Annotated in this window: 45 protein-coding genes (2 of these 45 running past the window's edge); 37 read left to right on the plus strand and 8 right to left on the minus strand. The window is 56.3% G+C overall.

What is annotated here, in order from left to right; genetic code table 11:
* The 10 genes from FE782_RS18805 to FE782_RS32945 all read left to right on the plus strand — a co-directional run.
* Positions 1-2,416 carry the 3' portion of an FIMAH domain-containing protein gene (locus tag FE782_RS18805; RefSeq protein WP_158299458.1) on the plus strand. The gene continues 1,925 nt to the left of window position 1, outside the view, so 2,416 of the gene's 4,341 nt are visible here — the last part of the coding sequence; the start codon falls outside the window, past its left edge; it ends in the stop codon at positions 2,414-2,416.
* 144 nt (positions 2,417-2,560) lie between these two features.
* Complete coding sequence (locus tag FE782_RS18810; protein ID WP_138195785.1) at positions 2,561-3,139, plus strand: YdcF family protein; 579 nt, start codon at positions 2,561-2,563, stop codon at positions 3,137-3,139.
* A 208-nt stretch (positions 3,140-3,347) separates the two neighbouring features.
* Positions 3,348-4,811, plus strand: coding sequence for an ABC transporter substrate-binding protein (locus FE782_RS18815; protein ID WP_138195786.1), 1,464 nt, complete (start codon positions 3,348-3,350; stop codon positions 4,809-4,811).
* Positions 4,812-4,870: 59 nt separating this feature from the next.
* Entirely contained in the window at positions 4,871-5,818 is a 948-nt protein-coding gene (locus FE782_RS18820; protein WP_138195787.1) for a carbohydrate ABC transporter permease, read from the plus strand.
* A 21-nt stretch (positions 5,819-5,839) separates the two neighbouring features.
* On the plus strand, positions 5,840-6,676 hold the full coding sequence (locus FE782_RS18825) for a carbohydrate ABC transporter permease (protein WP_138195788.1): 837 nt from the start codon (positions 5,840-5,842) through the stop codon (positions 6,674-6,676).
* Positions 6,673-7,443 (plus strand): Cof-type HAD-IIB family hydrolase, encoded by a 771-nt coding sequence (locus FE782_RS18830; protein ID WP_238392561.1) that lies wholly within the window; start codon positions 6,673-6,675, stop codon positions 7,441-7,443. The genes FE782_RS18825 and FE782_RS18830 overlap by 4 nt, the downstream gene beginning before the upstream one ends.
* 26 nt (positions 7,444-7,469) lie before the next feature.
* Positions 7,470-8,267: an MgtC/SapB family protein gene (locus tag FE782_RS18835; RefSeq protein ID WP_138195789.1), complete on the plus strand. Its 798-nt coding sequence runs from the start codon at positions 7,470-7,472 to the stop codon at positions 8,265-8,267.
* A 34-nt stretch (positions 8,268-8,301) separates the two neighbouring features.
* On the plus strand, positions 8,302-9,420 hold the full coding sequence (locus FE782_RS18840) for an SGNH/GDSL hydrolase family protein (protein WP_138195790.1): 1,119 nt from the start codon (positions 8,302-8,304) through the stop codon (positions 9,418-9,420).
* Positions 9,404-10,480, plus strand: coding sequence for an SGNH/GDSL hydrolase family protein (locus FE782_RS18845; protein ID WP_238392562.1), 1,077 nt, complete (start codon positions 9,404-9,406; stop codon positions 10,478-10,480). The genes FE782_RS18840 and FE782_RS18845 overlap by 17 nt, the downstream gene beginning before the upstream one ends.
* 1,724 nt (positions 10,481-12,204) lie before the next feature.
* The gene (locus FE782_RS32945) at positions 12,205-12,555 is read left to right on the plus strand and encodes a hypothetical protein (RefSeq protein ID WP_238392563.1); all 351 of its coding nucleotides are present in this window, start codon (positions 12,205-12,207) and stop codon (positions 12,553-12,555) included.
* A gap of 50 nt (positions 12,556-12,605) precedes the next feature.
* Here FE782_RS32945 and FE782_RS18855 read toward each other — a convergent pair whose 3' ends face one another.
* Together FE782_RS18855 and FE782_RS18860 are read right to left on the minus strand one after the other, a co-directional pair.
* A complete protein-coding gene (locus FE782_RS18855) occupies positions 12,606-12,800 on the minus strand; it encodes a hypothetical protein (protein WP_138195792.1) in 195 nt (64 codons plus the stop codon).
* 67 nt (positions 12,801-12,867) lie between these two features.
* The gene (locus tag FE782_RS18860; RefSeq protein ID WP_158299459.1) at positions 12,868-14,958 is read right to left on the minus strand and encodes a LuxR family transcriptional regulator; all 2,091 of its coding nucleotides are present in this window, start codon (positions 14,956-14,958) and stop codon (positions 12,868-12,870) included.
* 201 nt (positions 14,959-15,159) lie between these two features.
* On the opposite strand from FE782_RS18860, the gene FE782_RS18865 reads away from it, so the two are divergent.
* From FE782_RS18865 to FE782_RS18885, 5 genes are all read left to right on the plus strand, one after another.
* Positions 15,160-15,504, plus strand: coding sequence for a VOC family protein (locus tag FE782_RS18865; protein WP_138195794.1), 345 nt, complete (start codon positions 15,160-15,162; stop codon positions 15,502-15,504).
* An 11-nt stretch (positions 15,505-15,515) separates the two neighbouring features.
* On the plus strand, positions 15,516-22,787 hold the full coding sequence (locus tag FE782_RS18870) for a carboxypeptidase regulatory-like domain-containing protein (protein ID WP_158299460.1): 7,272 nt from the start codon (positions 15,516-15,518) through the stop codon (positions 22,785-22,787).
* Between the two features lie 133 nt (positions 22,788-22,920).
* Entirely contained in the window at positions 22,921-23,376 is a 456-nt protein-coding gene (locus FE782_RS18875) for a YkvA family protein (RefSeq protein ID WP_138195796.1), read from the plus strand.
* Positions 23,377-23,493: 117 nt separating this feature from the next.
* A complete protein-coding gene (locus FE782_RS18880) occupies positions 23,494-25,398 on the plus strand; it encodes a 3'-5' exonuclease (RefSeq protein ID WP_138195797.1) in 1,905 nt (634 codons plus the stop codon).
* Between the two features lie 37 nt (positions 25,399-25,435).
* Complete coding sequence (locus FE782_RS18885; protein WP_138195798.1) at positions 25,436-25,729, plus strand: RNA polymerase alpha subunit C-terminal domain-containing protein; 294 nt, start codon at positions 25,436-25,438, stop codon at positions 25,727-25,729.
* A gap of 68 nt (positions 25,730-25,797) precedes the next feature.
* Here FE782_RS18885 and FE782_RS18890 read toward each other — a convergent pair whose 3' ends face one another.
* Positions 25,798-26,025: a DUF3951 domain-containing protein gene (locus FE782_RS18890; protein WP_338016901.1), complete on the minus strand. Its 228-nt coding sequence runs from the start codon at positions 26,023-26,025 to the stop codon at positions 25,798-25,800.
* A 701-nt stretch (positions 26,026-26,726) separates the two neighbouring features.
* Here FE782_RS18890 and FE782_RS18895 point away from each other — a divergent pair.
* The 16 genes from FE782_RS18895 (at position 26,727) to FE782_RS18970 (ending at position 43,447) form a co-directional block, all read left to right on the plus strand.
* Positions 26,727-27,215, plus strand: coding sequence for a hypothetical protein (locus FE782_RS18895; protein WP_158299461.1), 489 nt, complete (start codon positions 26,727-26,729; stop codon positions 27,213-27,215).
* A gap of 72 nt (positions 27,216-27,287) precedes the next feature.
* Positions 27,288-28,544 carry an MFS transporter gene (locus tag FE782_RS18900; protein WP_138195800.1) on the plus strand — a complete coding sequence of 419 codons (1,257 nt, stop codon included), beginning with the start codon at positions 27,288-27,290 and terminating at the stop codon, positions 28,542-28,544.
* A 141-nt stretch (positions 28,545-28,685) separates the two neighbouring features.
* Positions 28,686-29,657, plus strand: coding sequence for a hypothetical protein (locus tag FE782_RS18905; protein ID WP_138195801.1), 972 nt, complete (start codon positions 28,686-28,688; stop codon positions 29,655-29,657).
* A 21-nt stretch (positions 29,658-29,678) separates the two neighbouring features.
* On the plus strand, positions 29,679-30,401 hold the full coding sequence (locus FE782_RS18910; protein WP_138195802.1) for an ABC transporter ATP-binding protein: 723 nt from the start codon (positions 29,679-29,681) through the stop codon (positions 30,399-30,401).
* Positions 30,398-31,123 (plus strand): ABC transporter permease, encoded by a 726-nt coding sequence (locus tag FE782_RS18915; protein WP_138195803.1) that lies wholly within the window; start codon positions 30,398-30,400, stop codon positions 31,121-31,123. Before FE782_RS18910 ends, FE782_RS18915 begins: the two co-directional genes overlap by 4 nt.
* Before the next feature lie 3 nt (positions 31,124-31,126).
* Positions 31,127-32,602: a sensor histidine kinase gene (locus FE782_RS18920; RefSeq protein ID WP_138195804.1), complete on the plus strand. Its 1,476-nt coding sequence runs from the start codon at positions 31,127-31,129 to the stop codon at positions 32,600-32,602.
* A gap of 3 nt (positions 32,603-32,605) precedes the next feature.
* On the plus strand, positions 32,606-33,322 hold the full coding sequence (locus FE782_RS18925; RefSeq protein ID WP_138195805.1) for a response regulator transcription factor: 717 nt from the start codon (positions 32,606-32,608) through the stop codon (positions 33,320-33,322).
* 233 nt (positions 33,323-33,555) lie between these two features.
* Complete coding sequence (locus tag FE782_RS18930; RefSeq protein WP_439116442.1) at positions 33,556-34,371, plus strand: DUF817 domain-containing protein; 816 nt, start codon at positions 33,556-33,558, stop codon at positions 34,369-34,371.
* Between the two features lie 132 nt (positions 34,372-34,503).
* Complete coding sequence (locus FE782_RS18935) at positions 34,504-35,184, plus strand: MBL fold metallo-hydrolase (RefSeq protein WP_138195806.1); 681 nt, start codon at positions 34,504-34,506, stop codon at positions 35,182-35,184.
* Positions 35,185-35,262: 78 nt separating this feature from the next.
* On the plus strand, positions 35,263-35,823 hold the full coding sequence (locus tag FE782_RS18940) for a YdcF family protein (protein WP_138195807.1): 561 nt from the start codon (positions 35,263-35,265) through the stop codon (positions 35,821-35,823).
* A 29-nt stretch (positions 35,824-35,852) separates the two neighbouring features.
* Positions 35,853-36,221 (plus strand): hypothetical protein, encoded by a 369-nt coding sequence (locus FE782_RS18945; RefSeq protein ID WP_138195808.1) that lies wholly within the window; start codon positions 35,853-35,855, stop codon positions 36,219-36,221.
* Positions 36,222-36,388: 167 nt separating this feature from the next.
* Complete coding sequence (locus tag FE782_RS18950) at positions 36,389-37,351, plus strand: ABC transporter permease (protein ID WP_138195809.1); 963 nt, start codon at positions 36,389-36,391, stop codon at positions 37,349-37,351.
* Between the two features lie 34 nt (positions 37,352-37,385).
* Complete coding sequence (locus tag FE782_RS18955; protein ID WP_138195810.1) at positions 37,386-38,282, plus strand: carbohydrate ABC transporter permease; 897 nt, start codon at positions 37,386-37,388, stop codon at positions 38,280-38,282.
* Between the two features lie 74 nt (positions 38,283-38,356).
* Positions 38,357-40,054, plus strand: coding sequence for an extracellular solute-binding protein (locus FE782_RS18960; protein ID WP_138195811.1), 1,698 nt, complete (start codon positions 38,357-38,359; stop codon positions 40,052-40,054).
* Positions 40,055-40,143: 89 nt separating this feature from the next.
* Positions 40,144-41,685, plus strand: a complete 1,542-nt coding sequence (locus tag FE782_RS18965; protein WP_138195812.1) for a response regulator transcription factor — start codon at positions 40,144-40,146, stop codon at positions 41,683-41,685.
* A 16-nt stretch (positions 41,686-41,701) separates the two neighbouring features.
* The gene (locus tag FE782_RS18970) at positions 41,702-43,447 is read left to right on the plus strand and encodes a cache domain-containing sensor histidine kinase (RefSeq protein ID WP_138195813.1); all 1,746 of its coding nucleotides are present in this window, start codon (positions 41,702-41,704) and stop codon (positions 43,445-43,447) included.
* A gap of 6 nt (positions 43,448-43,453) precedes the next feature.
* Here the strand turns inward: FE782_RS18970 and FE782_RS18975 are convergent, their stop codons facing one another.
* Entirely contained in the window at positions 43,454-45,121 is a 1,668-nt protein-coding gene (locus FE782_RS18975) for an LTA synthase family protein (RefSeq protein WP_138195814.1), read from the minus strand.
* A gap of 175 nt (positions 45,122-45,296) precedes the next feature.
* Here FE782_RS18975 and FE782_RS18980 point away from each other — a divergent pair, with 175 nt between their 5' ends.
* On the plus strand, positions 45,297-45,914 hold the full coding sequence (locus tag FE782_RS18980; protein ID WP_138195815.1) for an NUDIX hydrolase: 618 nt from the start codon (positions 45,297-45,299) through the stop codon (positions 45,912-45,914).
* Here FE782_RS18980 and FE782_RS18985 read toward each other — a convergent pair.
* From FE782_RS18985 to FE782_RS18995, 3 genes are read right to left on the minus strand one after another with little or no spacing between them, the layout of a single operon-like run.
* On the minus strand, positions 45,911-47,002 hold the full coding sequence (locus FE782_RS18985; protein WP_138195816.1) for a GerAB/ArcD/ProY family transporter: 1,092 nt from the start codon (positions 47,000-47,002) through the stop codon (positions 45,911-45,913). The two genes, FE782_RS18980 and FE782_RS18985, sit on opposite strands and share 4 nt — an antisense overlap.
* A 26-nt stretch (positions 47,003-47,028) precedes the next feature.
* On the minus strand, positions 47,029-48,189 hold the full coding sequence (locus FE782_RS18990) for a Ger(x)C family spore germination protein (RefSeq protein ID WP_138195817.1): 1,161 nt from the start codon (positions 48,187-48,189) through the stop codon (positions 47,029-47,031).
* Positions 48,186-49,619: a spore germination protein gene (locus FE782_RS18995; protein WP_138195818.1), complete on the minus strand. Its 1,434-nt coding sequence runs from the start codon at positions 49,617-49,619 to the stop codon at positions 48,186-48,188. The genes FE782_RS18990 and FE782_RS18995 overlap by 4 nt, the downstream gene beginning before the upstream one ends.
* A 358-nt stretch (positions 49,620-49,977) precedes the next feature.
* Here FE782_RS18995 and FE782_RS19000 point away from each other — a divergent pair, with 358 nt between their 5' ends.
* Entirely contained in the window at positions 49,978-50,628 is a 651-nt protein-coding gene (locus FE782_RS19000; protein ID WP_138195819.1) for an FMN-dependent NADH-azoreductase, read from the plus strand.
* 181 nt (positions 50,629-50,809) lie between these two features.
* On the opposite strand, the gene FE782_RS19005 is transcribed toward FE782_RS19000, so the two are convergent.
* Entirely contained in the window at positions 50,810-51,334 is a 525-nt protein-coding gene (locus tag FE782_RS19005) for a hypothetical protein (RefSeq protein WP_138195820.1), read from the minus strand.
* Between the two features lie 363 nt (positions 51,335-51,697).
* Between FE782_RS19005 and FE782_RS19010 the strand changes: the two genes are divergently transcribed.
* The 4 genes from FE782_RS19010 to FE782_RS19025 form a co-directional block, all read left to right on the plus strand.
* Positions 51,698-53,095, plus strand: a complete 1,398-nt coding sequence (locus FE782_RS19010) for a GNAT family N-acetyltransferase (RefSeq protein ID WP_138195821.1) — start codon at positions 51,698-51,700, stop codon at positions 53,093-53,095.
* Between the two features lie 45 nt (positions 53,096-53,140).
* Positions 53,141-54,895, plus strand: a complete 1,755-nt coding sequence (locus FE782_RS19015) for an ABC transporter ATP-binding protein (RefSeq protein WP_202914563.1) — start codon at positions 53,141-53,143, stop codon at positions 54,893-54,895.
* Positions 54,892-56,649 carry an ABC transporter ATP-binding protein gene (locus tag FE782_RS19020; RefSeq protein ID WP_138195822.1) on the plus strand — a complete coding sequence of 586 codons (1,758 nt, stop codon included), beginning with the start codon at positions 54,892-54,894 and terminating at the stop codon, positions 56,647-56,649. The genes FE782_RS19015 and FE782_RS19020 overlap by 4 nt, the downstream gene beginning before the upstream one ends.
* Before the next feature lie 130 nt (positions 56,650-56,779).
* Positions 56,780-57,671: the 5' portion of an ROK family transcriptional regulator gene (locus FE782_RS19025; protein WP_202914564.1), read on the plus strand. 137 nt of this gene lie beyond the right edge of the window; 892 of the gene's 1,029 nt are visible here — the first part of the coding sequence; its start codon is at positions 56,780-56,782; the stop codon falls past the right edge of the window.

Here is a 57,671-nt window from a genome sequence, read left to right on the forward strand (position 1 = left end):
ACCGGTCATCGTCTCGAATATGGCGGAAGGCCAGTCGTACAAAGGGGCGTTCACGATCGAAGCGTCGGCCAGCGACCTTGTCGCGCCGGTCGCGACGTTCGAGGCGACGCTGGACGGACAGCCGATCTCGATCCCGTTCGCGACGTCGTCGGCGGAGCTAACCCCAGGTGTTCACGAATTGCATCTGAAGGCGACGGATGGGACGGGATGGACGACGGAGCGATCGATTCGGTTCCATACGCCCGAGGAACTGCCGTTCGCGCCGACGATACTTAGCCCTGCCCACGGGTCGGTCGGACTCGAGACCGAGGTGGAGCTCGAGGCGAGCGTAGACGATCCGTCGGACGATCCGCTGCAGGTTACTTTCTTTAAGGGCGATCGGATTGCAGCGCCGGATCCGAGGATGCTCATCTACTCGAATGCCGTCGATCGGGAGCCGCCGATAAGTATCGAATCGGCGGGAGATCAGACGTTCTCCGATGAAGAGAAAGCCAAGCTCGACGCATCGGACGATGTCTACGTCGTCTCGGATTCTTACGAACAGTTCCCGTATCATCGCTTCGAAGTAGAGGTAGGCGACCAACTCGGCGCGGGCGACCGTATAGAGCTGTACTGGGAAGGGCATTCGCTCGAAGGGCGCAAGGTGACCCTGTACGCATGGAACGTCGTCGAAGGCGAATGGAAGCCGTTGGCGTCGACGGTGGCGGCCTCCGAAGAAGACTTCGCGCTGGCGGCGTCCGTGAGTCCTGAACCTTACGTCATCGACGGCCGCGTTCATGCGCTCGTGCAAGATCTGATACCGGATCGCGGGGACTACGATTTCACGTTCGTCGCGATGCCGGATACGCAAATTTACGCGGAAATCCAACCGGAATATTTCCAATCCCAAGTGGAATGGATTCGCGACCGGAAGGAAGCGATGAACATTCGCTACGTCACGCATGTCGGCGATATCGTCAATTCCGCGGGCAACCGGGATCAATGGGCGAGGGCGGATCGGTTCATGAGCGTGTTGGAGGACGCGGGGATTCCCTATGGGGTCGTCGCCGGGAATCACGATGTGTTCGACGGCGGGGCGAACAGCGAACCCGATTACAGCGCATTCGGCGAATTTTTCGGAGCCGCGCGCTTCGAGAATGAGCCGTACTTCGGCGGATCGTATAAGAACAACCGGGGCCGCTACGATATGATCTCGGCGAACGGGAACGACTTCATGTTCGTGTATATGGGTTGGGGAGTGAACGACGAGGATCTCGTCTGGATGAACCAGGTGCTGTCGCAGCATCCGGACCGGAAGGCGATTCTAGTGCTGCACGATTATCTCCGGGCGAACGCCGCCCGCTCCGAGACGGGGCAGAAAGTGTTCGACGAGGTCGTCGTGCCGAATCCGAACGTCGCCATGGTCATCAGCGGCCACTATACCGGCAGCGCGGTGAAGACGGACGCGATCGACGACGATCGCGACGGTACGGCGGACCGTAACGTCTACCAGATCCTTAACGACTATCAAGGCATTCCGAACGGCGGGTCCGGTTATTTAAAGCTGTTTCATTTCGACACCGAAACCGACCAGATCTTCGTCAACACGTATTCGCCGTATTTGGACGATTACAACTACTACGATCCGGAGAAGGACGAGTGGACGCTCCGGATGGAGCTGACGCCGAGGCTGAAGCGCGTCGCCACGGATAAGATGGAGGTCCGCATCTTCACGGACGAGGCGATCGCTCCCGCGACTCCGGCGAAGAGCGGTTCCGTCGTTCGCGCGGCATGGACCGGCTTAACGGGAAGTACGACGTATTCTTGGTATGTCGTGGCGGAAGATGCGTTCGGCGGGCGTACCGCTTCGGAGCTTTCAAGCTTCCGTACGCGTTATACGCTTCCGGCGCCTACAGGGCTGCAAGCCATCGACATCCGCGCCGACGGCGCGACGATAGGCTGGAATCCGGTCGATCCGGGCGACGGATCGACCGTGACGTACGCGGTGTACGCGAACGGAGGGGAGATCGCTTCGGTCGCGGATGCGGTATACGCGATCGACGGCCTGACGCCGGATACCGAGTATCGCATCCATGTCGTCGCGAAGCATGTGCCGACGGGCACGGTGTCGAAGCCGAGCCCCGAGTTGACGATTCGCACTTGGATCGACGTCGCAACGTTGGAGAGGATCCTTGAAGACCTGATCGTCTCGCGCGAGGTCGAGAGCCCGCTGTCGAATCCGTTGTCCAACGCGCTGCGGCAAGCGTCCCATCACGAGCAAGACGGACGTTCGGAGCAGGCAAGGAAGTCGGTCGAGGATTTCCTGAAGCATCTGAACAATGAAGCGATCGCATCGTCCGCTTCGGAGCATGCCAAACAATTGCTCCGGGAGAAGGCCGAGGCGTTGCTTCTCGCAATGAATACGACAGGCATATAGAAAACGCCCCCCTCCGGCCGCCCGGCGGGAGGGGGATTTACCTGTTTAAAGAATGTCTTGACGAGATAACCAAAATGTGGCATATATAAATAAAGACAATTGATTTATTAACAACATCGGATGATAAGAGGAATGTGAGAGGCAATGTGGATCGTCGTTTGGACTCTGATCGTACTTGTTGGCTTGTTGCTGGTTCCCGCCCTGTATTTCGGTTGGATGCACTCGGCGACACTGGAGGAAGGCTCTCGCGACGCATTGATCGTGCTAGGTCAGCGTACGGAGAACGAGGAGATCGGAGAACTGCTCCGGGAACGCTTGGACACCGCGGTTCGACTGTTCGAACGGCATCGGTATCGGTTCCTGATTTTATCCGGCGGCGCCGTAGGGAGCGAGAGATCCGAGGCGGAAAAGATGCAGGACTATCTGATTAGCCGAGGCGTACCGAAAGACAAAATGATTTTGGAAACGCTGTCTCGAAACACGGTCCAAAATATCGCGTACTGTCGTACCCTGCTCCGACGATTCAACCTCGACTCGTGCTTGTTTATCTCTAATTCGTTCCATATTCGAAGAATGAAATACATAGCGGAGAAGTTGAACGTGAACGCCGAGTTTTATGCCGCTCGCCGCCCGCGCAGCATTCTCTGCAAGCAGTGGAAATTGACCTTCCAAGAAATTCGAGCGTATCGTCTCTCTCTTCCTTGGATCGAGAGGATGCGTTGAATCTAATAACGCCAAAGAAATGAAAGCGGATTCATTCGAAGGAGTGAAGCCTATCGTCAACGCGGGGGATTTACAAAATCTTCATTCAGGCATGACAAATCCATAACATAATTGATTTACACTAGCCTTGTTATAAAAATCAATTGAATTTATTAATTGGAGGTCGTTCGTATTGGTTCATTCTAGCAACGTAGGATTACGCAAGTTGATGGCCATCGGTTTAGTCGCGGCAATGGGAACGCTCGCCGCATGCGCCGGCGGCAACGGCGGAGACGCCGGCGGCGGAAGCGCCGCAGGGGAGCAGCCGCAGCCGGGTACGTCCGACGCGTCGGCGCCGGCAGCGCAGGAGCCTCAATTGGAGGTATACGAAAACGGGTTGCCTAAGGATGAGAAAGTCACGTTAAAGGTCGGTTTCTTCGTAGGGGGATACGGCCGAGATTGGTTCGACTACGCGGTAGAGTCGTTCAAGGAGAAATACCCGAACGTTACGTTCGACGTTACGGCTTCTCCGGATTTGAAAAATTTGCTCTCTACGAAAATTTCCGCCGGCAATGACGACGATATGTTCGACCTGTTCAATACGGCGCCTCCGGGCGGCGTCGTCTCCCTTGCCGAGGCGGGGAAGCTGGAAGAGATGGGCGACATCTGGGATTACCCGCTGCCGGACGTACCGGGCGAGAAGGTCAGAGACCGGATGCTGCCGGGGATGTACGAATCCACTCCCTTAATCGATGGGAAAATGTACGAATTCACGACGGCGAGCAGCTTCGGCGGCTTATTCTTCAATAAGACGCTGTTCGAGAAGAACGGCTGGAATCAAAATCCGAAGACATGGGCCGAATTCGAAGCGCTGCTGGCGGACATTAAGGCGGACGGGGTCATCCCGATCACATTCCCGGGCGTGCATCCGAGCTATCATAGCTGGGCGTTCGGTCCCGCGAAGATGTTCGAATTGGCGGATATGAACGGAACGGCGGACGAGTTCATCGAGAGATACAAAACCTACGGGCTGCCGGAATTTACGAGCCCCGAGCAGATCGAGGTATGGACGCGCATTTACGAGTTAGGCAAGAAGGGTTATTTCGCGGAAGGCTTGCCGGCATTAACGCATACGCAGTCGCAGATGCAGGTCATTCAGGGCCAAGCGGCCATGGTTTCGACGGGAAGCCATGTCGAGAACGAAATGAAGGAAGCGACGCCGGCGGATTTCCAATGGGGTTACATGGCCGTACCGTTCCGGGAAACCACCGATCAGACGCTGTGGATCCGCAGCGGCACTTCGAACTTTAATTATATTTGGGCGGCGAAGCCCGATTTGAACAAGAAGTGGGCGAAAGAATTCATCGTATGGACGCTCACGCTTGAGAATCAGCAATTCGCTGCGGAGAAGTCCGGCGCGTTGCCGATGCGCAAAGACTTGATCGACGACCCGGCCAAGACGACGAACTTGTCGACATCGGCGCAATCCATCTTGAAATATATCGGCGACAATGGGGCGCATACCTACAAAGCAAGCCGATCCGTCAGCATTTCGGACCCGAATCTCGCGCAGGCGAACAAACTGCTGGATGAGAATATCGTAAAATTCGCATTGGGGCTGCAAGAGCCGAAGCCGATTCTGGAGGAAGCCGAGGAGCTGCTGAAGAAAGCTTTGGAAGCCGAGCGGAAGTAAGCCGACGAGCGGGGAGGATATCCTCTCCGCTCTTATTTTATCAAGAGGAGCTGACCTCGATGCCTGAACCGACCGCGGCAAACATTCCGCGTTCCCAAGGGAGACGCTTGGGGCTTGATATGGCGAAGACGCAGAAATGGATCTTTCTTACGATCGCGATCGTGCCGCCGTTCGGCGGATATTTGTTGTTTACGTTGTTTCCGAACCTGTTGTCGGTCTATTACTCGCTCCTGGACTGGGACGGATTCACGGACGCCACTTTCGTCGGGCTGTCCAATTTCGTAACGGCGTTCCAAGATAAATACGTATGGCGCGCCCTGACGCATAATCTATGGTTTATGCTGACGGTTCCGTTCTTGGTCGTATTCGTCTCGCTCATTCTCGCCTATCTGATCACGAATAAATCTTATCGGGAAAATGGTTTTCTGAAAGTATTGTTCTTCTTTCCGAACGTGTTGTCCACCGTCGTCGTCGCCCTCCTGTGGGCTTTCATTTACGACGGGAGCTACGGGCTGCTGAACGGGATCTTAGGCGTCCTCGGCGTCGACACCGGCAATTTCTATTGGCTGGGCAACGAACGAACGGCGCTCGCGGCGGTCATTCCCGCATGGGTGTGGGGCGGGGTCGGCCTCTACGTCATTATCTTCGCGAACGCGATGCTTGCGATCCCGAAGTCGTTGTACGAAGCTGCCGTTCTGGAAGGAGCCGGACATATGACTCGGTTGTTTCGGATTACGATGCCGCTCGTCATGCCCGTCGTCCGCGTGGGCATCTTGTTCTTGGTCGTCGGAACCTTGAAGAGCTTCGAAATCATCTTGATCCTGACGAACGGCGGCCCGTTCGGTTCGACCGACGTCATCGGATTGTACATGTTTAATCTGGCTTTCGGCGACGAATATCGAAATTACGGGTACGCCTCCGCCATCGGGATGATCTTGTTCGTCATCTTAGTGAGCGCGAAGCTGATCACGGACAAATTGTTCCCGAATAAGGGCGTCGAGTTCTAAATCGAGCGGGGAGGGATACCATTGAAGGAAAAACATACATGGCTGGATGCGGTCTGGCGGATTCTGTTGTACTTTTGGGCGTTAACGATCGTGTTCCCGCTTTGTTGGGTGCTCTACGAATCCCTGAAGACGAATCCAGAGTTCTACCAAGATATTTGGGCGCTGCCGAAACAACTGAATTGGCAAAACTACGCCGACGCTTGGACGGATTACGGCTTCGGGAAATCGTTGCTGAACACGCTCTATTACGTTGGAGGCACTCTCATCGTCAGCCTGTTCTTTACGACGATCAATGCATACGCGTTGACGCGGATGGAGTTCAAGGGGAGAAATCTGATCTGGGGCTTGATCATGCTGAGCTTGTTTTTGCCGGGCGTCAACGCGCTCGTGCCGCAATACGTCGTTATGCGGGAGCTGGGGCTGACGAACAGCATTCCCGGATTGATCTTGCTGTCGGGCTTGGGGGAAAGCGTGTTCTATCTCATGCTGCTCGGCGGCTTCATGCGTTCGCTTCCGAAGGAATTGGAGGAGAGCGCGATTATGGACGGCGCTTCCCTGTTTCAGAAATTTTGGCGCGTCATCGTTCCGTTATCCACGCCGGGGATCGTGACGGTCGCCGTATTCAAGTTCCTAGGGTATTACAACAACTTCATGGGTCCGTTCATCTACTTGAGCGATCCGGAGAAGTATCCGATCGCCGTACAGATGTACTCCGCTAACAAGCAAATGGAATATACGGCCGATTGGGTTACCTTGTTCGCGGGCGTCGCGATTTCGATGGTGCCGTCCATTATCATCTACATGCTGTTCCAACGCCTGCTCATGGAAGGGGCGACGATGGGGGCGGTGAAGGGGTGAATCGGAACAAGAACTATCCTATTACAGCGAAGTATAAGCTGATTGCGACTGATCTAGACGGGACGTTGTTGACGGACGATAAGACCATAACGGACGAGACGAAGCGTTGGCTGCGTTACGCCGCGGAGCAAGGGGTGGCGGTCATCTTCTCGACCGGCAGGGGGATGCAGACGGCCGAAGCCTATTGGAGAGAGTTGGAGCTCCGCTCCCCGATGGTCTTGCTGAACGGCGCGGAAATCTGGAGCGGACCGGGAAAGCTGCATAAGCGAATATTTTTGCCTCGCGAGACGGTGCGAAGACTGCACGGGATCGCCGTCGCCCGGGGGGAATGGTATTGGGGGTACAGCGTGGAAAGCTTGACGAACCACGAGGGATGGACCCCGGAGATGTTCGATCGGGATTGGATGAAATTCGGGATCGGCTGCGCGGACCTCCAACGACTGGAAGAGATACGGCAGGACTTGGAAGGCTGGGGCACGTTGGAAATTACCCGGTCGGCTCTCACCAATCTTGAAATTTCGGTCAAGGGGGTGACGAAGGAGAGCGGGGTTCGCGAGGTGTGCAGCCTGTTAGGGTTCGGCATGCCGGACGTTATCGCGCTCGGCGATCATCATAACGACATTCGGCTGCTGCAAGCGGCGGGACTCGGCGTTGCGATGGGCAATGCCGACCCGCGAGTGAAGTCGATCGCGGATGCGGTCACGTCGACGAATAACGAGGAAGGCGTAGCGCGGGCGATTCGGAAGTACGTATTCGGTCTCGAGTAACGTCAGCGGTTGGCGGGGGGAATCGTATGATCGACCTATTGGGGCAATTCGCGGCAGAGCCGGCCAGCGTATGGGAAATCAGCGCTGCGGATTTGACGGTTCGGATGGTTCTCGCCGTAGTTCTCGGCGGAATCATCGGGTTGGAGCGGGAATGGAGCAACCACGCGGCGGGGTTCCGGACCCATATCTTGGTTTGTATCGGCTCCGCATCGATCATGCTGCTTTCGATCTACGGGTTTTCGGAATTCGTCCATGAAACGAACGTGCGCATCGATCCCGCCCGATTGTCCGCTCAGGTCATCAGCGGCATCGGATTCCTTGGAGCCGGGGCGATTATGCGCCATGGCCTCACGGTATCCGGCTTAACGACGGCGGCTTCCATCTGGGTGGTCGCAGCCATCGGATTATGCGCAGGAGCGGGTTTTTACTACGGGGCCATCCTATGTACGATTCTGGTGTTTATTATTTTGCAAGTGCTGAACCGTTGGGAGAAGAAAATGAGAAGGTCGCGGATCGACCCTGAGATGACCGTCAAGGTGACGAATCGCCCAGGGATCCTCGGGCAGGTCGCGATCGAGTTCGGGGCGCAGGGCATACACGTCAGCAATGTAAAAATCGTGCAGGAAGAACGATCGGCGACGGACGAACCGGAACAGGCGCCGACGCTTCTTGTATTTCGCATAAAGATCGAAAGCGGCGAAAGGCTGCTAGCCGCGGTGGATTGTATCCGCGCCTTGGAAGGCGTCTTATCGATCGATCTGAACCATCCGCTGTATAGGAATTCGCCAGCTTTGCCAAAGACGAAATATTCGGTAGGGGGATAAGGAAGCAAGCACCCTTAGAAAGAGAGGTTCGTACATGTCTGTCCAATCGATAGAGAACATCTTGAATCAACTCGTCGTCGCTCCGTTCGAGCACATCGACGACAATAGCGCGAAGTGGCTTTCTCCGTTGTCCCCTCCTTTCCGGATCACGGGCTTTCCTTGGATCGAGAAAGAGGGAATCTACCGCCGGCTGCCGGCCAAACCGGACGTATGCTTGCCTCAAGCCGTCGATACGTTAGCGTATTGCACGGCGGGCGGGCAGGTCCGGTTTCGAACGAATACGTCGAAATTGCTGATCAAAGCGCGGTTGACGGGAGCGGCGAGCATGTATCATATGACCGCCGCGGGTCAGTGCGGTTTCGACTGTTATATCGCCGAGCCGGGGAAGCGGCACCGCTACCTCTCGACGGCTAAGTTTCAGGGAAGCAGCAAGGAATATACGGCCAAGCTCTATGAGTGGAACTCCGAAAGAACGTTGGACGTCGTATTGAACTTTCCGCTGTATCAAGGGGTGGAAGAGCTATGGATCGGCATAGACGAGGAGGCTTCGATCGGGGCGCCTCCGCCGTACGCTTGCGACAAGCCGATCGTCATCTACGGCACCTCCGTTACGCAAGGGGGCTGCGCTTCCCGCCCTGGGATGGCATATTCCAATATCCTTAGCCGCATGATTCCGTTCCCGTTCGTTAACCTTGGATTTTCGGGGAGCGGGAAGGGAGAGCCGGAGCTGGCCCGACTGATCGCGGACATCGACAATCCTGCGCTCTTCGTGCTCGACTATGAAGGGAATACGGGAGCGCCGGAAAATATCGCCCGCAGTCTTCCCGTTTTTATTCAAATTCTGAGGGAACGTCACCCGGAGGTTCCGATTCTCGTCGTCTCCAAAATTCGGAACAGCGGCGATTTCTTCTACGAGGGGAGACTCGAGATGTATGAGCGGAGAAGACGCGTTCAACGCGAGAACGTGATGCTGCGGCGGGCGGACGGGGATCGTCACATCCACTTCGTCGACGGCGCGTCCCTTCTCGGAGAAGAAGGCGCAGAAGAATGCACGGTCGACGGAACGCACCCGACGGACCTTGGCTTTATGCGGATGGCGCAGTCGTTAAAGCCCGTAATCGAGAGGCTGGTCAGCCATGAATTTAGACCCTAATATGAGAATCGTCGTCCCCGGAGGGGAGGGAGTCGTCTGGCATTCTCCCCGGGCGGCGCCGTTCCGCTTGGCCGGCTTTCCTTGGATCGAGCGGGACGGCAAGTATCGGCGTCTTCCGTTGTCGTCTCAGACATCGATCCGGGAACCGGTCCATGCGCTCGCCGACTGCACGGCGGGCGGACAAATCCGCTTTACGACGGATTCGCCGTTCCTGCACTTGTCCGTCAAGCTAACGGCTCCGGCGGACATGTACCATATGCCGGCGACCGGACAATGCGGCTTCGATTGTTACGTCGGCGGACCGCGGCGGAAGCGATACGTCGGCACGACGAAGTTCAGGCCGGGCGCAGACGCCTACGAGTCCGTCCTGTTCGAAGGCTTCGACCGACGGAAGCGCGAAGTGACGATCCATTTTCCGCTGTATCAAGGGGTGGAAGAAGTGTATGTCGGCCTTGCGAAGGACGCTTCGATCGCGTCGCCGGGCGAATTCGACGATGACGGGCGGATCGTGTTTTACGGGACGTCCATTACGCAGGGCGGCTGCGCCAGCCGACCGGGGATGGCGTATCCGAATATCGTCGGCCGAAGGTTGAACCTGGAATGCGTGAACTTGGGCTTCTCGGGAAATGGGAAGGGAGAGGCGGAGCTGGCGCGCATCATCCGCGGCATCGATCGCTTGAAGCTGCTCGTGCTGGATTACGAACCGAACGTCAGTCTGGAGCAATTTCAAGAGACGCTGCCCGTCTTCGTCGATTTGCTTCGTTCGGAGCATCCGGCGCTTCCGATTCTCGTCGTATCCGGCATCAAGAGCGCATTGGGAGACTTTCAGGAGGCGGTTCGGCTCAAGCGGGAGCTCTGCAGAGACTTCGCGCGCGACTTCGTTCTGGAGAGGCGGTCGTCCGGGGACTTGAACCTCCGATTCTTGAACGGAGACGCTCTGCTGGGTCGTCGTTACGAGGAATGCACGGTCGACGGAGTCCATCCGACGGATCTGGGCTTTCAGCGGATGTCGGACGCGATGGCGAAGGCGATCCGATCGATGTTGGCCATGAAGGGGTAGAATTGGAATAAACAGGCTATGCAAGGGGCGGCTCTGGCCGCCTCTTTTTTTATGGTCTGAGAGATTCGTTTCACTTTTCCGCTAATCGCTTAATCTATTTCCCCAATCCGGCTCACTCCTATATGAGTATATTTATAGCACCATATGAAAGGAGTGAGGTCAATTGGTCATGAAGAAGCGTCGTTGGAGGACGTTATATCGCAGTGATCTCAGCATCGGAAATACTAGACTTGGGAGATTGACCGCTCGGGCAACCACTCCCGAAATAACGGTTGCCTCCTTAAGCGTCCCCGAAGTGAGAACCCGCACTTGCACGCGGCGAGTATGTGCATTGGGCGTATGTAGAAACGTACCCTACCCCTGCGTCCAAAGAAGAACGCTTACCCACCGAATTGTAGCCTATGTTACCTATCCGGATAACCTCTCTCAGGCAGCGGTGAATTCGATTAACACCTGCTTGCAGACTGCGGTTAGGGCAATGGAAGAAGCGGCAAGAAGATTGTTACCTTTACTTGTGAATGATCCGCAAACCGGCCTTGGCGCTGTCCTTGCAGTTGGTTCGGCATCTCTTAACACTTGCCTTGCGCTTGAAATTCGTAGACAGGTACGACTTTCCGTCGGGTACCGTCGTTCGGCATCGGACTGGAGAGCTGTCAGCAAGCGTAAGAGACGGTAAGAAGCTAGAAATAAAACAGCCCTAGGTTTCTCCAAGGAGAGACCTAGGGCCGTTGTTTGCGTTCGGGGTCATGTCCGCATTATTTCGCTTTTCGCGAGAGTCTTTTCCGGCAGCCGCACGAACGACCGCTCTTCCTCTTGGCAATGCGGCGTACTGCCGAAGATTTCGGTTTTTTATTACACATACACATACGATCACCCTCCTTTGCGAGATTCAAGGTTAAGGTATGTCTCAAGGAAATGAATGGTGTTGGATGATGGCACAATTGTAACATCGTCGTGCCGGCGATCATGCCCAATCACTTTTCGTTATGGGTCAATACAATACTCTAAAATTATGAGGGATAGGTGATCAGTGGATCATGGTACCCTTTGCCGTCGCTTATGAAATAAAGGAGCGCTTAGCGCGTTCGATGCTAAATGACCCGAAAATTCAAGGGATCGGCGTAGGATATAGAGATCCTCGGCGACCGAGAAGGGGCGCGGCAGTTATTATTTACGCCAATTCCATTTCGGCTTACTCTCTTGGGATTCCAGATTCTTTCGCGACCGATAGGAAAAACAAGAACATTAAGGTTCCTGTAAGGTTCGTAAAAACAGAGGGATTTCATTCCCATGTAAATTACCGCTCGCGCATTCGACCTTTATTAGCCGGTTACAGTATTGGCACGACCCGCGGATCGGGGACGGCGGGTTTGATTGTCGCCAACTTCCCTGGAAACAACAAACGATATATACTCAGCAACAATCACGTTCTAACGAATCCGACAAATTCCAGGAATAGAGCGGTTACATTCCAGCCTGGAGGGGCGGACAACGGGAGTAGAAATAGGGACCGAATCGGTCACTTGGAACGACTCGCGAGGTTACGACGGAACCGTATCAATTATATGGATGCCGCCATTTCAGTTCCGATCCGAACAAGTGCAATAAACCCGCGTTATGCTGCAGTCGGGGTCGTTCCCGGACATGTAACCTCGTTTCGAGTAGGCGACCGCTTCAAGAAGGTCGGTCGAACGACCGGATTTTCTTATGGAGTAGTCGATTCCGTGAATACGGATGTAAGAGTGGGTTATGAAAGACTGGGAAGCTTCAGATTTAAGAATCAGACCGTCATCGCGGGGAAGAAACCTGTTTCCTTACCGGGGGACTCCGGCTCGGTATGGCTGAGAAGGTCGGACGACTTTGCCGCTGCCGTGAATTTTGCCGGTTCCGACGACGGGAAAATGTCCGTCGCCTTTCCGATTCAATGGTTTATGGTGCGATTCGGCGCACGCGTAGCTCGCCCGAAGGGTGTCGGTCTCGTCCGTTCGATAAAGAAGAATAACGGCAGCATGGCTTATACTCGTCAACTCTCTCGGAGAGAGCTCGCTTCGATTCAAGTCATTTATACACGCTAGCATGAAGAAAGGGAACCGCGTCACGCGGCTCCCCCCCTCTTCGTTCCCCATTACGTCGGCTTGCCGTTCAACGTAGGCGGCGCCTCCTGCTGCAGCTCCGGACCGAACTCGTCGACGATCGCCGTCGGATTGCCGTCTTGGTTCCACGCATCCAACGTCATGAACGCGTCGGTCCGCGCGCCGTCGGTCGAGTCTTTCGCTCGCGCTTGCTTCAATTGCTTTTCGACTGTTTCGTTTTCGCTCATCGGGACGCTCCTTCGCTGCTGGATATTTTCCGGCTCGACCTTACGAGTGTTTCCGATATCCGGAAAGCTATTCCAACAACCGCTTCAACAGCTGCGTTCGATTTTTCGCCGCGAGCTTCGCCATCATCGACCGGAGATGCTTCTTCACCGTCACTTCGCTGACGAACAAGGCGGCGGCGATGTCCGCGTTCTTCATGCCTTGCTCCAACAGCTTGGCGACCTCCTTCTCGCGAGGGGTGAGCTCGGGACGGCCGGCGATGCGGTCCGCGGCGGGGGGCGCGTCGGCTTCCGCTTGCGCGCCGGCCGCGGCTTCGGAAGCCGCCTGACCGACCAGCCGGGACTGCCCCGTCAGGCGAAGCATGCGATGCACATAGTCCAGTCCGAGCTCGCCGCGCCGATCGATCACGAAGGTCTGGGCCGGCGTCGTATCCTCGTACTCGGTATGCGCCGGGCAGCGCGCGACTTCGAATCCGAGGCTCTTGTGCGCTTCGATGAAATACGTCGTCGGCGCGGGCGATTCGACGATCAGCTCCCCGGAGTATATCAAATCGTGAAGCAGATACCCCATCGCGGATTGCTGCGCAGGGTCTTCATAATCGGCCGTATCGATCGTCTCGACGAACCACCCCGCCCGGTAATCGCTCGGCACGGCGAGGCGCGCCTCCATCGCGGAGGACAAGTTCGAGAAATAGGCTTTCGACCGCGGGGCGCGCCGTAAATACGGCAACGTCTTCTCGTTGATCGGGACGACGACGGCGAAGCCGAGCATCGCGCCCGCCGCATTCCGCAGGACGCGAACGATATCGTAACCGAGCGCGAACAACGCCTCGAAATCGACCTTCTGCACCGTGTAGGCCGTTTCGCGCGCGGTAAGCCCGAACGCGAACCTTCGATCCGACAAGGGATCGTAAATTTCAATCCGAGCTTCCCGCGATTCGGTCTTGCGCCTTTGCACGTACGCCTCCAACTCCGACCTTTCCGCCGGTCCCGCAGGGAAGAAACGAAGCGGCGCCGTATCGAACCAATTCATGAACGCCCGAATCAGCGAATCGCCGACGTAATACATGATCTCTACGCCGTCCTGCGCTTCGCCGCCGCTTTCGTTCGGTTCTGTCATCTTGGCGTAATAATATTGCATCGCGCGCTGCCGAATTCGCTCGTACCGCTCCGGCGTTCTCGAGAGCAGCTCGCGATTGACCAGCTCCCGCATTAAGCCGTGCATCGCCCAGCCCCGATCGACCTTGCGGATGAAAGAGAACCGAATCAACTGATAAAATTCCGACGCCGTGATCTCGCGCTCCATGGCGTAAGAGAGCGACTCCTGTTGGAACCGACGCAAGACGGCCGCCGCTTCGACGAACGGCCGCAGATGCTCGTCGGGCACTTCCTCCAACCACCGATTCACGACATAAGCGAGCGTGTCGTACCTGTCCGCTTCGGCGTAAGGGCCGGCTTCCGCATTCGCGTCGAGCTCGGGGGAGCCGGGGGAGGCGTACAGGAAGGCAAGCAGCGACATCGTCAGCGGGTGCCCGCGGGAGGCGCTTCGAAAGCGCGTTGCCGCCCCCCGGTCGAAGATATGCATATATTCGGCATAGCGTTCGACGGAGGCGGCGTCCAGCTCGGCGAGCGGCAGCCGGGTAAGGCACCGGCCCCAAGCCGCCGAGATTCGCCACGCTTCGGACAACGGGTACCGGCCGGCGACGACGATCATGACGTTCTTCCCCAGCCGCTTCAAGAACGACTCGCGGAGCCACTGATCCAAGCTTTCCATCTGTTCGTATGTATCGATAAAGAGATAGAGCGGACTAGCCTCGGCGATGCCGGCCAACGCGTCGACGCAGGCATCGACAAGCCGCGTCTCCTCCGCGCCGCGTTCCGCGCGGATGTCGAGCGCTTCGAGAAGACGGGAGCAGAACGCATGCGGCGTCCGAACGAAGCCGACGCTGTCGACGGTCGCGGTCGTTCCGCCGGAGGCTCTCGCCCGTTTTTCGAATTCGTCCAGGAGGAAGCTCTTTCCCATCCCCCCCGTGCCGTATACGTTCAGAAGCTGACGCGAAGCGGGAAGCTTCGCTCGCAGCGCCTCGAATACGGACAGTTCGCGTTTACGGCCGACGAAGGCGCGGCTGTCCCACTCCGTTTCCACTTCGTTCAAGCTCATGTCCGGTTCGCTCCATTTTCCATCGTTTCGGAATCGGTAATATTTTACAACAAGTCGGGACTTTCGGATATGGGCGGGAATGCCTAGGCGCGATAAGGCGTGCCTAGGTATCCTTTCGGATACCCCGAAAGCCTGCTTTCGCATACTTATGGGGCTTCCGCAGGCGTGGTAGGATGAATCTCGGCAGGGAGGAGGGGAATCATGACAACGCCTTTCCGATTGGGGCATATCGCGTTATTCGCTCGGAATCGCGAGCGGGTAGCGTCGTTTTATCGGGAGTGGTTCGGTGCGGGGGCGGAGGGCGGCGTCGATGTCGTCGGCCATCCGAACGAAGTGAAGACGACGTACCTCGCCGCGTCGCAACGGGACTTGGAACGGCTCCGGGCTCGAATGAGGGAAGCGGGGCTTCCGGTAAGCGGGATCGAGGGCGACGGCGCGTTCGTCAAGTTCGGCTGCAACGACCCGGAAGGCAATCGAATCGAGGTGTTATGGGCCAAGGATTGGCGAGCAGGTATGGGAGAGACTGGAGGAGCGAATAAGGAATGAGGAACAATCCGATGAAAAAGAGGAGTCTCGTATCGGCGATCGTCATCGCGATGCTGATGCAGACGGCGCTGCCGATAGGATTTGCGCAGGAGTCGGGGGGCGCCGGCGAGGTTGCGCCTGCGGACCCGCTCGACACGCTCGCCGTGGTCGAGTCGCTGGCCGGCGCGAGCACGGTCGGCGAGGCGGTATACGGAGAGTCGGCGGGGCTTCAATCGCCGCCGACCGAACCGATGTGGACGGCGATGCTGCCGGCCGTGACGAAGGAGCGCGCGATTACGCTGTCGCTGTCGACGTCCCCGAACGCGATGGTGACGTTGTACGCGAACGATGCGCCCATTAACGTCGGGGACGGCGACAACTTCGCGGACGCGCAAGGGCTGTATTCGTTCATCTATTACATGGATACGGAGCGGAAGTACGTCTTCCGGGCGACGGCCCAGCTCGGCGGATTGTCGAGTTATTCGTCGCCGGCGGAGACGAGCTTGGACGTGACGCCGCCGACGGCGCCGAAGGACGGCGAATGGACGTCGCCCGGCCCGGACCGCGTGTCGCTGCGGTGGGAGAAGGAAGGCTGGGAGGAGCCGTTCGGGTATGCCGTGTATCGGAACGGAGAACGCGTCGGCACGACCCCGGTTTCGTTCTACGAAGATATCGGGCTGCCGGGGCGCAGTTCGCTCGTGTACGGGATCGCGGCGATGGATGCGGCGGGCAACGAATCGGATCGCTACGAGGTCGCCGCCTCGACGCGGGATGCGGACAGCGCGATGGTGAGCGATCCCGCGCATCTGGACGTCGAACGGTCGATCGTCAGCGCGGACGGTTCGACGATCGCTTACGTCCATCGGTACTACGACGATATCGGATACGAGCGGTTGGGATTATATGTTCGCGATCTGGCGACGAACGAACTCGTTCCCGTCCCGATCCCGGCGGGGGCGTTCGCGTTGTCGCCCAGTCTGAGCGGCGACGGGCGCAAGGTCGCTTTCTCGTACTCGGGCGTCGAGGCGGCCGAGGGCATCTACATGTATGACCGATCCGCAGGAGCGGGGGCCGCGGCGGAGATCGTATACGAAGGTTACGGAACGCCGATCTTGAGCCCGGACGGCGAGACGATCTATATCCACGAACTCGAACGCGTCTCCGCGCTGGCGCTCGCGACCGGAGAGCTGACGACGTTATTCGAAGGCGACTGGGAGATCGGGCTGATTCAGAAGGTCGACGTCTCGCCGGACGGAACGCATCTTCTGTACGAACGGTCGGCCGGAGACGGCGCAGTCGGATCGGTAGAGCTATATAACCTCGGGACGAAGGAGCAAACGACGGTCGCGACCGCCGCGAAAGACGCCGCCGTCGGAAGCGGCGGCCGATACGTCGTCCTGATGCGGCAGCCCGCAGAAGAGGAGGGGGCGCTGCCGGGCATTTTCCTATACGATACCTCGTCGCCGGGCACGCCTCCGCGGTTGGTCGTAACCGACGAAGACAGCGTGTATTATTCGAAGCCGATGGTGAGCGGCGACGGCAAGCAGGTGGTCGTGGAATACTACGACAGCGATCCGGACGTCCACGAGTCGCTCGATCGAAGAGGCTATATGCACTTCGATCTCGATTCCGGCTCTTCCCGGCGCATCGGGGATCCGAGCTTCGACCACTACGAAACGTTCGCCGATCTCAGCGCGAACGGCAGACTCGTCTTCGTCGGAACGAACACGACATTCCTAGCGGATAACACGGTGTATAGGTACTTCCCCGAAGCGGTGTTTGCGATTTGCCCGGAGGCGTGCGGCGAGATCGAGCAGCCCCCGGCCGGCGGCATTACGGGAGCGAGCTGGGCGCCGACCGAGCTCGTCGGCGGTCAGGCGAAGCTCGGCAGCGACGTCTCGCTCGAGCTGACCGGAGCGCCGAATGCGGAAGTCATCGCAACCGTCGCCTACAAGGAGGCGGAGACGACGTCCTCGGCCGAAGCGCCGCTCGCCGAGACATCGGCCGGCGTCTACGCGGGCACGTTCCCGATCGCGGCCGGCATCACGGAGATTCTCTCGGTTCGGTATCGGCTGAAGGAGAAGTCCGGCGCGACGGCCGAGCGCGAGGTCGTTCACCCGATCGGCGTGGCGGGGGAGGCGAGCGTCTCGATCGATACGCCGGATCCGGAATCGCTCTATGGCGGCAAGCTGATCGCGACGGGCGGCGGCATGTTCGCCGAGACGACGCTGAACGGTCCTGGGCCGTACGCGTTGGCGCTTCGCGGGGGCAGCAATTATAAAATCGCATTATACGCGAAGGACGGAAGAAAGCTTACGGATACGGGGACGAGGGACGTATGGGTAAACCACGGGCAGACGGCGAACGTCGCGCTGACCGCCGTCGTTCCGGCGACGGCGAACATTCGCGTCGTCGACGAGCGCGGGGAAGGCGTGAGCGGCGTTCCGGTCACGATCTACAGTCCGAACCCGACGGGGCCGAAGTATACGATCGCCTCCGGCGCGACGGACGCGTCCGGGCGATTGACGCTGCGCGCATCGACCGTGGGCACGACGATCCAGGTCTTTCCGTGGCTGAGCGATCCGTACGCCGCCGCGGAGCCGCAGACGGTCGTCGCCCGCGGCACGAACGACTTTACGTTCGTCACAAGGCTGAAGACCGGAACGTTGCAAGGGATCGTTAAAGACGAGAACGGCGCTCCGGTCGCGAACGCGATGGTGTCGGTGACGCGTACCGGGGCCTACGACATGGCGATGACGGATGAGCGAGGAAGATACTCGCTTTCGGTGCCGATCGGCTACGTGCGCGTGGAAGCGGCCCAGACGGTCGCGCCGTTCCTGCGGAGCAAATCGTATTCGACTGTTTGGATCGCCGACGGCAAGACGGCAACGCAGGACCTGACCGTGTACCGGAAGGCGAACGGCAATATTAACGTGAAGCTGAGCACGCAATTTATCGGATCGGAGCCGGCCGGCATCGACATCAGCTGGCGCTCGAGCTCGTTGTACTCGATTCGCATATCCGACGCGGCCGGCCGCGACCGTCCGTTCACGCTCGGCGAGAACCAGCTGCTGCTCGTCGCGGAGCCGGGCGAGACGTTGACGGTATGCGCAGCCCCCGGATCGGGCCATGCGTTCGGTTCGGATTGCGAGCAGGTTACGCTCGACGAGAAGCGTCTCGGTTCGGTGGAGCTGCTGCTGAAGGAGCGCAGCGCCGTGCAGGGAGACGTGAAGGTGAATACGCAAATCTTCAAGTCTTCGACAGTTTCTAAAATGCTGTATCCGCTCGACGAGAGCGGGCGGAAGATCGGCGAAGGCCGCCGCTATTCCGGCGCCGGCGCATTCGAGCTGTCGCTGCCGAGCCCGGGCGAATATTTGCTCGAGACGACCGCCACCGCCTACAGCGGCGGAAGCGCGACGGTCGTCCGGCAATTCCGGGCCGTCGAGGACGGCATCGTCGAGCTGGGCGAGATCGAGCTGCTCGCGGTGCCCGGACCGTTCGGCGTCGGCGACGGGAACCGCCTGTCGTCGCTATCGACAGAAGCCGTAGGCGGGCAGAGCGCGACGTTCCGAGGCATGTATTTCAACGGCGGCGACGTCGCCGCCCAGGACGCCCGCCTCTTGATCGAAGTGCCGAGCGGCGCCTCGCTCCCCGCGGCAAGCGTGACGGTGAACGGCGAGCCGGCGGAAGCGAGAGCGGTCGGCGCGTCGCTGTATGAGGTGGCGATCGGCGCTGTGGAAGCGAAAGGCGGCGGATCGTTCCAGTACCGTCTCGATATCGAGGAGTCGATGGAAGAGGCGCTGCTCACGGCCGCGCGGATGCGTTACGTACTCGGCGACTCGACCGCAGCGCGCGAGGATACCGTCGGAGAGGTGCGGCTGCCCGTCGCGGTCCTGACGCTGAATGCGCCCGACACGGTTTCCGATTTGACGGGCGTGGCGGTCGGCGGGCGCGCTCCGAGCGGCGCGGACGTCATGATTTACGACGGAGACATCTTGATCGGTCAGGCGCAGGCGTCTCCGGGCGGATATTGGAACGCGAAGGTGACGTTGCAAGACCGAGGCGTCAACCCGAAGCATCTGCTGACGGCGCAAGCGGCCGCGAACGGAAGAGAGCGAGTGTCCGCGCCGCATGCGATTCGGCATTCGCCGGGCGAGCCGGTGCCGGTTCGATTCACGGTACAGCGCGAAGGCTCCAGCAAGCGCGTCTTCGAAGCGAGCGCCGGAACGGCCCGGTTCACCTATATCGCGCTGAACGACCAGGATTTCTATTACACGGTAGAGTTCGATCGAAGCCCCGATACCATTAAGCATGTCGTGTTCTACGACGATAGCAAGACGTATGCCGCGGTGCGGGTGCCCGATACGAACGTCTTCATGGCGAAGGGCAATGCGCTGAAGCCGATGCGGCTCGCCTACGACGTGGAGGGCGTTCCGCCGGTTGACTATAATAACGTATCGACGGAGGAAATCGAAAAGTCGCTTCCGGACGCGCTGCAAGGGTTCGACTACGAGGTCGTCGAAGAAGGCTCTACGAACGAGGACACTGGCGTCGTGACGTCGCCGAAGCTTCGCGTCTTCGACCCGAACGACCCCGAGATCGCTTTCGAGTCGGTCTTCCGCTTCGAGCCCGTCGACTACGTGCCGACGGAACCGGCCGTGGATGGCGCTCTGGAGATATACGAGACGGAATATACGATTACGAAAGATGCGAATGGCGTGACGATTCTAAGCTCAGGGATTCTGCCGGCGAGGTCGCCAGAAATTCAAGCATTGTCCATCCGCGACCCCGAGCTGCGAGCCATGCTGCAGGACGGGACGAAAGAGCTTGTCAAATACACGGCAGGCCAGACGTTCAAGGATCTGAAGCCTTACGGCATTCTGCTGAACACGGCGAGACAGGCGATGGTCTACGACGATCGTATGGGCGATCTGGAGCGGTATATGCAAAACCTAGAGGGCATCTCCTGCTTAGGCGGGGATAAAATCAACCATTACGCGGGACGACTCAATAAGCTGGCGGATCGCTTGTTATCGAATCTGGTGTGGCAGTACACGATGACGTTGTCCGGCATCGCTCTTGCTTGGAGCGGTTTCGGCGCGCCCGTCGGGGTCGGACTCGCCGTGATCGGCGTAGGGGTCGGCATCCTGCACGAGATGGAGTTCCAAGATCAACTCGAACGGTTTAAGCAGGACTTGGCGGCAGATGCCAAAGAGGAATGCGAGGACGAGAACGACGACGAAGGCCCGGGCCGTCAGCCGGGAACGCCTCCGACGCGTCCGAACACTCCGGGACCGGATCGGAAGTGGGAGTACGGCGATCCGACCTGGTTGTTCGACCCGAGCGGTTATGTCTATGAGGCCGTGCCGGGCAATCGCGTCGAAGGCGCGAAGGCGAGCCTGTACGAGTGGATCGACGCCGAAGGCGAATGGCGCCTGTGGAACGCCTCGGACTTCGGCCAAATCAATCCGCAGACGACCGATCCGAACGGGAAATACGGTTGGGACGTTCCGCCGGGCAAGTGGCAGGTCGTATACGAGAAGGACGGTTACGAAGAGACGCGGAGCGAGGAATTGATCGTCTTGCCGCCTCATTTCGACGTGAACATTCCGCTCGTCTCTTATGCGCCCGCCCGCGTCGAAGCGGCGTACGAAACGCTCGGCGCGCCGGGGGTGCGGATCGACTTCACGAAGTATGTGGACCTCGGGACGGTTACGGCGGAACGATTCCGGGTCGTCTCCGTCGCCGACGGCGGCGAGACGGACATTCCGGTCGCGGTCGAACCGATCGACGCGCATGACGCCGAGGACGGCCGACGGCTGGCGAAGAGCGTTCGCTTGACGGCGGCGGAAGGCGACTTCCCGCCCGGAACGACGCTGAACATCCGCGTCTCGCGTCAGCTCGAGACGTACGCGGGCGTTCCGATGACCGCCGACGCGGAAGCGACGGTCATCCTCGGCAGCTTCCCGCGTCCGTCGGAATCCGCGACGAACGTAAGAGCCGTACCCGCGGCCGGTTCCGTCCATCTGCTTTGGGACGAAGCGGCCGACGCCTCGGCTTCGGGAGAACTCTCGCTGGAATGGGGAGAGAAGGGCGCAGGGACGACGCAGCAAATTCGCGTGCCCCGCGGAGGGTACTACACGGTGGAAGGCTTACAGAACGGTAAGACGTACGCCTTCCGTCTCGCGACCGTCGGGAAGTCCGGCGTCGCGTCCGAGGGCGTCGCGGTCGAGGCCGTCCCGTACGAGGCGGAAGCGGCTCCGACGGACGTAACGCCGCCGGCGCCGGTCGCGAACGTCGCGGCCGCCCTGACGGACGGACGAATCGTCGTGAGCTGGACCGATCCGGACGATATGGACCTGTTCCGCGTGAAGCTCGCCGTACAGCGGCCGGGCGAAGCGGATTTCGGCGAGCCGGCGACGGTAGCCGTCGGCGCGATGCGCTATGTTATCGAACGGCCGGTCGACGGCGTCTACCGGTTCCGGTTGACCGCGGTCGACGTACGCGGGAACGAGTCCGCCGCGGCGACGGCGGAGGCGAGCGTCCGGACGGAAACGCCGCAAGACACGACGCCGCCGTCCGCGCCCGGGGCCGTCCGCGTCGCGACCGCGCCGAATCGGATGACCGTCGAATGGCAGGACCCTACCGACGCGGACCTCGCCTTCGTCGAGGTACAGGTGAAGAAGCCGAACGCAACTTCGTTCGGAGCGCCGATCGTCGTACGCAAAGGGGCGGGCATTCTCGCCTTCACGGGACTTCCGAAGGGAACGTATCAGGTTCGCGTAACGGCGGTCGACGGAAGCGGCAACCGCTCCGTCGCGGTCGCGAAGGAAGCGAAGCTCGCGGGCAGCCCGTGGGGCGACCTCGATCTCGGCAAGGGCTTCGAGCGCGAGGCAAGCGCGACGTTCTCCGAGGAGGCGAAGACGTATAAGCCGTTCGGCAATGCGCTAACGCTTGCCGCATCCGAAGGCACATTCGACGGACCGGCGGAAGTGAAGGTCGTTCGCAGCCTGTTCCTCGGGAAGGATACGCCGGTTCGGCTGCTCCCGCTCTCGCAGCGGTTCGAAATCGCGGGCTCTCGCCCGATGGCGAAGCCGATCGCCGCGACGTTCCAGTTCACGGACTTCGACCTGCCGTGGACGGTGTCCGACAAGCTCGCGCTGTATCGCTTGGACGACGAAGGGGTATGGCATTCGGTCGGAGGGATCTCGTCGGTCAAGGGCGTCTTAACGGCGCAAATCGCCGAGTGGGGAATCTATGCGGTCATGCGCGTGGAAACGCTGCAGGGTTCCTCGAATCGATAACCGCAATCGCATAGGTAGTCGAGTTAGCCCGTCCTCGTTCGAGGGCGGGCTTTCGCGCGATCGTGCAGGAGATTGAACGCCGGTCCGTCGAAGTATGTAAGCGAGAGATTCATGTTCCTAGGGAGGATGCGACATGTCGGAAGGGTCCGGAGACGACCGCGATTACAAGAAGCATTATTCGGAAGAGTCGTTCTGGGAGAAGCTCAAGAAGCACGCGATGAACGCGGGGAAGAAGGCCGTATACGCGGCGCTGCTCTCCTATTATGCGGTTCAGAACCCCTCGGTGCCGTTCAAGGCGAAAATGACGATCTACGGAGCGCTCGGATATTTAATCCTGCCCGTGGATCTCGTGCCGGATTTCCTGCCCGCGGTCGGATACGGCGACGACCTTGCCGCGCTCTTATACGCGGTCGGGACAATCGCGACGTATCTGAACAAGGAAGTGAAGGAGAACGCCCTCGGGAAGATGGCGGAATGGTTCGGCCCGGTTCCGCGCGAGGATCGGGACATCCTCGAGGTCGATGCGACGATCGTCGAAGTGGAGAAGGGGATCGACGAAGCCGCCGGCGGCGGCTCGAACCCGAAATGACCAGCGGCCCTTCCGGCTAGCATTCTCCTTCGAAAGACGATACGATATAACCGTACTTGTGTGACTGGCTGGAACGCATCATGACATGACTTATGCAAGAGACAGGAGCGATCAGGGATGGCCTACATGGTGCCGAATCCCGTGCCGGCGCGCGCGTCGGCAGGAGAACGAATGCTGTTCGAGACCTTGAGGACGAACCTTCCCGAGGATTACATCGTCTATTACGAGCCCGAGTTCGACGGTCGGCGGCCGAGCGCGGTCGTCATCGGTCCGGATTTAGGGCTCATCGTATTGGAAGTGGCGGACTATACAAGCAAGTCGCTATATCGGCTTGGGCGTGACGAGTGGTTGATCTGGAGCGCAAGCGGAGGGAAGGTTCCGGTCATGAATCCGCTGGAACAAGCCAGAGACCATGCGAGGGGGATCGCCGACCGTTTGAAGCGAGAGCGCCCCTTAACGGAAGAGACAGGCGCTCGACTTAAGTTCGCGATCGGCTACGGAACCGTATTCCCGCGAATGAGTCAGTCGGAGTTTCTCCGTTGCGGCGTCTCCGACGTCGTCGGTACTTCGTTCGCATTATGCCGGGACGAGCTCGATCCGGAGGACGAGGCATTCGCGCCGGATGCGCTGTACGATAAGATCCAAGGCATGTTCCCTTCGCGAAGGAAGCAGAGAACGATCCTTTCGCGCGAAGACATGCGAGCGATTCGGTCGCATCTGGTACCGGAAGCGCGGGTCGGCGCCTCATTGCGTCCGCCGTTCGAGCTGCAGGATCAATTGCTGCTCTCCGCGCATCCCATCGATCCGTTGGATCATGCCCAGGAGCAATTGGCCAGGGCGCTCGGCGACAGGCATCGGCTTATTCGCGGGGCGGCGGGCTGCGGCAAGACGCTCGTGTTGGCTAACCGGGCAAGGCTGCTTGCGAAGCAACACCCCGATTGGCGGATTCTTGTCTTATGCTTCGGCATTTCGTTGTCCCGAACCCTGGAGCAGACGATCGAACGGATGATGGAGGAGCCGGAAGACCTGTTCGACTTCCCGAACGACCCCAACGACAAGAGACCTTCCCGGGTCGAGGTGTATACCTTCCGCGAATGGCTGCGGAACGAGCTGCGGACGAAGGACGAGGACATCCCGATCCTGCTCCGGATGGCGGAACGAGGCGAGGCGATCCTGCCGTCGTACGATGCGATCCTGATCGACGAGGGGCAGGAATTCGAACCGGAGTGGCTGCGACTCGTCAGCACCTGTCTCAATCCGCAGACGCAATCGTTGCTGTTGGTGGAAGACAGCGCGCAGTCCATGTCCCGCAGGAAGAAGAGCCTCGCTCGGAATACCGGCTTGGATTTCCGCGGACGCTCGAAGATTCTGGCCATGAACTACCGGAATTCGATGCAAATCGTCCAGTTCGCTTGGGAATTCTTCCAAGCGCAATCTCCGCTTCGGAATCGAGTCAAGCAAGGTTTCATCGACGGCGCGGACATGATTCCTCCGCAAGCGGCGAAGCGGAGAGGCCCGGATCCGATCGTGAAGCGATTCTCAAGATTGAAGGAAGAGATGGAATTCGTATCCGAGTCGATCGTTTACTTACATGACGTCATGAAGATTCCTTATGCCGACGTCGCGATCTTGTATCGGGTGAAGAATAGTTACAACCAACCGTACATCGACGACATCCGAGACGGCTTGAAGAGCCGCTCGCTGCCATTCTCTTGGGTGTCGGAAGACGCCGAACCGAGACGCGACCGCGGCGACGGCGACGACGACGCGGTTCGAATTTCGACGATCGACGGCGCGAAGGAAACCGACTTCCGCGCGGTCTTCATCGTGAATCTCGAGAGTATGCCATTCTCGTTGGAGGAGGCGGAGGAGCGCGAAGTCTCCCTGCTCTATATCGGCATGACCCGCGCATTGGATTGGTTGTTCCTGACGTATAGCGGGGAGTCCAAATTCACGGCGTATTTGGAGGAAGCGGCGAAGCGCCGAAGCGAATCGACGTCGAATCATCATCGGTCGGGTTGAGCAGGAGAGAAGTCTAACCTGGGGAGGACGCATCCGGATGGAAGCAAAGAGCAAAACGTTAAGAACTTGCGTCAATGGACATCAGTTCTATAAGAGCAGCGATTGCCCTTCTTGCCCGATCTGCGAGAACGAACGGAAACCCGACGTCGGGTTTCTGTCTCTTCTGGCGGCGCCGGCAAGAAGGGCGTTGGAGCATCAAGGGATCACCGATTTTGAAGAACTGTCGAAATATCGGGAGAAAGAAATTTTAGCTTTCCACGGAATGGGGCCGAAGTCGATCCCGATCCTTCGCGCCGCTTTGAAGGAGCAGGGGTTATCGTTCAAGGATTAGCCAATATCGACCGGTCCCTAAGTGGCTCATCCTCGCTGATTCCATACCCAATCGTATGGGATCAGCGTTCACTTCCGCGTTCTTGTTTTCCTCGTCCCGTCACCATTCTCGTTCTCCTCTTCCATAACCTCCTTCTCCAGATGAAATTCGACATGGGTTTGGCCTGTAATGTTATCGAACGGCGTATATCTCAAATCGGGAAGCTCTCTTTTCCTCAATACTTTATAACCGATGATACCGAGTAAGAGAACGATGAGTACCATCAGCATTCCGAAAAAATACATGCTAAAAATCATTCCATCAGTCCTTTTCGGTTATTGAGGTTGTTACGCTCCTACCAGCGGGATAGTTCCAAAGCAAGTGGGAAGGATCCCCGGTATGTGCTAACGTATGGGTGAATATACATGGGGGGAACCTGATGAACCATGCTCGTAATTTCATGATTTTCTTATGGTTAGCCTTAGCTTCGGCATTCTTTAGAAACATAGGCTTATCGGATGGGTTTTTCGCGATTTTCGGATCATTATTTCTCCTTCTCGTCGGTTTCCTTCTTTTAGGGATGACGATCGTCTACTTCATGCTTCGGGATTGGCTTCGGGCGAAAACCTCGATCCCCCCGTCGCCGAACTTCCATAAGGTACGGAAAGCGTTGAGATTCGTACCGATCGTTCCGACCATCGCTTTTTTCCTTTTCGCCTACAATACGGAGTACGGGCAATATGTGAAGATGTATCGCGACATGGATCCTACTCCGCTTGAACGAATGATGGACGCTTTAGGTGGGACCTTAAGTCTTACCTTTGTGATCTACGCTGTTTTCGAGTTGTTTTTATTCGCTTTGCGTTGGAACGCGAACGGGGAGCGACATACGACCTCCGCATAGAAAATATCCAACATGGCGGAACGTGCGCGAAAAACAGGGGGGAACGGGTTGTTAACTTTTATCCTTTCGATCTTACGAATAGCGGGCATTGCAGCAACCCTATTTTTCGGGATCGTGACCATAAGCCTTCTGCTCGAGAAGGAGATCGGCGGAACGGTGGTATCGGCGATCATTACGGCGATTCCGATTATCGTCATCCGGTTGACCAGTAAGAAACTAAAGAAAATCCAAGCGGCCAAAGAGGAAGAAAGGCGATGGAGCACTCCGGAGCAATTCACCCTCGTCGTCATTCGCGAACGGGAGGACGAGATCGACGAACGGACGGAGGACATCGCGGATCGCTTGTTCGAGATGGACAACCTTGGGTCCATCCATGAATGCTCGATAGATGAGGTTAGGGAGGTTTCGCCGCGCTTCCATGTCGATCGATTCCCTACCTACTTGATTGTCAATGATTCGCCAGACGAGGACCTCGCGGAGATGCTCGGCCATGTTCGGGCGCAGGGTACGGAGGTCGGACCGCTGCTGCGTTTTTTAGAAGAGGAAATGTGGAAGCACGAACTAAAACTCCGAAGGGGAAGAGAAGTCGATCCTTCCGTCTGAATTTCCCGTGGACGAAAAGCTTCCGTCGCGGTAGGATGGGAGGATACGTTCATTTTCCGGGAGGATCTTCGCTTGACTCGCACCTTATTCCCTAGGTTGAAGGGAAACAGCAGAGGCTGTCTCGCTTTCGAACCTTTGTTTTTGCTGCCATACAGCATGTTCGCTACCTACTCCACCATCTATATGCACGAACTCGGGCTTAGCGAAACCCAGATCGGATGGGTCACGACGCTGACGCTGGCCGTTCAGGTGTTTTCGTCGTTCATCAGCGGATATTTGACCGATCGGATGGGTCGGAAGGCCGCGTTGCTGACGTTCGATCTCATTAGCTGGTCCGTCGGAACGCTGCTCTGGGCCGTGTCTCAGAACGTTTGGTTTTTCGTTGCCGCCGCCTTCATCAACGGTTTTCAACGAGTACCTCATACTGCGTTCTACTGCTTGCTGGTCGAAGATACGGAACCGAAGGAACGAACCTATGTCTTCACAGTGCTTCAGGTGATCGGCGTCGTCGGCGGTCTGTTCGCGCCGCTCGGCGGACTGCTCGTTCATCATTACGGCACGGTAACGGGCGTCCGAATCATGTACGTCCTGGCATTCGCGTTAATGACCGCTCAGTTCCTGGGACGCCACTTTACGACGCATGAGACGGAGATGGGGCAACGCAAGAAGCGAGAGACGCGGGAGCTTGGTCTCAAGGCGAGCCTGCGCGATTACATGACGACAATGAGGGCTATCTTTGCCGACAGAAGCCTGCTGCTCATGTTTGGCGTCTACATCCTATTTAACTTTCAAATGACGGTGAAGGGGACGTATCTCGCGCTGTATCTGAAAGACGAGCTCGGGGTGGCGGACAACCTGATCTCCATCGTGCCTGCCGTCTCTTCGGTCGTCATGCTGCTCGTGCTATGGCTCGTAACGCCGAGAATTCCGGAGCGCTTGATGCATCGCATGTTGTCGTGGGGGTTCGTCTTGTCGGCCGTATCGAACGCCATGCTCGCCTTGACTCCGACGGGCTCCATGGGCTGGATCGCCGCCAGCACGGTGTTGGCCGCCGGCGCAACCATGATTACAGCCCCGTACTTGGAAGCCGCGGTCGCGAACGCTATCGACGACGAGCAGCGGGCGAAGATGTTCGCATTGTTGTCCGTGCTCGTTCTCCTCGTCGTCTCCCCTTCCGGGATTATCGGCGGCTGGGCGTACTCGCTCGACCCGCGGATGCCGATCTGGCTCGTTACGGGCGCCTTCGCGCTCAGCCTCCCCCTTCTCGTTGCGGTGGGGCGGCCGGGGAGCCGGACGTTAGGCGTAACGCCTCCCGTCTCTTCGGAATGATTACGCTCGCCACGCGTTGGCGAGCTTTTTTTTATATTTTAGAAAGTTTTTAGAATTGCTTTCGAGCGTTTTTAGACTCCTCCTTTAGACTGAAGTTGTAAGCGAGAGAGAAACCCATACAACCTAAAGGAGAGAGTTAGAATGATGAAGAAAAGCAAAGTATTGATGGTCGGCGCGGCAATCGGCGCAGTGAGCTTGTTCGCGGTGACGGCGCTGGCGTCGACGCCGAACACGGCGGGCTACGACGCGTTCAAAGCGGTGTTGAAAGCGAATCAGCAAGCGGAGGATACGTTCGCAAGCGCCGCGATCGACGGTCGCTTCACCATCGCGGCGGACGGCGAGACGATCCTGACGGCGGACGGAACGACGAAGATGCGGCACGCGGGCGACGCGCCGACGGCAAGCAGCGAATTCGACTTTACCCTCTTGGGCATCGAACGCGCCGGCAGCATGTACTACGGCCACGGCGAGAGCGCTTATTTCGTAGACCGTACGCATGATCTCCATTACCAGGTGATCAACCTCGATCATGGCCAAGTCAACGAGCACGAATGGCGACAGGAAGGGGAGCATCATGACCGGCCGATGACCAAAGCGGAAGAAGCGCTGCTCGATTACATGGTCGGCGACCTGAAGAACGAGTTCAGCGTGACGAACCATGCGGACGGGACGAAGACGATATCGGTCGACGTAAGCAAGGATGAAATTCCGGTGCCGCTGCAGCTGCTGATGGACGTAGCGGCGGCAGGGGATCGGAACGAACGCACGAATGCTCCTGAACCTACGGAAGAGTGGGAGAGAATCAAGCAATTTCCTTTCTTCCAGGGTCTCGAGGAAGGACTGAATTTGGAGGAGCATCTTCCGGAGTTGACGGATGACGTGGCGTTAGAGCGAGTGCAGTTGCAACTGACGGTCGATGCGAACGACAAATTGCTGAGCGTTCAAGGCGAGCTCGAGGTAAGCGGCAAAGACGAAGCCGGCGATCTCCATCGCGTTGAGATCGAAGGCGCAGGAGAAATCAGCGGCGTCAATGCAACGACGCCCGACGCGTACGACCCGTCCGGCAAGTCCGTCGAAATCGTCGACGCGGCATCGTTCGGCGACCGAAACTAACGCAACCCCTGGGAGGACCTTATGTTCGAAGTCAACGATCTAACGAAGGTCTATCCCGGTGGCCGCGGCATCCAAGGCCTCAACCTCGCCGTTCGCGCAGGCGAGGTTGTCGCTTTATTGGGGCCGAACGGAGCCGGGAAGACGACCGCGCTGTTAGCGATGGGGGGCTGCCTCCGGACGGACCGCGGCGAAGCGCTCTGGGAAGGGGTATCCGTTACCGAGCGGCCCTATCCGTCCAAGCTTCATATCGGTCTTATGATCGGCGAACCGGCGCCTTATCCTTACCTTACCGGCTACGACTATCTGAAACTCTACCACAAACTGTATCCGGGCATCGATGAGGTGCGCATCCAACATACTTTGGAGCTTGTAGGGATGACGGCGCACCGTCGCGTCAAGATCAAGCATTACTCCACCGGCATGAAGCAGCGGATCGATCTCGCGAGCGCGCTCTTGCATCGGCCGAAGCTGCTGCTTCTCGACGAACCGTTCTCGGGCATGGACATCGAGGGCCGCCGCGAGATGGCTGCGATGCTGCGCTGCCTTGTCACCGAGACAGGCATGAGCCTCGTCGTTTCTTCTCACTTGGTGCACGACATCGAAGACCTGATCACGCATGCTTGCATCGTGTACGACGGGCGACAGGTCGAAACCGCGAGCTTGCAGCGAATCAGGGAATCGTTCGAAAACGTGGAGGATTATTATTTGCACTGCGTCGCAAAGCATAGGGGCGGTGCCGCATGATCCGGCAGTGGACTTATCTGACGGGGGAAGAACTGCGCAAGCTGTTCCGAGGCAGCAAGCTTATCGTTTTGCTTCTGCTTTCCTTCTTCATCGGCGTTCTCTTCGTCCTGATCGGCGGCTACTTGGGACTGGATGGGAATGTATCGTTGATTGCGCTTAAAATGATGCTTGCAGTCCTGTTGCCGTTATTCATGGCTTCCTTGGGCAGCGAGCTCATGGTTACCGAATGGAAGGACGGCACGATCAAGAATGCGCTGAAGCTGCCGCTCAGCCGCGAAATGATTTATTTGGGCAAATTGTCGGCGGGATGGACGGCCGGCGCATTGATCGTTCTCAGTGTTTTCATACCAACGTTTTTGGGCGGCTTATTGCTTGGAGGGATGCCGTCGCCGTCCGCGATTGGGGCAACCGTCGCAACCTATGCGTCCGCGGTCGTGTTTTGCGGATTGCTTCTGATTCTGTCGAACAGCGTCTCGCTGTGGGCGGGGAGCAGCGGGGTCGGGCTTGTGGCGTGCGTCCTGATCTGGATGGGAATGAGCTTCGTCGGGTTGTTCGAGCCGGAATACAGCCGGTTCTTCGTGACCGGCTATGCGGATTGGCTGCAGCCGCTGCTTCGCGGCGGTGACGCCGGGACTTCTTTATCGATGTTGCTATTTATGACAGCCTACTATATCATTGGCACTATATTGGGTATGCTAGCCTTCCAAAGGAAAGAAATTTAACCTATGTCCATTCGTTTGAAGCTCTTATTAACGTATATCGTCGGGATCTTCTTGACGGCCCTGATCGTGGCGGCGACGGGCATCGGGGTCGTCACGGCAGCCGTTTCGTACTTCGCAAGCAGCCTCGTGAAGGAACAAAGCGCGGAAGAGGCGTTCCGCAGAGGCATCGATATCGTAGTCGACCTGCGCTATGCGGAGCGGTACGCGCCGGAACAGCTGGCGTCCCCCGCGTTCGCGGTTCCGATCGGCGATCGGCTGGAGCCGTTCGGGGGCTTCCTCGTAGTGCAGCAGGGGGAACGATGGGAAAGCTACGGCGCGTTGAAGGAAGGGGAAGCGTTCCTGTCGTTTCTGGAGCGGGAAGCGCAAGTTCCGACTCACCATTCGGACAGCCTATTCCTTACGAGCTCCTGGGACAACCGGGAACTGCTCTCCTTACGGTACGACTTTCCGGAAATCGAAGCCCCCTTGTCCTATTATCTCATCATCGATGTGACCGATACGGAAGCGAAGGGCGATCGGTTCCAACTGTTCCTGCTTCTCGGCATTTCGACGTTGCTTGGCATCATCTTGATTCCGCTGCTCTGGATCACGACAATGGATATCGTGAGGCCGCTGCGCAAGCTGGAGCAGGGCTCTCAACGGATCGCGGAAGGGGACCTGGATTTCAGCTTGCACTCGAAGCTTCGGAACGAAGTGGGCAGCGTCATTCGCTCTTACGAGAAGATGCGCAGCGAGCTGCAGCGATCCATTAGCGCCCAACTGGCTCTGGAAGAAAACCGCAAACAGCTGGTTTCCAATATATCGCATGATTTGAAGACGCCGCTCACCTCGATCAAGGGATACGTAGAAGGGATCAGGGTGGGCATTGCGAACGATCCGGAGAAACTGAACAAGTATATCGACGTGATCTATTCGAAGACGCTGGATATGGACCGGATGATCGACGATTTGTTCCTTCTATCGAAGCTGGATTTGCAGCAAGAGAGGTTTCACCTCGAAGCGGTGCCGCTGCAACAATTTTACGAACAAACCATGAACGAATTGCGAATGGAGTACGAAGGCGAAGGCATTGCGCTGACGAGCGAGTACGAGGCCGGGCCTGACGCTTCGGCGATGATGGATGCCCAGAAAATCAAACGGGTCATTCTGAACATCGTCAGCAACTCGGTGAAATTTATGGATAAACCGGATCCGCGCATCCATATTCATTTCGGGCGGCGGGATGGTCAATGGGTTGTCGGCGTAACGGATAACGGCCCCGGTCTGACGCCCGTCGAGCTTGAACATATCTTTGACCGTTTCTACCGCGCCGATGCGAACCGGAATCAGAACGTGGCCGGTTCGGGGTTGGGCCTTGCGATCGCGAAGCAGGTCATTACGTATCATGGCGGAACGATCCACGCGAAGAGCGAATCGGGACGTTATCTGACGATATTGTTTGCAATACCGATGAACAACGACCGTGACGGGAGAGCGTAGGATATGGGAAAACGGAAGGTGTTGATCGTCGAGGACGATCAAGCGATCGCCGATCTGGAGCGGGATTTCCTCGAGGTGCACGGATATGACGTGACCGTTCGGACAGACGGGAGGCAGGCGCTCGAGGAGGCGTTGGCGCAAGAGTATCATCTAGTTATTCTCGACGTCATGCTGCCGGAAATGGACGGCTTCGAAATCTTGCGCAAGATTCGGGAGACGAAGTATATACCGGTGCTGATGGTGTCCGCCCGGAAAGAGGACATCGACAAGATTCGCGGGCTGGGTCTGGGGGCGGACGATTATGTGACGAAGCCGTTCAGCCCGTCGGAGCTTGTCGCAAGGGTGAAGGCGCACTTGGAACGATACGACCGGCTTACCGGAGTCGCGGCAGGCGCCGGCTATTCGGTTGTCCGAAAGACGCGGGAGCTGAATATTCGCGGACTCGCGATTCAGGTCGAGGCCCGGCGGGTGGCGCTGCGCGGCGAAGAGGTCGGATTGACCGCCAAGGAGTTCGACTTGCTGCTCTTCCTCGCGGAAAACCCGGATCGCGTATATTCCAAGGAAGCGCTGCTGGACAAAGTATGGGGCATCGAGCACTACGGCGATTCCGCTACGGTTACCGTACACATCGGGAAGATTCGCGATAAAATCCAGAAGGATCCGACCTCGCATCAGTTTATCGAGACGGTGTGGGGAGCAGGTTATCGGTTTAAAGTGTAACCTTGCAGGTCATGACAGGAACATAGACGGAACAAACCCGCGGATCAAGCGGGTTTTTGTTTTTTCTAACAACAAAAATAACGTACATATCATTAATTATTTATTGTAAAACGATATATTCCATGTTAATATCGTAAGGCCGGAACAGTTCCGACGAATTCGCTGTAAGGAGACAGAACGAATTGGAAATGTATCGAATCCACGAACAGAGGAAGCCGGAAGGGGAGATGTTTATGGAAAGACGCTTATTGCATGCGCTACAGCAGCTTGTGCGCTTCGGCTGGCAGCAAGCGCTGTCTTGCGTGTTTCCCGTTGTCATCTTCGCTTCGCTGGCTCTGACGAAGCTGATCCCTCTTCCCTGGCTTCCCCGCTACGACTGGCTGCTGCTCATTTGTCTTGCCATGCAGGTATGGATGCTTCGCTCCGGACTTGAAACCCGGGACGAGCTGAAAGTGATCACCGTCTTCCACCTCATCGGCTTGGCTCTGGAACTGTTCAAAGTGCACATGGGATCTTGGTCGTACCCGGAAGAAGGCTGGACGAAGGTAGGCGGAGTCCCTTTGTACAGCGGATTTATGTATGCCAGCGTAGCCAGTTACCTGTGCCAGGCGTGGCGTCGCATGAATGTCGACCTTGTTCGTTGGCCTTCGCTCTGGCTGGTTACCCCGCTTGCGGCTTCCATCTACCTGAATTTCTTCACCCACCATTATTGGATCGACATTCGTTGGTGGTTGTCGGCTTTGGTGCTGATCTTGTTTTGGAGAACCTGGGTTACCTTCGAGGTCGGCCGTCATCGCTACCGCATGCCGCTGTCCCTCTCCTTCGTGCTGATCGGTTTCTTTATTTGGATTGCGGAGAACGTCGCAACCTTCTTCGGCGCATGGGAATACCCGAATCAATCCGACGTCTGGCGCCTCGTCCATGTCGGGAAGGTCAGTTCCTGGCTGCTGCTTGTCATCGTCAGCTTTCTGATCGTCGCCGCGTTGAAGCAAGTCAAAGAGCGGCGGCCTGGGGCGGAGAAGGATCGTTGGAACTCGATTCGAAGCTGAAGAAGATGCGAGGCCGTCCTGATCGGTTCGATTCCGAGCAAGGACGGCCTTTTTGCTAGCTGCGCTATTCGGAAAACAGGCGTTCCCGATGCTATACTGATAAGAGCAGATGCGAAAGAGAGGTTAGGGATCGTGACGAAAAAACAAGGAATCGTCCCGTTGTTCCTCGAGATGGACGCGGGCGGCAGACCATTCCCGGTTCATGCAACGGCGATCTGGGACGGGGAGGAAGCGACGATCGTCGACACCGGTATTCCAGGACAGCTTGAGCTCTTACGAGCCGCGTTGGAGAAGGAAGGCATACCGTTCGACAACGTTGTCCGAATCCTGATCACGCATCAGGACCGCGACCATATCGGCAGCTTGCCGGAGCTCGTTGCCACAGGGGGCGGGCGCATCGAGGTGTTGTGCCACGAGGTCGGAAAGCCGTACCTCCAGGGGGAGACGCCGCTCGTGAAGAGCGGAACGCTCGCGACGCCCGTCGCGGTAACCCGCACGTTCCGAGACGGGGATATTCTGCCGATCGCGGGCGGCTTGCGTGTCGTATACACCCCGGGACATACGCCGGATCATACGAGCTTCTACCACATGCCGAGCCGTACGTTGATTTCCGGCGACGCGCTGACGGCCAAGGATGGCGTCCTTATGCCGTTTAATCCCGACTTTACACCGGCCCGGGAGGAAGCCTTGCGTTCGATCGAGAAGCTGCTGGATTTTAAGATCGATACGGTGATCGCTTACCATGGCGGGGTATGCAGCGGGAGCATTCGGGAACGGCTTCTTGAAATCGTGAGAACGGCGTCAAGCGCATAGGTAGACGAGGTGTTATTGTCCTTGGGGATGGAGATAACCCCGACTGGCATTTGAATGATGATCAGAGGAGGTCCTAGGTTGCCATATCCCTTTGACTGTATAAGCGATTTTATGTTTTTCGAAACGAACATAGAGAAGTCGGACGTCATCGTAATCCCGGGAGCAAGCCATCCGCAATTAGCCGAGAAGGCTGCGGGGTTGTACCACGCGGGGATCGCACCGTATATTTTGCCGTCGGGCGGCGCCACTCCACATGTAAAAACCACGGAATGGGAGTTCTTGCGAGATGTAGGATTGTCCCTAGGAGTTCCTCCGGATGCAATACTGAAAGAGGATCAAGCGACGAACACCTTCGAAAATGCGCGTTTCTCATTGAACGCGTTGCATCAACATGGAATACAGCCGAAAAAAGTTGTGTTGGTCTGTAAAAATTATCACGCGCGAAGGGCGCTCCTGACTTATCAATTCGTGTTTCCAAGAGAGACCGGTTTTTATGTTAGTCCTGTAATCGATAAAACAGGGACTACGAGAGACAACTGGTATCTTAGCGAAACAAGAATTAACTACGTAATGAACGAGCTGGAAAAGGTGGGGAAATACTTTAGACCCGCTATATACCGAGTTGGATCGGGCAGCTAATGCCGATATTGGGGTTTAGGGGGATGATAATGAACGTACGACATGTAAGGGTAGCCTTATTATTTATTTTCGCTCTAATTCTAGGCTCTTGTTCTAACGACAACGACGAATCTATCGAAACTGCAATGAAATTAAAGGCATCCTTAACCTTCGATGACTTTGAACAGTTTCAATCTTTATATTTTGAACCTCGAAGAAAACACGCGACCCAAGAGTTGTTTGATCATTTAAAGACTGTGAATTCGGCAGGAGCAAACTTTAAAGCGTACACCGTGATTACCATGGACAACGGCGAAATGCTGCTCGTAAATTTGACCCCAGGCAATCCGTTCGAAATACAGGATGTTATGATCGTACCCGATGAGTTCAAGTCTTTATTTCACGATATTGCACCGTAGTCTCGGCAAGTCGGCGGCAGTCTCGGACCTTCCTTCCCGGTCCGAGGCTGCCGCTTTTTTTACTGCGACGCCTTTGCAAATTATCAAATATCGTTGATCTCGCAGATATTTTGAAAACGCTTTACCCGCTACAATAAATTTTATCACAGACAGAAGCGAGGGAACCCATGGCACAGCTTTCGGTGGAACGAGAGAGCGAACTGAAGCGTCGAGCGGCCAGAGGCGGTGTGCTCCGGAGATTCGCGAAACAGCTGGATATCCAGATGATGGTGCTGCCAGGCATTCTGCTGGTTCTTGTATTTAGCTACATTCCGATGTACGGCGTGTTGATGGCGTTTCAGGATTACAGCATCTTTAACGGCTTCTTGGCGAGTCCTTGGGTCGGGTTGAAGCACTTCCGAATGTTCTTCGAATCGCCGGAGTTTTACGAGGTGATGCGGAACACGATCGTGATCAGTTTGCTTAAATTTTTCGTCGGTTTCCCGGCGCCGATCCTGCTGGCTCTTATGCTGAACGAGGTCCGCAACATGGCGTTCAAGCGGATCGTGCAGACGGTCAGCTACTTGCCGCACTTCCTGTCCTGGGTCATCGTGGCGGGTCTCGTCATGTCGCTTCTGTCCGTAGACAACGGAAGCGTGAACATCTTGATGCAGAAGCTTAATTTCATCGAGGAGCCGATTAACTTCCTCTCCATTCCGAATTACTTCTGGACGATCTTGGTGACGACAGGCTTGTGGAAGGAAATCGGGTTCGCGTCTATCGTATATCTGGCGGCGATCGCCGGAGTCGATCCAAGCCTCTACGAAGCGGCGGATATGGACGGAGCGAGCAAGTTCAAACAAATTTTCCTGATTACGCTGCCTTCGATCACCCCCGTCGTCATTATTTTCATGATCTTGGCGATCGGCAACCTGCTGAGTGCAGGATTCGACGATATCTTGCTCCTCGGCGTAAACCCGGTGCTTCGCGACGTCGCCGACGTCATCGATACTTACGTCTATCGGGTGGGGATCCAGAGTTCCAGGTTCTCCTACGCAACGGCCGTCGGATTGTTCAAAGCCGTCATCAGCGTCGGTTTGCTCACGATGGCGAACTATGTTGCGCGTAGATCCGGGCACAGCCTCTGGTAAATCAGAAGGCAAGCGAAAGAAGGAGGCGGACATCATGATACGCTTAGGTTTCGGAGATCGGCTCATGGTTATCACCATTTATATTTTGTTATCCATCCTCGCCTTCACGACGTTTTATCCGTTCTGGAACGCGGCGGTCATCTCGTTGAACGTCGGCTCCGACACGGCGATGGGCGGCGTGACGTTCTGGCCGAGAGCATTCACTCTAGAAAACTACGCCATCGTGTTTAACGATGCGCGGCTGTTGAACGGCTTCTGGATTTCGATCCTTCGAACGGTCGTCGGCACGGTCGGTTCCATTATCGTGACCGCCATTTTCGCTTACGGGCTCTCCCGCAACGACCTGATGGGCAGGAAGTTTTATATGATCTTATGCATCGTTACGATGTACTTCAGCGGCGGTCTCATCCCGTCCTTCCTGCTTATCCGGGAGCTCGGCATGATGAACTCGTTCTGGGTGTTCATTATCCCTTCGCTCGTCAGCGTGTGGAATATGATTATTTTCCGTACATTCTTTAAAGAGCTTCCGGCGGGGCTGGAGGAGTCGGCGAAAATCGACGGCTGCGGCAACTGGGGGACGCTGTTCCGCATCGTACTGCCGTTATCGGGACCGGTCATCGCGACCCTTGGACTGTTCACGGCGGTTTATCATTGGAACGACTGGTTCCTGCCGAGCATCTACATTTCTAACGAACACTTACTTCCGATTCAAACGATGCTGAAGCAAATCTTGAACTCCAACATCGTCTCGGAACAAGTGTCGCAGCTCGATTCGGCGGCTCAAGGACAGCTTGCGAAGATGCAAACCGTCACGAGCAAGTCGCTTTCGATGGCGACGATGATGGTCGCGACGCTTCCGATCATTATGGTGTACCCGTTCGTGCAGAAGTACTTCGTGAAGGGTGTTCTTGTCGGTTCGTTGAAGGGTTGATCGGTCCCGGGGAGAAGGCGAAAGCTTTTACCATAGATATCATTTATACTTACATTTGAGAGGGGTTTGACGTAATGACATCTACGAAGAAGTCGCTCTTGACGATGTTTACGGCCGTATTCGCGGCGGTCGCCGTGCTATCCGCATGCGGCAGCGGCAGCGAGGAAAGCGCGACGGAGGGTCAATCGGAAGGAAATACGGAAACGAAGACGGAAACGAAGACGGAAAACGGGGCGAGCTCGGATGCCGCGGCCGGCGGCGTCTTCCAGCTCGGCAGCGAGCCGTTGGAATTCACGTTCTACGGACATTATGACTGGTACACGATGCCGGAATGGGGCGGGGACGATTCCACGGCATGGATTAAAGAGAACAAGAAGGTCAATGTCGTTCCGGTTCACTCCGGCGGCAACGCGAAACAGAAGTTCAACACGATGATCGCCTCCAACGACCTGCCGGACGTCATGTGGATGGATCGCGGCGCGGACGTCGAGAAGCTTCGCGCGGCGGGCATGCTCGTACCGTACGACGACTACCTCGATAAATACCCGAACTTGAAGGAATGGCTCGGCGAGGCGGGGTTGAACATGCTGCGTTCCCCGGACGGTAAAATCTATCAGTTTCCGAACTGGTACACGAACCAGCCGAACGGCAACGCCGGTTACGTCGTCAACAAGAAGATTTACGAAGAGCTCGGTTCGCCGAAGCTGGAGACGACGGACGATCTGTACAACTACCTGCTTCAAGTGAAAGAGAAGTTCCCTGACGTCGTCCCGTTCGAGCCGCATCTGGCGAAGGACGGCCAAGGCCTTGACGTACTGGTTTCGGCCTTCGGCGAAAATTTCGTCACCGCCCAGATCGGCCAGCGCGCGGCGGTCAACGGCGGCGAGCTCGGTTCGATCTTCACGAATGAAGTGTTCCGCGAAGGCACGCAATACGCAAGCAAGCTGTTTCGCGAGAAGCTGATGACGCAGGACGCGCTTACGCAGACAGTAGACCAAATTACGGAGAAAATCGTAACCGGCCGCGTCGCGGTGTTCGCCTCGGCTTCCCCGACGGAGCTCGGTATGAAAGGCCACATCGAATTGACGAAGAACGACCCGAACGCGGGCTACTTCATGATCTGGCCGGTGGCGAAGCCGGGTCTCGACCAGAAGAAGATCTTCTCGGGTACGTATACGCAGCTCGGCTGGAACGTCAGCGTCATTACGAAAGCGGCGGAGGATCCGGAGAAAATCTTCGCGTTCCTCGACTGGTATACCGGTCCGGAAGGACAGCGCGTTCTGATGTGGGGGCCGGAAGGCAAGTATTGGAACGGCGTGGAAGGAGACGGCACGCCGAAGTTCACGGAAGCTTATGTCAGCGACACGGCCGGCCTCATCGACCTGCAGAGCAAGACGGTCAATCTCATGTGGAACGGGAACACGGTGTACGTCGACCAATCCAAGGCGAAGTACGAGAGCACGTTGCCGCCAGAGCAGCGGAACTGGGCGACGAACTATCAGTATGAAATTACATGGAAGACGCAAGCGAACGCGACGGAATTCATCAACCTGAGCCCGGCTCCGGATTCCGAGGAAGGCATCATCCAACAGCGCGTTAACGACATCTTCACCGAAGCCCGCGCCAAGGCGCTGTACGCGAAGAGCGATGCGGAAGTGCTCGCCATCCTCGATCAAGCGGATAAGGATGCGCAGGACGCAGGCCATGCCAAGCTGCTTGCTTACCAAACGCAAAAGTGGCAAGAAAACGTTGCAAGGATGAAAGGAAATTAAAGTATATTTCCCCATCTCGAAAGCAAGGGTATACTTTACGGTATACCCTTGCTTTCGTATCCCTACCTACCCTGGAGTTGAAGAGTCGAATGTATAAAGTGCTTCTCGCCGACGATGAAATACTCGATTTAGAAGGGATGAAAACCTTTATTCCTTGGGAGGAACTCGGACTCGAAGTCGTCGGTGCGGTCAACAGCGGGTTTGCCGCATGGGAAATTATCGATCGACAAAAAATCGACATTCTCGTCACCGACGTCCGCATGCCGAACATGACGGGACTCGAGCTCGCGAGGAAGGCGATCGACAGGTGGGACCGTCTTCGCGTCATCTTCGTCAGCGGATATCAGGACTTTAATTATTTAAAGCAAGCGTTGACCTTGAACGCTTATAATTATGTGTTGAAGCCGATGGACGATCAAGAGCTGATCGAGTCGCTTCGGAAGGTGTGCAACGATCTCGATATCGAGAAGGCAAGGCTCGAAACCGAGCGGGCCTATAAGCAAATGGCGCCGATCGTCAAAAACGAATATTTGATTCAGATACTCGAGGGAGAATCGGACCGAGAGACGCAGGACGCGCTCGGCCGCGAGTATTCCATGGACGGACTTCGCTGGCCCGTTCGGGTAGCCGTCTTCGAGATCGACGATATGACCTGGAAGCCGGAGCAGACGGACCGTTTCCTCTACAGCGTCTTAACGTTATGCCAAGAGAGAGGATTCGGTTGGGTATGCAAGCTGTCGCGGCAACGAGTCGCGGTATTGATCGAGGAAGGGGGCGAGTTGACGATATTGGACGAATGGGTCGCTCGGATGAAGGGGATGCTGCCCTTCTCCGTCACGATCGGCGTAGGCGGCGAAGTGTCCGCCATGCCCGAACTGCAGCGGACCTATCGGGAAGCGTTGCAAGCGCTGGATTTTAAGATGTTCAAAGGCAAGGGAAGATGGATCGATTACGAGGATACTAGAGGAACCGAGCGCGAGGAAGTCAGAAACCTGGACATTCAATTGGATTCCCTGTTCTCTTCCATGGCGAACTACGAGCTTGTGAACATCCATGACGAATTGGAGCAATTGTTCCGGTTCGCGCACGGGTTAAAGTCGAAATTTTCGATCCAAAACTTCGCCATGTTCTTGATTATGAAACTAAACGATTATTTGCGCTCGCAAAATGAAGATATGTTTCAGTTGTTGGAGCTCGACTTGGCTAAACTCGACATTCTGCTGCAATTCGAGACGATCGACGACATCCACTCTTGGCTGCGCCGGCGGGTGTTCGAAATTTCGGAGAAGCTTCATACGAAATCGAGGGGCAAGCATTGGAAGCTCGTTCAAGAAATTATCGAATACGTGGGCGCGCGGCTGCACGAGAACGTCACGTTGCGCGATGTAGCCGACTACTTCTCGTTCTCGCCGAACTACCTCGGTCATCTGTTTAAGGAAGAGACGGGGAAAAACTTCAGCGACACGATTATCGCACTGCGGATGGAGAGAGCCGCCGTATTGCTGAAGGATACGAATCTCAAGATTTACGAGGTCGCCGACAAGGTAGGGTATCGGTACTTACCTTATTTTAGCCGCCAATTCAAAGAAACGTACGGGATGAAGCCGATGGAATATCGCCGCAAATCGTAAGGGGAGCCGTTGGACGATGCAGACGGAACAGAAGAAACGGTACTTGCCGTTCGGGTATAAATTGATGCTATCCTATTGCATATTGATTATCATCCCCGTCCTGCTCGTCGGTTACGTCGCGAATTCCGTATTCGTCAACTCGACCCGGCAGCAGACGCGAACGAATATCCAAGGCACTCTGCAGCAGATGGCGGATAATATCAGTTACAAGATGGAAGATACGGAACGGCTCACCGACATGCTCTATTACGACGAAGCGTTGGCCGGTCACCTCCGTCATTACGAGGAAGGGTGGGTAAGTTATTCGGCCACGACCAACTATTTGCTGCCGAAGTTCAACTCCACGATCGAAGCGACGAACCGGAGCATCTGGATGTCGGTGTTTCTTCATAACGAGTCGCTTCCTGAAATATACAATACTTACGACGGCAACGATCCGCTTACGGAGAAGAGCCGGCTGCTCGACATTTTCCATATAAGGCGAATTACCGATCGCGATTGGTATCGGTCGTTTCCGTCCGAGGTCCATGGCGTCACGATGGAGTGGCGCCAAATCGAAGACGACGAGACGTTCCGTCGGATCTCGTTGCTCCGTCGCCTCGTCGACGTCGACGACTCCGCGTCGATGCGGGAGATCGGGTTTATCCGCATCAGCGTCAGGCTCTCCGATTTGTTCGAGAGCTTGGACTACCGCAAAATCGGCGAAGGCACCGCGATTACGATTACCGCTGCGGACGGCAGCATCCTGATGTCCTCCGGAACGACGGAAGAGGAGCTCGACGATGCGCGGAAGAACGACGCAAGCGGCCCGATCGTCATCGAACAACGATTGCCGTCCCAAGATTGGAATATCGTAGCGCTTGTGCCTACGGGCATCACGGAGCGCGATACGAGCAAGGTTCGCTGGCTCACCTTGCTGATTTGTTTCGTCAGCTTTCTCGTTTTCTCGGTGCTGGCGATGTTTCTCTCTCGATATTTCGCAAGAAGGGTCGGCAAGATCGTCTCCGTGCTTGATTCGTTCCAGGAGGGCGACTTCCATAAGAGGATCTTCTTCAAGGGGAACGATGAGTTCACCCATATTTCCGGCGCGTTGAACGATATGGGCCAAAATATCGGCGATTTGATCAAGGAGGTTTATTTAACCAACATTCAGAAGAAGGAAGCCGAACTTGAGTCGCTGCAAGCGCAGATCAATCCGCATTTTCTCTATAACACGCTTTCGTCGATCAGCCGGCTGGCGAAGTTCGGCGAGACGGATAAGCTACAGCGCATGGTGAGGGACTTGGCGAAATTTTACCGGCTGTCGCTTAACGAGGGGAGGACGGTCATCCCGATTCTGAGCGAACTCGACCAGGCGAAGGCGTACGTCGATATCCAGAAGACGAAGTACGGGGATCGGATGAATGTGTTTTGGGATATCGATCCGGCCGTTGTTCGATACAATACGATCAAGTTGGTGCTGCAGCCGTTCATCGAAAACGTACTCGAACACGCCTGGGTCGGCGATCGCATTCACATCCGGATCGCGGGAACGCTGGAAGGCGACCGGATTGCGCTTAAGATTATTGACGACGGCGTAGGAATACGCCCGGATCGGATCCGGCAAATCTTCGATCCGTCAGAAGGGTTGAATCTCGGGTACGGCATCCGGAACGTGGATCAGCGAATCAAGCTGCATTACGGGAACGAATACGGCGTGACGATGTGCAGCCGATCGGGGATCGGCACCACGGTGCAAATCATGATTCCAGCGTTGCGGTAAGCTTGTTCACGGAGCGATCTGAATCCATAGCTCTTCGCCGAGCCAAGTAGAAACCTGGTACCAACCGGTACCCTTCCATTCCTTAAGCGCATATAACGTTTGTTTTCCGATTTCCAATCGAGGTTTAAGCCTTTCGTTCGGTTCGGAGAAAAGCTTCGCCCGGTGCGGGAGCTCGACGAGCTTAAATACCTCTTGGATCGGGTTCAAGGTCCGGACCCAATGCTCTTTGCCATCGTCGTCATAGAAAGAATACCACTCGCCCTGTTGCCGGAAGGTCGTGATTACGGTACCCGCAGGTAAACTGGCGACGATCGACTGCGGATCCTCGGGGCTTTCATAGACATCGGACGGTTCGGTCAGTTCAATATCGGTTCCGAAGGAGTCGTCTTTCGTCGGCAAAGCGCGTACGATGTCGTCCGATTGTCGGAAGCGCTGCAGCTGTCGTTGCTTTTCTTCCTCCACATTGAACGCTGCTTCCATAGGAGCTTCTCTGGTTTCGATAGAAAGCAACGAACCGTCCGCGGCATCGTACAACACATTCCGATATACGAAGGTACCTTCTTCCGCGAAGCTGCTCCGTATGGCTACAGGGTGGTCGGCGTTCGTAAACAAATCGAAGCCGAACACCGGGGTATCCATACGTAGGCCCAGCAAAGGCAATACCGTCGGCAACATATCCAAGTGACCGCCCGCCATCGTATGTTCTCCGGCCGTTGCGCCGCTCCCATGAATAATGAAGGGAACTTGCAGGGCGTCGACCTTATCGTAGGCTCTCCCCAGAAAATCCTCGAGCGCCGCTTCCTCTTGTTCCTTCACGAATTTCATCTGAAGTCCCGAATGGTCGCCGTAAAGCACAAGAATCGTATTATCCCATAGGTCGTTAGCTTTCAATGCTTCGATAAACTCGCCGATCGCGGCGTCTACGTAATGGACCGCGTGCAAATAATTCCCCACCAGGTTTCCTTCGTACACCTCCGGAAGTTTCATCGACTTCATGTTCTTGGGCAGGGAATAAGGGTAATGGCTGGACATCGTGACGAATTGGGCATAAAAGGGTTGGTCTAAGGTTTCCAGTACGTCCATGCCTTTCTCGAACAGCACCCGATCGCTCGAACCGGAAGCCACGAGATCCTCAAGTCCGAAGTACGCCTTATCGTAATAAGAGTCGAAGCCTAAGGCGGAGTAGAAGTTCTTGCGATTCCAGAACATGACGTTATTCACATGCAGCGTGGTCGAATGGTAGCCTTGCGCTCCCAGTAAGCGAGGCAGGCTGGGAAATCGCTTGTCCGCGGCATCCACCGCGACGCTTTGAGGAAATTTGAATGGGTGCAAGGAGGTATTCATCATGAATTCCGCATCCGACGTAGAGCCTCCGCCATTTTGTAAATAGAAGTTAGAAAAGTATGCGGAATCCCTGATCAGTTCATTGAGGTTGGGGGTGATTTCGGTTCCGCGAACGGAACGATTCAGTACGAAGGTCTGGAATGCTTCCAGTTGGATCGCGATGATGTTGGGGCGATTCGCATGGCTTTCAACGGCGTCAACTTCCTCTGCATTGTTAACGCTTTCAATAACGGCGACGGGCTCGACTTGCTGCTCTTCAACATACACATGTTCCGAACAACCGGAGACGATAATCACTACCAGCATCAAAAGGAAAAGACCTGTTTTCATAATCTTATCTCCCGTGTTGAACGACGTGAATGAGCAATGAGGTTTACAAGTATTTTACAACGGATCGGGCGGTTTGGGTAAGAAGGAAATGAAGTCGTTCGGGAAGAAAAGTTTTCCACGAATCCCGGACATCCTGTGGTACCCTTAGGGAAACGAGAAGAAAAGGGGAGCACGAATGGATCCGAAGTGGCTTGAATGGGCAAAACAGCTCCAATCGATCGCGCAGGCTGGACTAACCTACTCGAAAGACGTATACGACTTAGAGAGATTCGAACAATTACGCGACATCAGTATGGAAATCATGTCCGCGCATACGAATACGGAAATGAGGGTTCTTAAAGACTTATTTGCCAATGAAACCGGCTATGCGACGCCTAAAGTCGATATTCGCGCTGTAGTCTTCCAAGACAATAAACTTCTGATGGTACGGGAAAAAATAGACGGCTGTTGGTCCTTGCCAGGCGGTTGGGCGGACATAGGCTTCACTCCAACCGAGGTAGCTGTTAAAGAGGTGAAGGAAGAATCCGGGTTCGATGTGAAGGCCATTGGGCTGTTAGCCGTTCACGACAAGAAGTGCCATCCGCACCCGCCTTCACCCTATCACGTTTATAAGATGTTCATCCGATGTGAAATCGTCGGCGGTCAAGCAAGAGAGGGGACGGAAACGAGCGCCGTAGCATTTTTCGGCGAACATGAACTGCCTCCGCTTTCCGTTGAACGGAATACGAGTTCGCAAATTCAAATGGCTTTTCGTTATTTAAGAAATCCGCAGGAACGCGCGATCTGCGATTAAGGCAAACTCGACCTCTTTCTTAACGTCCCGACGATGAGCAAGAGCAGTGGCAGGGCAACCATGAGAATCGGGAACACGAAACGGATCCAAACGAATTGGGCATAATCGCTGATCACCACAGTCACATTGGGGGGGAGGACGGACGCAAAAAACAAGAACGCCGCAAACCACCATATTACCGATTTCCATGATTTGATTCCAAGCCATTGTGCGGTTCCGTAAGAACAGATAAACATGTAGAGCGACAGCTTTACGAATACGGCAAATAGCCAGACGATGATCACCCAGATATCCATGTGCTCGATGAATTCCAATAACGAGATATACCGTACGGCGTAAAAATAAGGATAGAGGAGCTTTGCCGGGTGATAAGGACCGAATAACATGATCACCAGGACCGTGGCCAGCGTAACGACCACGATGGTAATTGCAATGACCCAAAGGATGTCTCTCCTGGCGCCTTTCCGATCCGTTAGAAAGGGCATTAGCATGAGAAGAAAATAAGCCTCCCCTAGAAAAGAAGCGAAAGTGAACGATCCCTGGATAATCTCGCGGACACCATAATCCGAAAGAATCGGCCGGATGAGTTCGGGCTGGATATTCCCCAAATTTAATACAAAGGTTCCTCCAACCACGATCAAGAGAAGCGGCCCCGCAATCTCGCCGAATCTCCCGATGACCTGGAGATCGCCTTTATAGTTGATATACACCATTAACAGCAGCAGAATCGTAACGATGGCATAGATAGGGGTTTGGCGGAACAAGGCGAGCTGGAGAAAATCCGCCGCGTCTCGCAAGATGACGGCCGCCACGGAGTACCATGCCAAAAAATAAAGCATGGAAACGGCCTTTCCGGCCCACTTTCCCAGAATTAAATTGCTGTATTGAATAATGGTTTGATCGGGGTATAAACGGCTGACCCGCCCCATAAGCAGGGCAATCGCAAGCCCTTGCCCGCCGCCGAGAAGGATGGAAATCCAAGCATCCTGTTTCGCCGCTCTAAGGGCTGGAGAAATCGTAAGCCAGATGGTCATGCAAACTTCCAATGAGATCATTACGCAGATGAACTGCCAACGAGTGAGTTTCATCGCAATACCTTTCCATATCCCGAGTATTAAAAGAAACTTCCTGCTTTGGGGGGCGGGCCGTTAACGCCGATCCGGTTCAGATTCGTATCTATCTTAACGCTGACATGCGCTTCCGCGAATTTATTTTCCCAATCCTTTCGGGTTCGTTTCCATTCTTCGGGATGTTCTTGATGAAGCCTCTCCCCGAAACCGAAAATGTCGGTTCTGTATTCGTCTTGAACTCTTCGAACGGTACGCATTACGACTCGCTCGTAATGGCGGTTCAACGCAGTTTCGACATAAGCCAGCTGTCGCGAATCGCTGAGGTCTAAGGTCGTATTGTTTTCTCTGACCGTTCCGACGCCGGATAAAGATATTTGAATCAAATGTTTTCCGTCTTCGATTTTTGTCGAGATTTTGGTTTTTAAATTGGTTTCGTCTACCGTGACATACCCTTTCCCTTCCGGTACGTACGCCGTTAGAAAGTGCACCTTAAGGCGGCCAATGATCCAAAGCGTCATCAAGGATTCTTCATTGGTAAGGAGACCGACCATCTCGGCTTTTTTGTTGAATACGGCAAGTTTATTGATATTTACCACGTCTTTTTTTGCGATGTCGCCTTGACTGATATCGATAGCGGACAATACCGGGCACATGCTCTGCGAAGAGAAATTGATTAGAAAGTCGCGTAAGGCGACATCGCCCATCTTGGCGAATTTGTCCTGTCGTAAAACCGCATCGGAAGAGAATGGATTAAAGGGGCTTTCGAATTTGAGTATTTCCTCCGGGGGCTTCCCGAGCACGACAAACATGCCCGTACGCAACGACAATTCCGGATTCCGGGTGTACATATCCAGAAATTCCGACATGCCGGCGCGGGCGAAGGAATCCGATAAAAATACGGATCTTCGGTGACCGATAAACAGCCGGCGGGGTAATTGATTTTGAATGGCTTGACAAGTAGATAATAACGTTTTACCTGCCGCAGAAACCACGATCGTGCTCTCGCCTTGACCGCCCTGTTTAGAGGCGCTGCCGATACTCTTGGGGATCGCGATTTGGGCGCTCACTTTGATTTTGTCGTCGCTCGTCTTATCGATCGCGGTTCCCATCCAGAACGCAAAATCATTGATTTCCGTGCGGTCCCAGCAACCGGTCATAAGGATACAGAGAAATAAAGCTGCTAACAGTTGCCGAAGTTGTTTCATATTCCTCGCCTTCCTCGGGGTGGACGAATCAAAGCCGCTTTGAGATGCTGCAACTGCAGCGGGGCGACAGGAGTGAAGTATGGCTTCTTAAAGGACTCAAGGTTACATAAATGAGTGAGAATGGCAATAGCTCCCGCGGCGACCCCGAAAAGGCCGAATGTCCCCGCCAGCGCCAACAAGGGAAAACGCAATAGGCGGAAGGGCAAGCTCATGCTATACCTAGGAATAGAAAACGAAGCGATGCCCGTACTTGCAACGATAATGACGATCGGCGCCGAAATAAATCCGGCTTGTACTGCGGCTTCTCCGATGACGATCGCTCCGACGATGCTGACCGCCGAACCGATCGCTTTGGGCAACCGCAGCCCGGCTTCGCGCAATCCTTCGAACATAATTTCCATCAAGAACGTCTCTACGACCGTCGGGAACGGAATTCCTTCTCTTGCGGCCGAGATGCTCATCATTAACGCTACCGGTATCATTTGCGGATGGAACGTCGTAAGCGCAACGTAAAAGGAGGGGAGGATCAGCGACATCAAGAATAGCAGCAGCCTGATGATCCGGACTCCACAGACATATAGGTATTTTTCATAATGATCCTCCGCGGCTTGAAACCCATTCCAAAACGTCATGGGTGCGATGAGCGCGTTCGGCGACCCGTTAACCAAAATGGCTACCTTGCCTTCCAACAAACTGGAGGCGACCGTGTCCGGTCTCTCCGTGTTCTGGAGTTGGGGGAAGGGGGACGTCTTATGGTCTTGAATGAATTCTTCTATGTAACTGGCATCAAGGATGGATTCCGTCTCTATACGGCGTAACCGGCCCCGAACCTCGTCGACGAGAGCGTCAGGAGCCGTCCCCTCCAGATAGGCAAGGACAATATCCGTATTGGAGAGGCTGCCGATCTTCATCGACTCCAACTTTAACCGCGGAGTACAAAGCTTTCTCCGAATCAAACTTGTGTTTGTGCGCAATGCCTCGGTGAAGCCTTCGCGAGGACCTCGAATGGAAGCTTCGATGACCGGTTCTTCGATACCCCTTTGCGGAAACTTACTAAAATCCGCAAGGAAACCCTTGGAAGCACCTTCCACCATCAATAATACCTGACCGCGCAATACGCCATCGACGTTCTTTTGGATCTCGTCGCTTGTCGTCAGGTTTGCCGCCGCAAGAACCCCCATGCCTTCCAAGTCGAGGCCTTGGCGGTTTCCGTCCGACTCCGATGTTTCCATGAGATCGACGATCGGTTTCAAAACGGTATTTTCCATTTCCCGCGTATCCACAAGTCCGTCAGCGTAAACCAGGAGCAATTGCATATGCTCCGGGGAAGGGAGCGATCGAAAAACGATATCCGAGCAATGAGCGAAAATTTTCCGAAGCAGAGATTCATTCGTTCTTATGTCGACGGTGAAGCGATCACTGCTGGTCATGGCGCGCTTGCCTCCGTAAAGGGATATGGGTAGTATTCCGAAGAGCTTCGCTGCATATCCATAAATCGGCAAGAGCGTCCTAACGTGAAAAAAAGAAGCCGATTTTACCCGGCTTCTTTTTTCGTTGCTTATGACGAATTGATCTGGACATCCTAAGGATTGAAAAATGCACGCGTATCCTCTCGAAGCTTGGCCGGTAATACGCGCTCTTAATAGTTTCCTTGTCAAACGAGCAATTTACGGTTGGAGGGTTTGGATAGAAATGCATTTGACAGGAGGGTCAAATCAAATTATATTATGGACATAACTAATCGTCGATAAATCTTGTCGGCAATTGTGGATGAAGGGGGATTCGCTTATGAATAAAATGCTGATTCTGAATGCTCACCCTATGGTGGATGCTGCGGATTCGTTCAGTTTGCGTGTGTTTCATCATTTCCTTCGAGTTTATAAGGAACTGAATCCGACGGAGAACATCGAACAAATCAATCTTTACGAAGCGGATATCCCATTGGTCGACCGTGCCTTCTTAGAAGCCAGGGAGAAACTGGCGAAGGGAGCGGCGCTTTCCAAGGCGGAACAACATATCGTCGATCGAACGTCGGCGCTCTTGAAACAGTTTAAAGAGGCGAAGAAATACGTAATCGTCATGCCGCTGCATAACTTTAATATTCCATCGAAGTTGAAGGATTATTTCGACAATGTCTTTATCCCTCGGGAGACTTACAAATTTACCGAAAACGGATCTGTAGGATTATTGAAGGATGGGAGAAGTCTTCTTGTCATCCAAGGGAGCGGATCCATCTATACAAATAACGATTGGTACACAGAGGTGGAGTTCTCTCATAAGTACCTCAAGGCCATGTTTACCTTCCTTGGCATTGAGGATTATCGAATCTTGCGAGTGCAAGGTACCGCAATACTGAACCCTGATAAAATCCTTGAAGAAGCTTTCCGCGAAGCCGAAGAAGCGGCAAAACGGATGGCCGTACAGGGCGCCCCCGTTTAATATAAAAGAAAGAATCGATGCTTGGTCTTGAAGGGATTGCAAGCTATTTCTTTATCGGAAAAAATACAAGACACAAAAGCATTTATTGCTTTCGTGTCTTTTTTTACGGAGGAGTCGTAACAATTGACGAGGCTAAGCGGCGGATCTGTCGCCGGTAACGCAGGATTCGGATTTCAGACGGCTACTCGAACCATTGGGTGATACGCTTTACTTTGGCGAAACCTAAATAAGTATACCGAATCGTCATTTCTTGAACAGCCCCTTGGTCGTACCGAACGACGAGGCCGTAATGGATCGGAGTTCGCTTCTCCGAGTTCGTCTTCCTTGCAACGATCGTCCGAATCTCTTCGGCGGATAATTGCGGTTGGATGGATGCGTCATGTAATCCCATAAGTGTAGTCGCAGGGTCGGTCTGTTCCCCCAGAAATTGCACAAGGCGATTGGAATCGTAAGTTATACCGAGCTGAATTCGATCCGGCACCGTCCCGCCATTTACCGTGACGCTTTGTATATCGATATCCGAGTTGCTCCCATTGACAATCTCAAGGGTATAAACTTTACCGTTGCCGTCCGGGTCCTCATATATGGTCAAACCGTTGTCGATCAACGGTTCGGAGCGCTGAAACCAAACCGCAGCCGCAATCGCGGCAATAAGAAAAGCCCCAACCAACGGAACAAGCCATGAATAGCTTTTTCTTCGTTTCAACGGTACCTCTCCTCCCCAAACCACCACCAATATACCATAATTTGCCTGTAGGTTTCATTTGAGTTTGATTTAACAAGTGGATTCGAACAAACATTCCCAATTATATGGTAATATCAACTAGCAATGATAATAAATTATATGACGGGAGGCGGTTGCGACCGATTTTTTAATCGTCATATTGCTTCTTGCGATAATCGGAGAAAAAACGGGACCGCATCTTGTCAGCCGCGTAGATGGCTAATCATTCGTCAGTCGTGCCGTTTCGCTTTTACTTGTTATGGAGTGTTGTTAATATATAAAAGAAGTATGACGATAGTCTATCGTGCCTCAATAAGAATTAGGCAGCTAAGGAGAACGTGACCGATGAACAGCACGATAATTCGCAATGAACGCGTCGCGCTTCGAAGGACGAGTGGCGAAGCGGATTTGAATTTTGTCGTTTCGGCGGAACGCGACGAAGCGAATCGTCCCTATATCACGCCATGGGAGTTGGAGCGGCACAGGGAGGCCGCGACGGACGATGACATGCTGCATCTGATCATCGAAGGCGCCGGCGGGGAACGCGCCGGATTCGCGATCCTGTTAGGCACGGCGTCTGTACGCGGGACAATCGAGCTGTTGCGCCTCGTCGTGACCGCCAAAGGGAAAGGGTACGGGAAAGCCGCGCTCCAAGCGGTTCAAGCGTATGCTTTTCGGGAGAGACATGCGCGCAGGCTCTGGCTGGACGTGAAAGAGCGGAACGCGCGGGCGAGGAATTTATATGAAACGATGGGCTTTCGCGTGGAAGGAAGGATGCGAGACGTATGCCGCGAGGAGGAAGGGTATGAGTCACTGCTCATCATGAGCATCTTGGAGCATGAGTACGACCCGGACGCGAACGCGCGAGAGCCGGCGCCCGAAGAGGCGCTCGAGTCGTTGCGCAAGCGGGGAATCGTTCCCGCGTCAAGCGTTCTATCGCCGCGTATGGCGGGCAAGACGGACGGGCGCGTGTACGCGATCGCATCTGACGGTCTTCCGCGCTTCATGTTGAAGTACGACGTGCCGGACTATATTCGGACCGCGGCGACGTTCCTGCGGGAACATGCCAGAAGCGGATGGATGCCGGAGGTGCGTTATATCGATCCGGAGTACCGGTATTTCGTCTACGACTACGTCCCGGGTCGTCCCGGCGCGGAGGCGATTTCGGTTCCGAAGGCGGAATGGATGGGGGCATTGATGCGGAACGTAGTGAATCGGTATCGCTTATCCTCCGCAACCCAAGGCTGGGGATGGCTCGACGAAATGAGAGCGCCGACATGGGCCGCCTTCTTGGAACGTCGGATCGGGGAGGCGCGCCGGCGGATCGGAGACATGCTTCCCATGGAGGACCACCTCGCCGCCCTTCGAATGGTCGATGCCAAGCACGGCGCCGATCCGGAGCCGTATTCGCTGCACGGCGATTGCGGCGCGCACAACTTCTTGTTCGGCGACGTTGGCTTGATCGGCGTCATCGATCCGTCCCCGATGATCGGCCCGCCGCTTTACGACGCGCTCTTCGCGTTCTGCTCGACGCCGGACGACTTGACCCCCGAAGCGCTGGAGGCGTCGCTGCGCGATCTGGACCCGAAGTTTCTGCCGGACGGCGATTCCGTATCGCTCGCGACCGGTATGCTGTTGGCGTTATACGCAAGGATCTCGACCTGCGCGAAGTACGGGATGGACCCGACCGAATATTTGCGCGCTTGGTCATGGTGGAAGCAACGAGCCGGATTACGGCCCTAGAGTTTTCATCCTATTACAGAAAATGTCGCCGAAGGAGCCCCCCGAATGCCCGGCATGAACATTCCGTTACGCCAATACGCCGCTCTGCTGCGCAATTATCTGAAGAACCAACGCGCTTCGATCGTCTGGCTGTCCGCGCTGCTCGTCGCGGGGCTCGCTATGCAGCTGATTAACCCGCAAATTATCCGTTACTTCATCGACTCCGCCCAAGGCGCGGAATCGAACCGAGCGCTTTGGATCGCGGCGGGACTGTTCATCGGCGTCTCCCTCGTGCAGCAGATCGTGAACGTCATCTCCGTTTATATCGGAGAGAACATCGGTTGGGTCGCGACCAACAAGCTTCGCGGCGACGTGGCGGAACACTGCCTGCGCCTCGATCTGTCCTTCCACAAGTCGCACACGACCGGCGCCATCATCGAGCGCGTGGACGGCGACATTAACGCGTTGGCGAACTTCTTTTCCAACTTCGTCATTACGCTGCTCAGCAACTTGCTGCTCGTCGTCGGCATTCTGGTTTTGCTCTTCGTCGAAGGTTGGGTTATCGGGCTCGGCATGACCGTCTTCGTCGTCTTCGCGATGTACGCGATTCAGGCGATCCGGAAGTACGCGATTCCCCACTGGGGGCGGCTTCGTCAAATCAGCGCCGAATTTTTCGGCTTTCTGGGCGAGCATCTGGAGGGGACGGAAGACACCCGCGCGAACGGCGCCACGTCCTTCGTCATGCACAAGTTCTATTCCTTCCTTCGAAAATGGCTCCCCATCCGCATCCGCGCTTTCATGGGGTGGGCCGCCATGTGGATCACGACGATCGTCGTCTTCACGATCGGCAACGCGATCGCGTTCGCGCTCAGCGCTTATTTGTGGAAGAAGGGCGCCGTGTCGATCGGTACGGTGTATATGATCTTCTACTACACCGAGCTGATGGCGAAGCCGATCGAGAGGATCCGCACGCAGATGGAGGATCTGCAGAAGGCGGACGCCAGCATCGTTCGCATTCGGGAGCTGCTGGACACGGAGCCGGCCGTTCGCGACGGCATCGGCACGCCGCTGCCGCAAGGACCGCTCGAGGTGCGCCTCGACCGCGTTCGCTTCTCGTACGAGGAGGGCGCCTCCACGCTGGAGAACATCGACTTCCGCTTGGAAGCGGGACAAGTGCTCGGCGTGCTGGGCCGTACCGGCAGCGGCAAGACGACGTTAGCGCGGCTCATGCTGCGATTCTACGACCCGCAGGACGGGGAAATCCGGCTGAGCGGCGTGCCGATTCGGGACGCGACGCTGCAGGATCTCCGCACGCGCGTCGCGATGGTGACGCAAAACATCGAGATTTTCCAAGGCACGGTCCGCGACAACCTGACCTTCTACGACGACGCCATCCCGGACGACCGGATCGTCGGGGTGCTGGAAGAGCTGGGGCTCCGGGATTGGTTCGCTTCCATGCCGGATGGTCTCGATTCGACGCTGGAATCGGGCGGCGGCGGCTTGTCCGCAGGGGAGGCGCAGCTGCTGGCGTTCGCCCGCGTGTTTCTGACGAATCCCGGGCTTGTCATCCTGGACGAAGCATCCTCGCGGCTGGACCCGGCAACCGAACAGAAGCTGGAGGCGGCCGTCGGCAAGCTGCTGGAACGCCGCACTTGTATCATCATCGCGCACCGGTTGGCAACCGTGCAGCGGGCGGATCGAATCTTGATCTTGGAGAACGGCTGCGTCGCCGAATACGGGGATCGCGCAGCGCTTGCCGCGGATCCCGGCTCCCGCTTCAGCCGCATGCTGAAGACCGGGCTCGAGGAGGTGCTCGCATGACGACGCTGCAATTTCTATGGCGGCTCGTCCGATACCGGCCGCTCTGGTACGCGGCGAACGCCGTCATGTGGTCGTTCATCTACTTGGCGCCGATCGCGCCGGGGGTGCTGACGAAGGCGTTCTTCGACGCCCTCACGGATTCCGCCTCGGCGACGTTCGGCGTCTGGACGATCATCGCGCTGCTCCTGGGCGCCGCCGCCGTCCGCGTCGGCTTCATCATTCTCGGCTTCATCACGGACGTCCAGTTCCGGATGCGCGTCGGCGGGCTGCTGCGGCGCAACATGCTGCATCACATCCTGCGCGAGCCGGGCGCCCGGGCGATTCCCGTCTCGCCCGGCGAAGCGATCAGCAACTTCCGGGACGACGTGGAGCAGGCGGAGGAGGCGATCAGCTGGTCCGTCGACTCGTTCGGCATGACGGTGTTCGCCGTCGCGTCCTTCGCCATCCTCATCCAGATCGACGTCCGACTGACGTTGCTCGTGTTCCTTCCGCTCGTGCTCGTCGTCGCGGCCGCGCAGCTGTCCACGTCGCTGCTGCAGAAGTATCGGGCCGCCAGCCGGGAAGCGACCGGGCAAGTGACCGAGGCGATCAGCGAGATGTTCGGCGCCGTGCAGGCGATTCAGGTCGCCGGAGCCGAGAGTCGGGTCATCCGCCGCTTCCGCGAGCTGAACGACCAACGGCGAAGCGCCATGCTGAAGGATAAGCTGTTGAACCAGGTGCTCGATTCCGTCTTCTCGAATACGGTCAATCTGGGTACCGGCCTCATTCTGCTCTTGGGCGCCCAGTCGATGCGCAGCGGCGAATTCACCGTCGGCGACTTCGCCTTGTTCGTCTACTATTTGACGTTCGTGACGCAATTCATCCAGAACTTCGGGAAGTTTCTCGCATACTTCAAGCAAGCGGAGGTGTCCAAGCAGCGGATGGCGGGCTTGCTGCAGAACGCGGCGCCGGATCGGCTCGTAGATCCGCATCCGCTGTACCTGCGCGGCGACCTGCCGGAGCCGTCGATTCCGGCCAAGACGCCGGAAGATCGGTTGGATGCGTTGGACGTGACCGACTTGACGTATCGGTATCCGGACACCGGCCGCGGCATCGCCGACGTTCGCCTCCGCTTGCCGCGGCATTCGTTCACGGTCGTCACGGGACGGATCGGCTCCGGCAAGACGACGCTCGTCCGCACGCTTCTCGGCCTGCTGCCGAAGGAAGCCGGGGACATCCGTTGGAACGGCCGTACCGTCGAAGACCCCGGCAGCTTCTTCGTCCCGCCGCGCAGCGCGTATACGCCGCAGGTGCCGCGCCTCTACAGCGATACGCTGAAGCGCAACATCCTGCTCGGCGCGGCGGACGACCCGGAGAAGCTCGACGCCGCGATTCGCGCCGCGGTGCTCGAAGCCGACGTCGCGAGGCTGCCCGCCGGCCTGGACACCGTCATCGGGCCGCGCGGCGTCAAGCTGTCGGGCGGTCAGGCGCAGCGAACCGCGGCCGCCCGCATGTTCGTCCGGGACGCGGAGCTGCTCGTCTTCGACGACTTGTCCAGCGCGCTGGACGTGGAGACGGAGAAGAAGCTGTGGGAGCGGCTGTTCCAGCAGCGCGCCGCGACGTGCCTCGTCGTGTCGCATCGCAAAGCCGCGCTGGCGTATGCCGACAACATCGTGCTGCTGAAGGATGGGCGCGTAGAGGCGGAAGGCACGCTCGACGAGCTGCTGGAGACGAGCGAAGAGATGCGGCGTCTCTGGAACCGCGAGTTGGAGTGAGACGGACAGCGGATAAAGAGGAAGCCCCCTCGAGGTTGAGAGGGGGCTTCCCTTTTGGACTGAACCTTGCTATGATAGGTAAACTTATTAAACGAGTTTAATAAGTTTACTGGAATCGAGGCGATGGGTTGTGAGCGAAAGATTATCGACGCCGAAAGACATGAAGAAGGTGATTCTAAGAGGCATTCGGACAACGCTGTTGGCGTCGGGAAGCGCTACGAAAGTCGAATTAAGCGAAAAGCTGGAGATCAGTTTTCCGACGGTCAGCAAGTTCGTCGCCCGGTTGGAGAAGACGGGCGAACTGATGTCCGTCGGTCTCGATGACTCTAGCGGCGGGAGAAGGGCACGACGATATGCATACAATCCGGATTATCAGTTGGGCGTCGCGCTGTTTCTAGAGAAAACGGAAACGCAATACATGATCTATAACCTTCTGGGCGAAGTCAAGGAAACAGGGGCCGCCTCCGGTTATCTTCAGGACGGATTCGAAGCGCTGGCGATGCAAATCGAGTCGTTGCTCGGGCTGCATCCTAGGATCCGTACGCTTGTATTCGGCATACCCGGATCGGTCGACAACGGGCGGATCATCTATATTCCGGGATACGAAAAGTTTCGGAATGTTGACCTTAAAGGCTATATGGAAGCGCGATTCGCGCTTCCCGTCGTCGTGGAGAACGATATGAACGCGGCCGTCTTGGGATACTATGACAAGATAGGCTCCAGCGAGAACAGCTCCATGATCTACTTGTATTTCGGCCAAAACGGACCGGGGGCAGGTATATTGGTAAACGGCAACGTCGTTCGGGGAAGTACGTCATTTTCGGGCGAAGTCTCTTTCGTTCCCTTGTATGACGACCGAAACTTTCAACAAGCGCTCGCGGCCGCGGACGGAACGGTCACTGCCATGCAGGAGGCCGCCGAGGTTGACGCAGTCAGCCGGTTGGTCGCCTCTTTCGCGGCCATACTGAACCCGAATACCGTAGTTTTTTGCCGCAACGAAGTCACAGAGGATCTACTGGATG

Source organism: Paenibacillus antri (assembly GCF_005765165.1).
GTDB classification, from domain to species: Bacteria; Bacillota; Bacilli; order Paenibacillales; family YIM-B00363; genus Paenibacillus_AE; species Paenibacillus_AE antri.

Coding starts and splice junctions, on each gene's coding strand:
- FE782_RS18810 (WP_138195785.1), top strand. CDS start 2,561: ATGTGGATCGTCGTTTGGACTCTGATCGTACTTGTTGGCTTGTTGCTG.
- FE782_RS18815 (WP_138195786.1), top strand. CDS start 3,348: ATGGCCATCGGTTTAGTCGCGGCAATGGGAACGCTCGCCGCATGCGCC.
- FE782_RS18820 (WP_138195787.1), top strand. CDS start 4,871: ATGCCTGAACCGACCGCGGCAAACATTCCGCGTTCCCAAGGGAGACGC.
- FE782_RS18835 (WP_138195789.1), top strand. CDS start 7,470: ATGATCGACCTATTGGGGCAATTCGCGGCAGAGCCGGCCAGCGTATGG.
- FE782_RS18840 (WP_138195790.1), top strand. CDS start 8,302: ATGTCTGTCCAATCGATAGAGAACATCTTGAATCAACTCGTCGTCGCT.
- FE782_RS18845 (WP_238392562.1), top strand. CDS start 9,404: ATGAATTTAGACCCTAATATGAGAATCGTCGTCCCCGGAGGGGAGGGA.
- FE782_RS18855 (WP_138195792.1), bottom strand. CDS start 12,800: ATGAGCGAAAACGAAACAGTCGAAAAGCAATTGAAGCAAGCGCGAGCG.
- FE782_RS18860 (WP_158299459.1), bottom strand. CDS start 14,958: ATGAGCTTGAACGAAGTGGAAACGGAGTGGGACAGCCGCGCCTTCGTC.
- FE782_RS18865 (WP_138195794.1), top strand. CDS start 15,160: ATGACAACGCCTTTCCGATTGGGGCATATCGCGTTATTCGCTCGGAAT.
- FE782_RS18870 (WP_158299460.1), top strand. CDS start 15,516: ATGAAAAAGAGGAGTCTCGTATCGGCGATCGTCATCGCGATGCTGATG.
- FE782_RS18875 (WP_138195796.1), top strand. CDS start 22,921: ATGTCGGAAGGGTCCGGAGACGACCGCGATTACAAGAAGCATTATTCG.
- FE782_RS18880 (WP_138195797.1), top strand. CDS start 23,494: ATGGCCTACATGGTGCCGAATCCCGTGCCGGCGCGCGCGTCGGCAGGA.
- FE782_RS18885 (WP_138195798.1), top strand. CDS start 25,436: ATGGAAGCAAAGAGCAAAACGTTAAGAACTTGCGTCAATGGACATCAG.
- FE782_RS18890 (WP_338016901.1), bottom strand. CDS start 26,025: ATGATTTTTAGCATGTATTTTTTCGGAATGCTGATGGTACTCATCGTT.
- FE782_RS18905 (WP_138195801.1), top strand. CDS start 28,686: ATGATGAAGAAAAGCAAAGTATTGATGGTCGGCGCGGCAATCGGCGCA.
- FE782_RS18910 (WP_138195802.1), top strand. CDS start 29,679: ATGTTCGAAGTCAACGATCTAACGAAGGTCTATCCCGGTGGCCGCGGC.
- FE782_RS18915 (WP_138195803.1), top strand. CDS start 30,398: ATGATCCGGCAGTGGACTTATCTGACGGGGGAAGAACTGCGCAAGCTG.
- FE782_RS18920 (WP_138195804.1), top strand. CDS start 31,127: ATGTCCATTCGTTTGAAGCTCTTATTAACGTATATCGTCGGGATCTTC.
- FE782_RS18925 (WP_138195805.1), top strand. CDS start 32,606: ATGGGAAAACGGAAGGTGTTGATCGTCGAGGACGATCAAGCGATCGCC.
- FE782_RS18930 (WP_439116442.1), top strand. CDS start 33,556: ATGGAAAGACGCTTATTGCATGCGCTACAGCAGCTTGTGCGCTTCGGC.
- FE782_RS18945 (WP_138195808.1), top strand. CDS start 35,853: ATGAACGTACGACATGTAAGGGTAGCCTTATTATTTATTTTCGCTCTA.
- FE782_RS18950 (WP_138195809.1), top strand. CDS start 36,389: ATGGCACAGCTTTCGGTGGAACGAGAGAGCGAACTGAAGCGTCGAGCG.
- FE782_RS18955 (WP_138195810.1), top strand. CDS start 37,386: ATGATACGCTTAGGTTTCGGAGATCGGCTCATGGTTATCACCATTTAT.
- FE782_RS18960 (WP_138195811.1), top strand. CDS start 38,357: ATGACATCTACGAAGAAGTCGCTCTTGACGATGTTTACGGCCGTATTC.
- FE782_RS18965 (WP_138195812.1), top strand. CDS start 40,144: ATGTATAAAGTGCTTCTCGCCGACGATGAAATACTCGATTTAGAAGGG.
- FE782_RS18970 (WP_138195813.1), top strand. CDS start 41,702: ATGCAGACGGAACAGAAGAAACGGTACTTGCCGTTCGGGTATAAATTG.
- FE782_RS18975 (WP_138195814.1), bottom strand. CDS start 45,121: ATGAAAACAGGTCTTTTCCTTTTGATGCTGGTAGTGATTATCGTCTCC.
- FE782_RS18980 (WP_138195815.1), top strand. CDS start 45,297: ATGGATCCGAAGTGGCTTGAATGGGCAAAACAGCTCCAATCGATCGCG.
- FE782_RS18985 (WP_138195816.1), bottom strand. CDS start 47,002: ATGAAACTCACTCGTTGGCAGTTCATCTGCGTAATGATCTCATTGGAA.
- FE782_RS18990 (WP_138195817.1), bottom strand. CDS start 48,189: ATGAAACAACTTCGGCAACTGTTAGCAGCTTTATTTCTCTGTATCCTT.
- FE782_RS18995 (WP_138195818.1), bottom strand. CDS start 49,619: ATGACCAGCAGTGATCGCTTCACCGTCGACATAAGAACGAATGAATCT.
- FE782_RS19000 (WP_138195819.1), top strand. CDS start 49,978: ATGAATAAAATGCTGATTCTGAATGCTCACCCTATGGTGGATGCTGCG.
- FE782_RS19010 (WP_138195821.1), top strand. CDS start 51,698: ATGAACAGCACGATAATTCGCAATGAACGCGTCGCGCTTCGAAGGACG.
- FE782_RS19015 (WP_202914563.1), top strand. CDS start 53,141: ATGCCCGGCATGAACATTCCGTTACGCCAATACGCCGCTCTGCTGCGC.
- FE782_RS19020 (WP_138195822.1), top strand. CDS start 54,892: ATGACGACGCTGCAATTTCTATGGCGGCTCGTCCGATACCGGCCGCTC.